Raw genomic sequence first — 51,143 nt, 5'->3', positions numbered from 1 at the left:
TTGCTTTTTTTAATATATCTCGTTCTAATTCAGCGTCTTTTAGTTGTTTTTCAAGTAAACGAATCTTCTCTTGCTCTGGTGTTAGTTTTAAGTTTCCATTACCAGGGAAACTTCCTTCGCCGAACTTCTCGTATTCTTTTCGCCATTTGTAAAGCAAGGTAGCTTTAATACCAAGTTCTCTGGCTAATTCAGAAATGTTGGACCGTTCGTGGCTCAATGCAACAGCTTTCGATTTAAAAGCTGAATCATAAATTTTTCTTTCTTTTTTCATACGTCAAAAATAAGATTTTATGCTTAACTTTAACTGGAAGCTAAGTTAGTATATCCATTATATTTTTTTCAAGATAAATGATATTTCGAATATCTAAAATTAGAAAACGATTTTAAAAACATACAATTATGAAAAAATATTTACTATTCTTACTCATTGTAATAAGTACTCAAACCATTTCTTCTCAATCAAAATTTTCAAATGGTTTTAGAAATGGCTACAAAGAAGGATATTGCCATAATCAAGGTATTGGATGTCTATCTCCAAATCCTCCAATAGCACCTATTCCTAATGTAAATGAAAGCATAAATAGTTATCAAGACGGATACAATAGAGGCTTTGAACGAGGCTTAAGTGCTCAAAAAACCAATTCTAACAGCACTCAAACAAGAGAACGATATAAAACAGCCGAACCAGGGTTTGTAGATAATTTTACATATCAGCCAAATTATGATTTACAATTATATTCTATAAAAGTTACGGCAGATGCATTAGTAGAATTAAATAAGAAATCACTTGAGAGCCTTGATAATGGGGATTATGACAAAGCTATCTATTATTCAGATAAATATATAGGTATTTCTAATAGACTTAAGCTTAAAGAGCATCCTGCTCCATTTTCAATAAAAGCAATTGCTTACATCAATAAATCTGAATATTTAAATTCTTATAATAATTTAAAAAAATCACAACTTTTAGGTTTTGATGATAATATGACTATTAATATGATAACGAATATTACTGAAGATTATCTAAAAAAACAGATGGAAAAAAACTACTATTCGAATGTGAAATATTTTTGTGAACATGTATGGTATCCAAACAATTATACTAATTACTTTCTAGGATTATCAAATTATTATTTAAGAAATTTTAAAGAAGCAAAAAAGGCTTTAAAAAAGGTTAATGATTTTGAACCTGCTGAAACATATTTAAAAGCTATTAAAAATAAAGAAGATATTCCAAACCCATTTCTCAAAAAAACTCTTCCCAAGAAGAATACTAAAGGTCTATGGCAAGAATTAATATACAATTATGATAACAAATAGATAGAAATTCTATCAAAAAAATAAAACTTAAAAGTTCTCTATTTGGGAACTTTTTGTGTATTTGTAAATATATATCAGACCAATAGAAAGAATTTTTGCAAAAAGTACACTACGTCAGTTTTGGGAAAAGCATTCGGACTCAGAACAATATTTGAAGACGTGGTATGATACGGTGAAAAATTCTATCTGGGACAATCCAAACAAAGTAAAGCAAACCTATGTGAATGCAAGTATTCTTAAAAGTAACCGAATTGTATTTAACATTAAAGGCAATAGTTACAGATTGGTAGCGAAATTTAATTTTGAAAAACAATGGGTTTTCATTCGTTTTATTGGAATACGTACGGAATATGATAAAATTGATGCGAACACCATTTAAAAGATATAAACTATGAACATAAAACCTATAAAAACAGAAACAGATTATATAGAAGCATTGTCAAAATTAGAAGTTCTTTTTGATGCAAAAGCGGGTACGCCCGAAAGCGACGAAGCTGATATTCTTGCTATTTTGATAGATGAATATGAAAAGAAAAACTATCCGATAACAGCTCCCGATCCAATTGAAGCTATCAAAATAAGAATGGAAGAAATGCAGTTGAAACAAACGGATTTGATAGATGCTATAGGCGGAAAAAGCAAAGTATCTGAAATATTGAACAGAAAAAGAAAACTTACCGTTAAAATGATTCGTAATTTGACTGTAAAATTAAATCTTTCGCCTTCTTTATTGATTGAAGAATATTAATTTTACAACTTGTAGTAATAAACACCCCCTGCCAGAGTTAGAACTCTGGCAGGGGGTGTTTATAAATTGAAAAAAGATTACTTCTTAATTCCTTCTAAATCAAAAAGGAACGCATATTCTTTAGCGACTTCTTTTAATGCTTCAAAGCGTCCTGAGGCACCACCATGACCGGCATCCATATTGGTATCCAGAAATAATAACTTTTTATTGGTTCGCATTGCACGCAGCTTGGCAATCCATTTTGCGGGTTCCCAATATTGCACTTGTGAGTCGTGGAATCCTGTTGAAATATATAGGTTTGGGTAATCTTGCGCTTTTACGTTATCGTAAGGCGAATAAGATTTCATGTAATCGTAATATTCTTTTTCGTTCGGATTTCCCCATTCGTCGTACTCGCCTGTAGTTAACGGAATAGAATCGTCTAACATAGTAGTAACCACATCAACAAACGGAACCTGTGCAATAACGCCGTTATACAGTTCGGGTGCATCGTTTAAAACCACACCCATTAACAAACCGCCTGCAGATCCGCCTTCGGCATACAAATGTTTTGGCGAGGTGTATTTCTGGTCAATTAAAAATTTAGAACAATCGATAAAATCGGTAAATGTGTTTTTCTTTTTAAGCAGTTTTCCGTTTTCGTACCATTCACGGCCTAAATCTTCGCCGCCGCGAATATGAGCAATAGCGTACACAAAACCACGGTCTAACAAACTTAAACGAACCGTAGAAAAATAAGGTTCCATGGTAGAACCGTACGAACCGTAAGCATATTGCAGTAACGGATTTGTTCCGTCTTTTTTCATTCCTTTTTTATAAACCAACGAAATCGGAATTTTAGTTCCATCGGCAGCCGTTGCCCATACACGTTCCTCGGTATAATTTTCTTTGTTGAATTTTCCTCCTAAAACTTCCTGTTCTTTTTTAACCGTTTTTTCTTTGGTACGCATGTTAAAATCGATCACCGATGAAGGGGTTGCCATTGACTGGTATCCATATCGAAGAATTTCGGTGTCAAAATCTACGTTAGTCGTAGTATATGCGGTAAAAGTTTCACTGTTAAAAGGTAAATAATAAGACTGTTCCGGATTGTCCCAAGGCTGAATTTTGATTTGAGACAACCCGTTAAAACGTTCTGAAACCACCAGATAATCTTTAAAAATATCGATTCCTTCCAACAAAACATCTTCACGATGTGGAATTAGATCTTTCCAGTTTTCTTTAGTAGTAGCCGTTTCGGGCGTAATCATCAGTTTAAAATTGGTTGCCTTGTCTTTATTGGTCACAATGTAAAAATGATCGTTGTAATGCGAAACAGAATATTCTAATCCACGGGTACGTTTTTGAAATACGCGGAATTTCCCCTCGGGATTTGACGCTTCTAAAATCTGATATTCAGAAGTCAAGGTACTTTCTGAACCAATAATCAGGTATTTTTTAGATTTTGAACGATAGATATAGGTGTTAAAAGTTTCGTCTTTTTCATTGAAAATCAGCTCGTCTGTTGTTATGGCGCTCCCTAAAAGATGCTTAAATATACGGTCGGCACGCAGGGTTTGTTCGTCTTTACGAGAATAGAACAGCGATTTGTTATCGGCTGCCCAAGTGCTGCTTCCGGTAGTTTTTTCGATTTTTTCAGGAAGAATTTCGCCTGTTTCCAGATTTTTAATTTGAATAGTATATTCACGGCGCGAAACGGTATCCACCCCAAAAGCTGCAAATTTATTATCATCACTGATATTTAACCCGCCTAATTTAAAATAAGCATGTCCTTTTGCCATTTCGTTACAATCGAATAAAATTTCTTCTTCGGCTTCTAACGTTTCTTTTTTTCGGGTGTAAATGGGGTAATCTTTGCCTTTTTCAAATCGGGTTAAATACCAATATCCGTTATAAAAATACGGAACCGAAGAATCGTCTTCCTTAATACGGCTCTTCATTTCTTCAAACAAATCTTGCTGAAAATCTTTGGTATGTGCCGTTAACGTATTATAATAATTGTTTTCTTCTTCTAAATACGCAATTACTTCGGGGTTTTCACGTTGATTTAACCAGTAATAATTATCGGTACGTATGTCGCCGTGCTTTTCCAGATTTGTGGCACTAATTTTAGCAACCGGCTCTTTTATTGTGTTATTCATTTTAGTATTTGTTGTTGAACAAGATGCAAAAATACTACAAAAAGCAAGCATAAAAGTATTTGAGTGTTTCATAATTAATAATTAGTGATTTTGGTTGAAATTAATACTTTTGTATTAAATATAAAAATTGAAAAATATGTTTGGAGATTTAATGGGTATGATGGGGAAATTACAGGAAGCCCAAAAGAAAGTTGAAGAAACAAAACAACGCTTAAACACCGTGTTAATTGATGAACAAACTGCCGATGGTTTACTGAAAGTTACCGTTACTGCCAACAGACAAATTAGAAGTTTAGAGCTGAATGACGAATTGTTAAGCGACAAAGAACAATTAGAAGATTATTTGATTTTAACCTTGAACAAAGCTTTGGAAAAAGCCGGAGCAATTAACGAAGCCGAACTGGCTGCCGCTGCAAAAGACGGTATGCCAAATATTCCGGGAATGGATTTATTTAAATAAAATATGAAAAAACTTTTATTAGTAATTGCTTGCGCTGCAACTGTATGGGCTTGTAACGATAAAAAAACAACGGGAAACACCCGGATTACCGGCGAAATTCAAGGACTGAAACAGGGTACGCTGTACATTCAACAATTAAAAGACAGTACTTTGGTTACCTTAGACAGTATTGTTTTAAAAGGAAAATCGACGTTTGAAACCAGTTTTGATTTAAAAGAACCTGAAGTGCTGTTTTTGGGATTGAACAGAGGAACATCGCAATCATTAGATAATTTTATTTTGTTTTTTGCCGAACCGGGACAGTTGACTATTAACAGCTCATTGGATAATTTTTCGGGCGGAGCAACAGTTACAGGTTCAAAAAATCAAGAGTTGTATTCAAAATATCTAAAAACAAAAACAGTTTACACACATAAACAAACCGATTTGATTAAGGACATTATTCTGGCTCAAAAAAACGATCAGTTGGCAAAAGCCGACAGTTTAGAAAATGTGTTAAACCGTTCCATTAGAATGAATTATTTAAACGCAGTTAATTTTGTGCTGAAAAATAATAAAAACGAAGTAGCACCTTATATTACTTTAACCGATATTGTTCCGGTAAACGAAAAATATCTGGATACCATTTACGGAAATTTCCCACCTGAAGTGGCTCAAAGCAAATACGGCAAAATTCTAAAAGAATATTTAGAATTGGTTAAGAAGCAATAAAAAAGTTGCTTATATTATATAATAAATTAGTTTTTTGTAAGAGTTAAGTTTAAAATTTAATGTCTGTGTTTTCTTTTAAAGTAGTAAAAACGGAATAACAATCGGTCATACCAGAGAGCAAACAATAATAAAATAGTAGGAAATAATAAAGTAGCTAATTTAAAACGAGTGTATAGAAAACCACCTATTATTCCGCCACAAAAGAAACAAAAGATAATAATAAGTTTTAATTGTATATCTCTTTTTATTTTGTTCTTTTCTGTAATTACTTTTTTTGTAATAATTTGAGAAAGTTCTATCCCCAGGTCTGTAAAAAGACCTGTTAGATGTGTTGTTCGGACTACTGAATTTGAAATTCTTGTCACTAAAGCATTTTGTATGCCCATTGAAAATAATAACAAACATGAAAGGAGGATGGAATAATTAAAAATGCTATTAGGAAACAATAAATATAAAAATGAGCAGGCAGTTAAGACTATAATTTCTATTGAGATAGGAAGAATATAAGCTAAATAATATTTTGATTTTGAAACAAGTTCTATTAATAGTCCCGAAACAAAAGCACCTGTAAGAAAAAAAAGTATATAAACCAATGAAACAAAAGCCATTTCTATATTTTTAAAGAACAATTCTTCTGAAAAAAAAGCAAAATGCCCTGTAACATTAGTGGTTAAGGTACCTAATGCTAAAACCCCCGTAATGTTTACAGTTCCTGCAACAAATGATAAAATAGATGCTAATTTAAGATTGTGAGAATAGGTTCTACCTTTTCCTTTGTGTCTGAACATAATTAATAAATACCATCAAAATTAATCTAAAAACAAAAAACACCAATCAAACGATTGGTGTTTTTTATGATCTTAATTAAAAGATTACTTTCTGCGTAATTCTTTAATTTTAGCTTTTTTACCAGTAAGTTCTCTGAAGTAGAAAATACGAGCTCTACGAACTTTACCTCTTTGGTTCAATTCAACTTTTTGTAAAGCCGGCATGTTCACTGGGAAGATACGCTCTACACCAACGTTACCAGACATTTTACGGATTGTAAAAGTTTCAGTAGCACCAGAACCTCTTCTTTGAATAACTACCCCTTTAAAGAACTGGGTTCTTGTTTTGTCACCCTCTTTAATTTCGTAGTAAACAGTAATGGTATCACCGGCGTTAAATTCCGGGAAATCTTTTTTTGTAACGAATTCGTCTTGTACGAATTTTACTAAATCTAAAGACATTTTGTAAATTTTTTAAGTTAATTCAAACCAACGTGCACGGTTTTCGCCAGAGGTTGATCCAAAAGTGGGGCAAATATAAGCAATAATTTGTAAATAAAACAAACAATTCCTTTAAAAATATGAAAGGAATTGTTGTTCTATGTTGTTGTAAATAAGTTGTTTATTGAATCTTGACAGGTTTAACTGTATAACCGTTGTCTTTTAAAAGCTTCAATATGCCGTTGTTTCCGCCTAAATGTGCCGCACCCACTGCAAAAAAGACCGATTGATTTTGCATAATTTCAGGCATCTCGTTCACCCAGTTGTGGTTGCGTTTGGTAAGCATTTCGTTATACACTTCATCTGTCATGTAACTGCTTGTTTTCATATAATCATACAAGCCCTGTACATTTTCAGATTTGTAAAGCTCAACCATTTTTTTTGTATTCTCAAAACCCTCTTTTTTCAAATCGTGAAGCATTTCAATAATGGCGTCCTGACCCAAAGATTTTGATAATATTTCCATTTGCTGTTCAACGGTTTCCAATCCGCCTAATTTTTTCTGCTGAAGCATTGCTGCCTGAAGCAATTCCATTTCGTACATTTTAAAGTCGGTGCAAGGGAACGATTTAAAGGTAATCATACTTACAATGGCTGCATCGGTAAAATATTCAAATTGAGTAATATCCAAATCAACTACTTCTTTTAAAAGCGATTTTAATTCGTTATATTTAGCAGGTTCTAATCGTTCTGAAAGGGGGATTTCACTCATCATCGATTTTTGCATTATGGCTATATTTTGCTGATCGCCAAAATTAATTTCTGCATAATACGAATCTACATTTTTTAGTGTATTTTGAATGGTTTCGGTCATTAGATAGTCATCCTGACAAATCATGTGGATGGTTCCAAAAACGTACGATGGTTTTTCTAAACCTTTACCCGAAATCTCCCACAACAAACTTTTATCTGTTTGAGCAGTTGTGATGAAGGAACTTAATGTTAATACAGATAACGCGATGCTTTTTACTAATTTTCTCATAATTGAATTTCTTTGTAAGGTAAGTCGCGGCTTATTGAAAATGTTACAGAATATCTGTGTGCATTTTATCTTTTGCAGCGAATGATCAAAGAAAAATGTGTGTAAATGGTTGTTTTTTAATACGCTACATAATTTAGTTTTGACGGTTGAATCGTTTGCTAAATTATCAAAAAAAGGAAATATAAAAGCTGACACGGGATAAAATATAAACTTCCAATTTAGCATTAAATCCGCTATTTTGCCAATGTGATGTTTCTATATTTTCCTTTTTATAGGGCTTTGTCTGTTTGAGAAGAATGATAAAATTTCAACACTATTATTTTTAGTACGATAATACAAAGTGTTGAATTTCAAAATAACAACTTTGTAGATTTTATTGTTTTCTGATTTTGGAAATAAATCTGGGTTTCGGGATATTAATTCAATGATGCTTTCAATTTTCTGAACCAATTTTTTAATTTCTTTTTCTGAAAAATTTTCCTCAAGATATTCTATCGTTTTTCCTAATTCCTTTTTCGCATTTTGTGTCCATTTAATATTAAAGCCACTTTTCATAGATTTTTCGCACGTTTGAGTGCGGTTCTAATTTGTTATTATCGGCATCAGAAACTCCTTTTTCGATTGATTCTTTTTCTACTTCAGAAATAGAATCCCACCAGTCTTTAGTTTCTTCTTTTTTGAATTTCAGTAGTTTTTCTATAATAGAATTATCTTCCAATGTAGATAGCCATTGGATTAATTCAATTTTTTTATTTAAAGTTTGTGTATTCATACAATTTGTTAGTTAAATTCAAATTTATGAATTAAATTTTAATTTATTACTATCCTTATAAAATATTGATTAACAATAAGTTACTCGTTTTCTAATAAATCGGGTCTGCGGTTTTTAGTGTGTTCGTAAGCTTTTTCTTCGCGCCATTTTTCAATTTCGGGAAAATTTCCGCTCAATAAAATATCAGGCACTTTCCAGCCTTTATATTCAGCCGGACGCGTGTAAATAGGCGGTGCCAGTAAATTATCCTGAAAACTGTCGGTTAGGGCAGAGGTCTCATTAGAAAGCACTCCGGGAATCAAACGAATAATGGCGTCACACAAAACGGCAGCACCCAATTCGCCACCTGAAAGCACATAATCGCCAATCGAAATTTCGCGTGTGATAAAATGGTCACGTACCCGCTGATCCACACCTTTGTAATGTCCGCAAAGAATAATGATGTTTTCAAACATTGACATAGCGTTGGCAACTTGCTGGTTCAGCGTTTGGCCATCGGGGGTCATATAAATAATTTCGTCGTAAGTGCGTTCGGCTTTCAGTTTGGTAATACATTTGTCAATCGGTTCAATACTCATCACCATTCCTGCACCGCCGCCAAATTGGTAATCGTCAACATTTTTATGTTTATTGGTACTGTAATCTCTTAAATTGTGAAAATGAACTTCTACCAAACCTTTGGCAATGGCTCTTTTTAAAATCGATGCTTCAAACGGACTTTTAATCAACTCGGGTAAAACAGTTATAATATCAATACGCATAAAAAAATATTTGCTGCAAAATTACATAACATTATTAATATGTTTTGTTTTTTAAAACAAGTATCTTTGCTTTGTGAAAAAACTCATTGTTATATTAGCTTTGTTTATGTTGATAAAACCTATTATTCCTGTTTTGGAATATGTGGTTTTTTACGATTATATAAAGAATGAACTTTGCATAAACAAGGATAGACCAGAGTTAAAATGTAACGGAAAATGTCATTTAATGAAAGAACTTGCAAAAGCATCGGCAACGCAAGATAAAAGTACATCGCATAACTTCTCGGTAGAAAGTAATATTGTTTTTTATCAAGATTTTCAATGTTTTAATTTTACCTTTTTCTCTAACATTAATAAGCGAATTTATAACTTTCACTACAATAATTTGTATAACCATTCTTATTATAAAGTGCTGATTAAGCCGCCTGTTTATTTAAGTTAATAATTTGAACAGTATTAATTTTAATTTACATCATATATGCAGATAGGAAGTTTACCTGTTTGTACTATTAATGTGTTTGGTAATAATATAGAAAATTTTTATGTTGGTTCTTTAGAAAAAGTTGCCTTAAATTCTCTTTTTCAACAGTTTCATCTAAACAATTTTTTTATGATTTTAATGATCGAAAAAGCTGTTGGAGAAATTGTTGCGGATGATTGTGAAACATTGTTAAATGATTTGCAGCTTGTTGTTATCAAACCTAAAAGTATAAGCAAACTACATTTTAATACAGATTGCAAAGGGAAAGTGATCTGTTTTACCGAAGATTTTTTTTCATTGAGATACAATGACAATATGCTGAATCAATTTGCTTTTTTAGAAAAAGAGGCACAGTTGGTCTTTTCGTTCTCTGAAGAAAATTTTAATTTGCTTTACAGTATCTTATCGTTTGCAGAAAACGAATTTTTGTCTTGCAAAAAAGATATGCACAAAGCTTTACGTTCATACCTTAATATCTTTTTAATTGAAATCGAACGTTCTTACAAACCATTAAAAAAATCTATTTATCCCGGATTTGCTAAAGAAAAAGCGTATAAATTTCAAAATCTTGTCAATAGTAATTATAAATTATTTAAGTTTCCTTCGTATTATGCAGGGCAATTAAATATAAGTACTAATTATCTTAATAAGATCAGTAAGCAGTATTTTGGTATGTCATCTGGAGAGATGATACGTAACCATCTGATTTTGGAATCTAAGCGTATTTTACATTACACCAATCTTTCTGTTAGTGAAGTTGCTTTTGAATTGGGTTTTGATCATATTTCGTATTTTGTATCGTTCTTTAAAAAGCATACGGGTGAAACCCCCGAACAATTCCGGAAAAAAGAATTATTATGATAATCAATCCAATTGTTTATATAATCGTTACATAATTTCTTTTTAAAACGAAACCTTTTCAACTTTGTACCGTGAAAAAGTTTATAGTCATATTAGCATTGTTTATGCTGTTTAAACCAATACTTCCAATTGTGGAGTATGTGGTGTTTTATGACTATATTAAGAACGAACTTTGTGTAAACAAAGATAAACCAGAATTAAAATGTAACGGTAAATGTCATTTAATGAAAGAAATGGCAAATGCTTCTAAAAACGAAAATAGCGATAAAAAGCATTTTTCAGTAGAAAGTACTGTTGTTTTCTATCAGGACATTTGTACTGATTTTTCTTTATTCTCAGCTAAAGAATATGTTGCTAAAAAATTGTTTTTGTACCACGCAACGTATCATTTTAACTTTTCGAGCTTTATTTTTCATCCACCCTCATTTTAATTTTTTTTACGATTTAAAAGAAACTAACTAAATCTACGATTTCAGTTACAAAACCTTATAGCTACTTTTTTGATGATCAGTCAAAAAAGTGATTTATTCTATCTAAAAATTTAATTAAAATGAAACAAAATATAAAAGCAATTGCATTATTTTTATTTACTACCTCTTTTTTGATTTCTTGTAGCAGCGATGATACCGCAGCTATTGACGAAAATACTTTTGGCGAAGCACAATTGTATTTTGATAATGGTGTAAACGGTGATAAGTTAATCTTAGGTGCATCGTACACCAATTCAAACAACGAAAGACTGACTATAAACCGTTTAAATTACATTATTAGCAACATTATTTTTATTAAGAGTGATGGAACAGAATATGTGTATCCCAAAAATAAAAGCTATTTTATTGTAAGCGAAGAATCGGGTATTAACACGATTAATTTAACCGATATTCCTGCAGGTGATTACAAACAGATAAAATTTGGACTCGGGGTGGATAATCAAAGATATCTGGAAGGCGAAACGGCTCAGCAGGAATTTTGGGATTATGCCACCAGCCTTGATATGGTGTGGACGTGGAGTACAGGTTACCGCTTTATTAATTTTGAAGGAACATTTACGTCTGACAGCAATCCAGAGTCGATCAATTTTCAAGTACATCAAGGAAGTAATTCGGCTACCGATAATTACCGTGAAATAATGTTAAATCTGCCAACAACTGCACGGGTGCGTATGGGCGATAAACCAAGCATCCATATTATTGCCGATGCCAATGTGATTTTAGACGGAATCAATAAAATAAAATTAAGCGATAACATAAACCAAGCAGGTACAAGTGCTGCAATAATGGGCGGAGAAAATCTTGTGAAAATAGCCGCAAATACACAGGCAATGTTTAAAGTAGATCACGTTCATAATGGTTCAGGTACTGAGCATTAACAGTTAAATGTTATGAAAAACATTCTATTTAGGTTGATGGCTTTTTCGTCAGCTCTGATATTGCTTTGTGCTTGCCAGGACGACGATAGCTATGAAGATATTCCTGTGAATGAAAAATTTGATTTTAAAATTCCCGATCGTTTTCCTGAAATCAAACAAGATATCAATAGTAATTATCCTACAAAATGGGGAGTGGCTTTGGGAAGAAAATTGTTTTATGATAGCAGATTGTCAAAAGATAACACCATTTCGTGTTCGTTTTGTCACGAACAACAGCATGCGTTCACACATCACGGGCATGATTTAAGCCATGGAATCAATAATTTGGAAGGTATCAGAAACGCACCTTCTGTTCAAAATTTAATTTTTCAAACAGACTATTTTTACGACGGTGCATCAAACAGCATGCAGATGCTTTCGGTAGTGCCCATTCACAATCCGGTAGAAATGGACGAAACGTTACCGGCTATCGTTGCTAAATTAAAACAAGATCCGGAGTATGTAAAAATGTTCAGGGCAGCTTTTGAGAACGGTGAAGTAAGCTCGTCAAATCTGTTAAATGCTTTAGCACAGTTTATGACGATTATGATTTCTGCTGATTCTAAATACGATAAATATGTTCGGAACGAATCCGGAGGAAATTTTTCGTCACAGGAATTGAAAGGGTTAGAACTGTTTAAGATGAATTGTGCTTCATGCCATGCAACTGATATTTTTACCGACAACAGCTTTCGCAACAATGGTTTACCACCTAATCTTAATTTAAATGACTTAGGAAGAGAAACCGTTACCGGTTTTATTGAGGATCGTTATAAGTTCAAAGTTCCCAGTTTGCGAAATGTGGAATTAACCGCACCGTATATGCACGATGGTCGTTTTGGATCGTTACAATCAGTATTGAATTTTTATTCAGACGGCGTTCAAAATACACAAAATCTGGATCCGTTGTTACAACAGCATTCCAAAGCCGGAATTCCACTAACCAATGAGGAAAAGGAAGCATTGATTGCTTTTTTAAAGACTTTAACAGATTACGAGTATATTAAAAATCCTTTGTTTTATTACAAAACTTAAAAATGAAAAAATTATTAATCCTTTTTTTATTGTTGAATCAAACAGTAAATGCACAATTTAAAAATTTATTGTCAGACCAAAGCTCATTAACCGATGCCTATTTTCTCGATGATTGTGATGCTTGCGGATGCTCTGCAAGTGGTGGCAGTATGGGGTTTAATTCTATGTTGAGCGAAAAATTTATAGGTGTCAGATATATGTACCAAAAATATCAAAGCAGAGATGGAGTGTTTAATAATTCGCCTTGGATTGATGAAAATTTCAATACCGTACAGCTTTGGGGGAGAATTCCCGTAAGTTCAAAAATGGATGTAATGGTTCTTGCTCCTTACCATTTTTTGAATAGAGAAAAAATGACCGACTCTCAAAGTTTAAGCGGCTTGGGAGATATTACTTTACTAACGTTTTACAATTTGCATCAAACCCAAAATGATACGGCAACTTTTCATCACAAAATTCTTGTTGGCGGTGGAATTAAAGTACCTACCGGAGTTTTTAATAATAAAAATAACGGAAGTATCAATCCCAGTTTTCAGTTAGGTACCGGCAGCTGGGATTATAATCTTGCAACCGAATACATCGTTCGTGCCAATAATTTTGGTTTAAATACTACATTGAGTTATGTTTTTAAAACTGAAAACCATAAAAATTATAAATTCGGAAATCAGTTTAATTACGGTAGCACGTTGTTTTATACTATTTTGGTAGATCAATTACAATTGGTTCCACAAATAGGTGTTGCAGGAGAAACATATCAGGCAAATCAAGAATTTAAAGAAGATGTTCCTTATACCAAAGGCGATATATTTTTTGGTAAATTAGGTATTGAAGCCGGATACAGGAAGTTTTCGGCCGGAATAAATGTCATGTTGCCAATCAATCAAAATTTAACCGGTGGCAGGGTAGAAGCTGACTACCGTTTGGCATTTAACATCAATTATATCCTATAAAATAGCTTTATTTTATATCTTTGTAACTTATTTTTTTATTATGGAAAACGGTATTTACGCAAAATTTACAACGCCAAAAGGCGAAATATTAGTAAAACTTACTTACGATAAAACTCCGGGAACAGTGGGTAACTTTGTTGCCTTGGCAGAAGGAGCTCTTGAAAACACTGCTCGTCCACAGGGAAAACCTTATTACGACGGATTGAAATTTCACAGAGTGATCAACGATTTTATGATTCAGGGTGGTGATCCCACAGGTACGGGTTCTGGTGGTCCGGGTTACAAATTTGATGACGAGTTTCATCCCGAATTAAAACACGATACGCCGGGTGTATTGTCAATGGCAAATGCAGGTCCGGGAACAAACGGCTCGCAGTTTTTTATCACACATATCGCTACACCTTGGTTAGACAATAACCACACCGTTTTTGGAAAAGTAGTTGAAGGGCAAGATGTGGTAGATGCAGTTGAACCGGGCGATGCAATGGATAAAGTTGAAATCATTCGCGTGGGTGATGAAGCTCAGAAATGGAATGCGGTTGAAGCGTTCAGAACTTTTGAAGGTGCTCGTGAAAAACGTATTGCAGAAGAAAAAGCTAAAATTGATGCCGAATTAGATAAAATTGCAGCAGGTTTTCAGAAAACCGATAGCGGCTTGCGTTACCAATACATTCAAAAAGGGTCGGGTAAACAAGCTGCCAAAGGTAGTAAAGTAGCTGTTCATTATAAAGGTCAATTGACGAACGGGCAGGTTTTTGATGATTCGTACAAACGCAAGCAACCTATTGAATTCAACGTAGGCGTAGGTCAGGTGATCGAAGGTTGGGACGAAGGTATCTTATTGTTAAACGTTGGCGATAAAGCTCGTTTCGTGATTCCTTCACATTTAGGTTACGGTTCGCGTGGTGCAGGCGGTGTGATTCCACCAAACGCAACATTGATTTTCGATGTGGAATTGGTCGATGTAAAATAAATAAAAAATAAAGCTGTTTGAAAAATATTTCAGGCAGCTTTTCATTTTAATTGTTTTGTATGAAAAAAATCTACTCTTTATTTTTATTGGTCACCGCAACGGCAAGCCATGCACAAATTGGCGACGCCATTCATTGTGGATACGATTTTACGAGTTATATTGTGGTAAAACCGCACGAAGACGGTAAGGATAAGACCATCAACGGTTTAAAAATGAGTATTTGTGATGAGAATGGAAACGAAGTCATCAACAAAAATTTTAAGTTGAGCTGGAAAAATAATAACCAACCGTTGCATTTTGTCCGAAATTATAAAATTGATGTGAACAACAACCGTTTAGAAGGTTTTGATAAAGGTAAATGGTTTTATTATTTTGCTGATAACCATTATCTGGTTACTGTTACTAACACATTTAACGCGGAAGCATACTACCTGAAAATTGAGGATACAGATGGCGAAGAAAACGGTGGACATTTTAAAACGTTTACCATGCAACTGGCACCTTACAATATGTATATTTTGTGCGATTCAGAAGAACGACAGCAAGCTATGCAGTTTGGTCGCCGAATGAATAAACCCATTGATGTGGTTTTGGAAAAAAGGTAATTTCATTTAAGAAAATTAAATGATTAATTAAAAAATAACTTATAAATAGGCATTTTTGTAATAGCTAAAAAGTTAAGGAAAAATCATTAAATCGCGGTGGTGCTTTCTGAAATTTTCTTTTTCATATAAATGAATTGCATGTTTATTGTGTGGTTCAACTTCTAAAACAATTTTTTTGTAGTTGTTTTCTTGTGCAAATTGTTTGATAAACTCCACAGCTTTTTTACCAATTCCTTTTCCTTGAAAACTGTTACTGATATATAATTCGTCTAACAATAAAATATAACCGCCCATTTCAAAACTAAAGAATTGAACCAAAATAGTATAACCACAAATTTCGTTGTTATATTTAATTGCAAAACATTTACCGGCTTCGGATTTATTTACAAATTCAAAAAACAAATTTGTAGTGGTTTCTTTATCGATAGGATAACCGTCAATTGCGTAAAAATCTATCATTAGGTTTACAATTTCAGGAATAGTTTCTGTTTTTAATAGCTCAAGATTTATCATATATTTGAAAAATAAGTTATCAGTTTTTTAGCGTTTGTATGAGAAAAGAAATTAAAAACACTTTAAGTGTTGTAGCTTTTGGAATAACAGCTTTTCTTGTTGTAAAATTAATACTCAAAGCAATTAATACTCAAATGGATTTAAAAAATCCGATCATTCCTCAAGATTTAATGTATAATATACTATTTCAGGATATAGTAAAAGTTATTGCTCTGCTTTGCATCTTTTTGTTTCAACTTAAATTATTTAAGAAAGAACAATACACGGTGTCAATTCTTTTGTTATTGTTGTCTTTTATAATTTACAGGCTTGGGTATTTTTTTCTATAAAATCCATTACAATTTTTGTGGCATTTTTGTTTTTTAGAACAAAATTTTTGTTTTTAGAACCTAAATCTTTTCGCAAAGAAGTGTTTTTAATTAATTCATTAAACGTGTTTGATAACTCTTCTATGTTATTCACAACCAAACAACTTCCTAACGATACCAAATCGTTTGCTTCCTGAAATTTTTCGTATTTCGGACCAATTACAACCGGGGCTCCGTAAGTTGCCGGTTCTAAAATATTGTGCAATCCGGTTCTAAAAGCACCACCCACATAAGCAATATCTGCATACGCATAAATTTGTGTCAGAATACCGATCGTGTCAATGATGAAAACATCGGCGGTGGATAAATCATCCGGATTATAGTTAGAATATCGGACAACTTTTTTGTTGATTTTCTGCTTTAACCTGTTTAAATCTTCTTCTTTGATGTTGTGCGGAGCAATGATAAACTTAATATTTTTGCTGTTGTTAAGATAAGGCAGATAAATGTTTTCATCATCTATCCACGAACTCCCGATTACAATAGTAGCTGTATTGTTTTTAAATTTTTCTATAAAATCTAAAGGTTGAACACGTTCCACAATTTCAGCCACCCGGTCAAAACGAGTATCGCCATGAACGGTAACATTTTCAAAACCAATTGATTTTAAAAGTATGTTTGACACTTCATTCTGAACAAAAAAATGATGAAAGGCAGTTAAAGCTTTTCTGTAAAAACCGCCGTATCCCTTAAAAAATAATTGATCTTTTCTGAAAATTCCTGCAACCAAATAAGTAGGAATATTGCGTTTTTTTAATTCATTCAGATAATTTGGCCAAAATTCGTATTTGATAAAAAATACCATTTCAGGCTGAACCAAATCTAAAAATCGTTTAACGTTCGGTTTTGTATCTAACGGCAGATAAATAGTAATATCAGCAATTTTATTGTTTTTTCTGATTTCATATCCCGAAGGGGAAAAGAAGGTCAATACAATTTTATAATCGGGGTGTCTTTTTTTTAAAGCTTCCATCACAGGTAAACCTTGTTCATATTCGCCCAAAGAAGCCACATGCAACCAAATGTATTTTTGAGAACGATCTGTTTTCTGTCTTAAAATAGAAAAGGTTTGTTTTCTGCCATCTATGAACAACCGCATTTTTTTATTAAAAAAACGAGTGATGGGCAGTAAAAGTGCACTTAAAAAGATAACTGTTTGATATAAAAAACGCATGCTGTGATTTAATTAATACAAAAATACAAATTTTAACTGACAAGCATTTTAATTATCGTTTGTGATAAAAATCAACCCAAAAATATTTGTAGGAATTAGTGCGGTTTTCTTTTTGAATAAGAAAAAATAGTACTTTTGTATATTAAATTTTCAATAATGAAAAAACTACAAATGGTTGACTTAAAGAGTCAATACGAACATATTAAAGAAGAAATTAATGCCGGTATTCAGGAGGTTTTAGATACCACAACTTATATCAACGGACCTAAAGTTCACGAATTTCAAAAGAATTTAGAAAGTTATTTAGACGTAAAACACGTTATTCCTTGTGCTAATGGAACCGATGCCTTACAAATTGCAATGATGGGCATGGGGTTAAAACCTGGCGATGAGGTAATTACTGCCGATTTTACATTTGCCGCTACGGTTGAGGTTGTTGGCTTGTTAGGATTAACACCGGTTTTGGTTGATGTGGAAGAAGATACAATGAACATTTCTGTTGAAGCCATAAAAAAGGCCATTACTCCAAAAACAAAAGCCATTGTACCGGTTCATTTGTTTGGTCGCGCTGCGAATATGGCCGCGATTATGGATTTAGCAAACGAACACAACTTGTTTGTAATTGAAGACAACGCTCAGGCAATCGGGGCTAATTATACTTTTGCCGATGGAACAAAGAAAAAAGCAGGAACTATTGGACATGTGGGAGCAACATCATTTTTCCCTTCAAAAAATTTAGGTTGTTATGGTGATGGCGGTGCCATTTTTACAAATGATGATGCACTGGCACATACCATTCGCGGAATTGTTAATCACGGAATGTACGAACGCTACCACCACGATGTAGTAGGAGTGAATTCTCGTTTAGACAGTATACAGGCAGTAGTTTTAAATGCAAAATTACCTCAGTTAGATACCTATAATCAAGCCCGAAAAAATGCAGCTAAAGTCTATAACGATGCATTCGAAACGAATGAGCACATCATTACTCCAAAGTTTGATTTTGAAAGAGACGATCATGTGTTTCATCAATATGTAATCCGTATCACTAATGGAAAACGCGATGCTTTGTTAACGCATTTGCAAGAAAAAGGAATTCCTTGTGCAATTTATTATCCAATTCCGTTGCACAAACAAAAAGCATATACAGACGAACGTTATAACGATGCCGATTTTGCAGTTACCAATAAATTTGTAGATGAAGTAATTGCCTTGCCTATGCACACCGAACTTGATAAAGAACAACTCGATTTTATTACCTCAACGGTTTTAGAATTTGTTTTATAAATAATTAAAGGTCCTCTCTACTCGTGAGGGCTTTTTTATTTTAAAAATAGTTGCTATATTAGTCTTTCGTATTAAAACTTAAAGAATGTAATATGAAAAAAACAATTATTATTATATTAACCTTTGTTTCTTTTTCTTTTTATGGAAAAAGTAATGATGTTTTGTTATCTTACTTTGTAAATCACACATTTGCTGAAAAATCAATTGATTCAGAAAATGAATTAACCGGAAAAGAATGGGTTGAGCAAAGAAAAAGTTATCTTATAAAAAAAATGGGGTTGAATGATACAGATTGCGAAAAGCTTTTCTATGAATGTACCGATGCTTTTACCGATATATATGCAAATTCTTACGAAAAGCTTGTGAAAATGTATAAAGGCAAAGAAAAAGATGAAAAGTATCATGAGATATATTCAAAACTTCAAAGTAGTTTTGATATAAGAGTATTGAATTGTACAGATAGTTTTCAAAGTTGTTTATTTATAAATAAAGAAATATGAAAAAAGGGATATTTAGTATAATTTGTTTATTTTTTGGAATGACTGTTTTTGCACAGGACATTACCAATGATGAGTTATTTTTAAGATATGAAGCTGAAGTTAAAAGACTGAGTACATCTGAAAGTTATTTGAATTATAGTAAAATCAACAAAGAGTATTATGATAAGATAAATAACAATCAATTATTTATAGATGCTCCGGAATTTATTGAAGATCAATTTGAAAAGCATTTAAAAGATACTAAGTTTGCAACGACCGATGAAGCGATGGAGCTTTATAAAAAGCAACAAGAAGCCCAAGATATTTTTTATAATGATATTAAAAAATCATCAAATTTGCTAAGCGAATTGCAAAAGAAATATGAAGCACGACTTATTTTTGAAACTTACGATTTAAGAAATAATTCTTTTTAAGACAAAAAACCGCCAATTGGCGGTTTTTTTTGTTATCTGATACTATAAGACTTTTGTTTTTCTTCAGATAGTTGAGCAAAACGTTCCTGACATTCTTTAATCATTGCAATAGCAGCTGCTTTATCGCCAAAACCGTTGGTTTCTACTTTTTTGTTTTCCAAATCTTTATACACCTGGAAAAAGTGCTCTATTTCTTTAATTAAGTGTTTGTTGATGTCACCTAAATCGTTTAATTCACGCATTAAAGGATCGCCTGTTGGAACACAAATAATTTTTTCATCGTTTCCTTTGTCGTCTGCCATATAGAATACACCAATTGGCTTTACTTCCATTAATAAACCGGGAATCGTAGGTTCTGTTGTTAAAATCAGAACGTCTAACGGGTCGTTGTCTAACGCTAAGGTTTCAGGAATAAAACCATAATCGGTTGGATATTTCATTGATGAGAATAACAAACGGTCAAAACGCATCATTTTTAAATCAAAATCGAACTCGTATTTATTTCTGCTTCCTGCAGGAATTTCGATGAATACATCGAATTGTTCAACATTCGTCATATGTATATAATTTTCTTTTATTTCAAATTGGTTGCAAAAGTACGTTAAAATTCAATTCTTTACAAATTAAAAATAGAATCCAAAAACTACTTTTACACCCACTTTACGCACATTGGGATTTTCTAAATAATTTCCACGCCAGTTTACATCAATCCGCAGACATTTAAAGATATTGCCTACGCCGACAAAGTATTCATAATAGATTTTATCTTTTGGAGCGGTGTATAGAATATTTGAAGCGTTTAAGGCAATGTTTTCTTTTGAGACATCTCCCCAAACACCACGAATCCCTACAAATTCACGAATTCCCAATTTTCTGATGCCCGGAATACGCGAAAAAATCCGTCCGTTAAAATTGTGTTCTAAATGCAATGCAATGTATTCATCGGTAATAAATTCGTAATAATTCATTTGACTAAAGGCATTGTCAATGATAAAGTACGATTGGTTTCCGGGAATAACGCTTAGTAACCCTAAAGGAACGGTACCGTAGGTTTTCCCGACTTCTAAAGTGGGAGTGAAGCGACCAAACCCTCCAACCATAATAGGGTGGCGGTACAGCAACTGAATTTTTTTATAGTCAAAATCACTGCCCAACATTCCTTTGATTCCCAATGAATAATTAAAGAAAACGCGGGCGTAGTTGTAATCCACATCGGTTCTGTCAACTCCGTGCCCCACTGCTTTTCTGCGGGGTGTGTAATCAACGGAAAGGTTGATTTCTGATTGTTTTAAATCGTTTTGAATGTTTCCGTTTTCATCATAATAAGCTAATGAAAAAGTAGGTGATGCCGATTTTAGGGTTTTATAGTTGAATGAGGTAGAAAATTTTAAATTTTTTAAAGGCTCAATTTCCAACCCGGCAGAAGAAAGGTTGATGTTTGATAATTTTGAATTGTCGCCACTTGCCAGCAGGGCACTCGATGCAAAACTGCGTCCTAAAACGTCTGTAATAGGAGATAAGGTTGCTGCAATTTGTTCCACATCTCTGCGGTTGCCTGCAAAAAAGATAAAACGCGAATTTTTATCTAACATAAATCTGCCCGAAATTCCGTACTTAAACTTGTCGTCTTTAAATCCGTAAGCGGTGTAGCCTTCTAAACGCCACATATCGTTCTGACCAAAATACGTACGTCCGCCCACACGCAGGCGTAATCCTTCGATATCGTTAAATCCGAAAGACGAAAAAATGGGACCGTAATCAAAATTGCCAATCTGAATATAATCACTTGCCAGAATAGTTGCCAGATTCACATACGTTTGAAAACGTTTGGTTTGCTGTAACTGATCTAACATGGTGTAAATACCTTTTTCTTCTTCTGAAAGCGGTTCAAAACGGTAACCTTCCCAAAATTCATCGGGGCGGTTCATCAGTGCTTCATTATATGTGTTGACTTCGCTTTTGTAAAAGTTCAACGGCATTTTTTTGTTGAAATTGAAATTTTTATAAAAGGTGGTACGTTTACCGTACATTCCTTTTGATTTTTCGTTTTGACGGATACTGAAATCGGTCATCAAGTGGTCTTTTGTTAATAGAAACACCGAATCGTTCAGTACTTCGTATTCCTGTTCAATATAAATATCGCGTACCCAGTTAATGTTGGCGTCTCGGCTAATAGCCATATTTATTTTTTTAATTGCCCAGGTGCCATCGTTTACCCAAAAATCGCCTCTGAATGTCAGTTCGCCTTTTCTGCGTGGATAATACACAATGTTGTAGCACAATTTGCCATCGATATAAGCGGTATCGTTTAAAACATAGTTGTAAACGTTGATTCCGGTACGTGATAAAGGCGACACAAAATCTTTGTCGTAGAGCTTTAAATAATTGTCGTAAATGTCATATTCTACATATAAATCCTTTAAAAATGCCATAATGTGCTGGTTGTTTTCAAAACCGGAATTTTTATTCCCCGAAAGGATTTCTTTTTTTAAATTGGCAGTGTTATCGCCATAAACATTTGATGCCTGTTCATTGATGAAAATAGGCAGGTAGGTTTTTCCGGTGATTTTTGAAGTATCTACCTTGTCGAAAATAAATTCCATACCTTTAAACAGTTTACTTTTCATATAAGCACTGTCGATGGAATTTAAATCAAATTCAATCTTTTCGTATTTCTGGTAGGTGTATTGATCAAATTTATGCAGACCATTTTTTCGACGGTTTTCCCATATTTTTCGGAGAATGTCTAATGCGGGATTGTCTTTTTTAGATGTTTTTCCCGAATATATTTTAATTTCAGAAAGAACGGTGTCTTCTTGCAACTCGATTTTTAAATCAAGAGATGTTTTTTTTGTTAAAGGCAAATACACTTCTTCGTATCCGGTAAAAGAAATAACTAAAGTGTCTTGCATGTTTTCAGATTCCAGATAAAATTTTCCGTCTTCGTTGGTAATAACGCCTTCAGATGTGTTTTTAAAATACACGCTGGCGTAAGGTATAGGTTGCAGGCTGGTGTCAATTACTATACCGCCCACTTTTGTTTGTGCCAATAGCAGATTGGTTGCTAAAACAAAAAAGACCAATAACAATTTTTTCATAACAAAAAACTCCAACCTTTTGGCTGGAGTTACAAATGTAAATTAAATTTTAATTATTTTCTGTATAATACTTTTTTTACTGCTTTTATTACATCTTGTGCATTTGGCAACCATTCTTTTAACAGAACAGGCGAATAAGGTGCAGGTGTATCGGCAGTTGTAATACGCTGTACCGGAGCATCTAAATAATCAAAAGCGCGTTCCTGAACCATATAAGTAATTTCAGATGCTACTGATGCAAATGGCCACGCTTCTTCTAACACAACTAAACGATTGGTTTTCTGTACCGATTTTAAAATGGTATCATAATCCATTGGGCGAACAGTGCGTAAGTCGATGATTTCACAAGAGATGTTTTCTTTAGCCAATTCATCGGCTGCAAGGTAAGCTTCTTTGATGATTTTTCCGAAAGATACAATGGTTACATCGGTACCTTCACGTTTAATGTCAGCAACTCCTAATGGAATGGTGTATTCGCCTTCCGGCACTTCGCCTTTGTCGCCGTACATTTGTTCTGATTCCATAAATATTACCGGATCGTTATCACGTATAGCCGATTTTAATAATCCTTTGGCATCATAAGGGTTTGATGGCACCACAACTTTTAATCCAGGAGTGTTGGCAAACCAGTTTTCAAATGCCTGTGAGTGCGTTGCACCTAATTGTCCGGCAGATGCTGTTGGACCGCGGAAAACAATCGGCATAGAAAATTGCCCGCCACTCATTTGACGCATTTTAGCGGCATTGTTTATAATTTGATCAATACCAACTAACGAGAAGTTGAAGGTCATAAACTCAACAATTGGTCTTAAACCATTCATTGCTGAACCCGCAGCAATACCGGCAAATCCCAATTCGGCAATTGGTGTATCAATAACGCGTTTTGGACCAAACTCGTCTAACATTCCTTTACTGGCTTTGTAAGCTCCGTTGTATTCGGCAACTTCTTCGCCCATTAAATATATTTTTTCATCGCGGCGCATTTCTTCGCTCATTGCTTCACAAACGGCCTCTCTAAATTGAATTGTTCTCATAACATCTAATTGATAGGTGCACAAAAATATGAAATATTAATTTGTTTGTGTTTAAATTTGAGATAAAAAAAGTAAGATTTTATTCTGCTCCTTCTTGTTTTCCGTTTTTGTACATTTGTACTATTGTTTCTTTTCCGTCTTCGCTATACATTTCCCATTTTCCTTCGTAAACTCCATTTTTCCAATTGCCCAAAGCTCTTAAATTTCCATTTTCGTACCAATATTTGTGAGTTCCGTTTGGTTTTCCGTCTATAAATTCTCCTTCGCGAGCTTTATTTCCATTTGAATGAAAATATTCCCAAAATCCGTTTTCTTTAAGGTTCTCAATTTTTCCTGTTGAGTATATTTGTCCATTTAGAAAATAAGCTTTTTTATATCCGTTTGAAATAGGTTTAAATTGAAGTGATTGGGCTTTTTCCTCGCTAAAATTTTGTCCGTTTTTTATAAAGTCTGGCTTAGATATTAATGTGTCGTTTATATAAATTTCATATTCATCTAAATTAAAATTTTGTGAATATAAATTCAGTATGGAAAAGAATGTAAGAATAGATATACAAATCACTTTTTTCATTTGGTTTAATTTAAAGATTATAAATCCCCAAATATATAAAAAGAAAAACGGCACAGATTGATAAAGCAGGTGTTTTTAATTTCATATCTAAATAACATTTATTAAAATGCGTTTATTTACAAACAGATATAAAAACAAAATGTAAAATATTATGCATGCATAGTAAAATATTTTGAAATTTTTTTTATCTTCGTACCTAATTAAGAATTAATCTAATAAACGTAAAATAAATGAAAATATTAGTTTGCATCAGCCATGTGCCTGATACTACTGCAAAGATTAACTTCACTAATGGAGATACAGAGTTCGATACAAACGGTGTTCAGTTTGTAATTAATCCAAACGATGAATTTGGATTAACACGTGCTATATGGTTTAAAGAAAAGCAAGGTGCACACGTAACTGTTGTAAACGTTGGCGGTGCTGATACCGAAGCTACTATCCGTAAAGCATTGGCTATTGGTGCTGATGAAGCGATCCGCGTAAACGCCAGTCCTACCGATGGATTTTTTGTTGCAAAACAATTGGCAGAAGTGGTAAAAGCAGGTAATTACGATGTGGTAATCTGTGGAAAAGAATCGTTAGATTACAACGGAGGAATGGTTCCGGGAATGTTGGCATCTTTATTAGGATACAATTTTGTAAATTCTTGTGTAGGTGCTGAAATCGAGGGTACAAAAGCTACTTTGGTTCGTGAAATAGATGGTGGTAAAGAAACGTTAACAACAGATTTACCAATTGTAATTGGCGGACAAAAAGGAATTGTAGAAGAAAAAGATTTACGTATCCCGAATATGCGTGGAATCATGACCGCCCGTACCAAAGCGTTAAACGTAATGGAACCGGTTGCTGCAGATGCTAAAACAAAAGCGGTGAAATTTGAAAAACCAGCTCCGAAATCGGCAGTAAAATTAATCAGTCCTGATAATTTAGACGAGTTAATCAATTTGTTGCACAACGAAGCTAAAGTAATCTAAATTTTAAACGCTTGTCATTTCGAGTTTGTCGAGAAATCTTTAAAAGATTCTTCCTTCGTCAGAATGACAAAAATAAGTTTCAATTATAATTAAAAAATAAACGAAAATGTCAGTTTTAATATATACAGAGTTTTCAGAAGGAAAATTTAAAAAGGTTGCATTAGAATTAGCCTCTTATGCAAAAAAAGTAGCAGAATCATTAGGAACAACTGTAACTGCGGTTGCCGTTAATGCAGGCGATGTTTCTGCATTAGGAGCCTACGGTGTTGACAAAGTTTTGAAAGTTACCGATACTAAATTGGATAAATTCAATGCCAAAGCATATGCCGATGTGGTAAAACAAGCTGCTCAAAAAGAAGGTGCAAAAGTTGTTATTTTATCATCTACAACCGATTCTTTATACATGGCACCCATTGTTGCCGTTGGATTAGAGGCAGGTTACGCTTCAAACGTAGTAGCATTGCCGGTTTCTACGAATCCTTTCCAGGTAAAACGCAATGCGTTTTCAAACAAAGGATTCAACATTACCGAATTAACTTCGGATGTTAAGGTAATTGCTTTAGCTAAAAACTCATTTGGTTTGGTTGAAGCACAAGGAGCTGCAGCCGCTGAAGATTTTGCGGTAACATTAAATGATGCCGATTTCAATATTGCTATTCAAAGTCAGGATAAAACCACAGGGAAAGTAACCATTGCCGATGCAGAAATTGTTGTTTCAGGTGGTCGCGGATTAAAAGGTCCGGAAAACTGGGGTATGATTGAAGAATTAGCAAGCGTTTTAGGAGCTGCAACTGCGTGTTCAAAACCAGTATCTGATCTAGATTGGAGACCTCACTCAGAACACGTTGGTCAAACAGGTAAACCGGTAGCTGCAAACTTGTACATTGCAGTAGGTATTTCAGGTGCCATTCAGCACATTGCGGGTATCAACGCTTCTAAAGTAAAAGTTGTCATTAATACAGATCCGGAAGCACCTTTCTTTAAAGTTGCCGATTACGGAGTGGTAGGCGATGCTTTCCAGATAGTACCGGAATTAATCACAAAATTAAAAGAGTTTAAAGCGAATAATAACTAAGATTTGCTTTTACATTTATACAAACAGCCGTAATTTTTACGGCTGTTTTTTTTTGTAAATTTGGTAGTAAAAAACCGAAAATCATTAAAAATGTTTAATATAGATTTATGAAAAAATACTCTTTCTTTTTAATCATTTCTTTTTTCTTGGTTTCTTGTTATGATAAAACCTCAAGTAATCCAACAGAAGTGTATCAATTGTGGATTGGAACAAAACCTTCAAAACAAATAAAAGTAATTAATGGTCAATATTGGGAATCGGGACATTGGACAAAAGAATATGTATTGTTCTTGGAACTGCAAACGGATAAATCGTTTTGGGATAAATTTAAGAAAGAAAACAATCTAATTATTGATACCATAAAGAACGAGATGATAACATCAGAACAGCCAAAATGGTTTAACCCTTCTAAAAATTCAATACAATATAAGATAAATGATCATTTTGATCAGGGTTCACGGTATTATGAAGATCTAACAAACAACAAAATTTATATCTATGAAATCCAACTTTAAAATTAGTATTCTGTTTTTATTTTCTGGGACATTGCTGTCTTGTATTTCTAATAACTCAAAGGGTGAAGATGATTATCAACTAACTGAAAAGATGACTATAAATACTTATAAGAAACAACTGAAAAAAATCGAAATATTAAAAAAATCGATGACCGAGTATATGGATTTTTCCGATCCTTCATATACAGAAAATGATATTGAAAAGTGCGAATCGATTTTAACTGATTTTATTCAAAACATCGATAAAACATCAAACAGAGAAGAAGTATTAAAAATTATTCAATTAACTGTTTTTCAGTTTAATGAATTAAATAAAAAATGTGATTTCGCCTTGATTGAAACAAATGAAAGAGAGCAAATAGCAGAAATTATTATAGAAGCCGGATATTTAAAAGGATATAATTCACTAACCGAAGATGTTACCGAAGAATGGCGTGAATGGTAGTTAGTGTCTTAGAAAAAAATCCCAATCAAAATAAAAAACTCTCATTAGGCTATTAAATTTAAAGATAGTATCTTTGTTTAATAGCCTTTTTTGGCTATTTTTATATCTATGAGTTTAGTACGATTAACAATTAAAGGAATTTCATACAGCCACACACAAAACGGAGCCTATGCTTTGATTTTGAATGAAGTAGATGGAGAGCGAAAGCTGCCTATTGTCATTGGTGCATTTGAAGCACAGGCAATTGCAATAGCCATTGAAGAAGATTTAAAACCGCCCCGTCCGTTAACGCATGATTTGTTTAAAACGTTCTGCGATCGCTTTGCCATTGTGGTAAAGCAGGTTATTATTCACAAATTGGTTGATGGGGTTTTTTTCTCAAGCATTATCTGCGAACGTGAAGGAGTCGAAGAAATCATCGATGCACGTACATCTGATGCCATTTCTCTGGCATTGCGTTTTGATGCACCTATTTTTACCTATAAAAACATTTTGGATAAAGCCGGAATCTATCTTCGCGAACAAGAGATTGCCGATCAGGAAGAAGAAAATTCAGACGAAGATTTCGACGACGATGAAGAAGATGATGATAACGATGAATCAATCAACGATGCTATTGACGAATTCTTAAACATTGTTCCTACAGAAAAAGGTAACGAATTTTCAGATTTTTCGGTACAGGAATTAAACGATATGTTAGAATTAGCTGTTTTAAATGAAGATTACGAAAAAGCGGCACGTTTAAGAGATGAATTATCCAAGCGAAATTTGTAACAGATTATGCAACAATATCTTGATTTAGTAAAACACGTTTTAGAAAACGGTGTGCAGAAAGGTGACAGAACCGGAACCGGAACCAAAAGCGTTTTTGGCTACCAAATGCGTTTTAATTTGTCTGAAGGTTTTCCTATGGTTACTACCAAAAAACTCCATTTAAAATCGATTATCCACGAACTGCTTTGGTTTTTAAAAGGCGATACCAATATTGGCTATTTAAAAGAAAACGATGTTAAAATCTGGAACGAATGGGCGAATGAAAACGGTGATTTAGGACCTGTTTATGGGTATCAATGGCGGAATTGGAACGGCGAAGAAATCGATCAGATTAAAGAATTAATCGAAACATTAAAGACAAATCCAAACAGCCGCAGAATGTTGATTTCGGCGTGGAATCCTTCTGTTTTGCCTGATACATCGGTTTCGTTTGCAGAAAATGTAGCCAACGGAAAAGCGGCTCTGCCTCCGTGTCACGCATTTTTTCAGTTTTATGTAGCCGACGGAAAATTGTCGTGCCAGTTGTACCAACGTTCGGCAGACATCTTTTTAGGCGTACCGTTTAACATTGCATCGTATGCCTTATTAACCATGATGATTGCACAGGTTTGCGGTTTAGGCTATGGTGATTTTATCCATACCTTTGGTGATGCACATATTTACAACAACCATTTTGAACAGTTAGAATTGCAGTTGTCGCGTGAACCACGTCCGTTACCAAAAATGATATTAAACCCGGAAATCAAAGACATTTTTGATTTTACGTTTGACGATTTTATGTTGACAGATTACGATCCGTATCCGGCAATAAAAGGAAAAGTTTCGGTATAATGAAAATAAGTGTAGTAGCGGCCGTTTCAGAAAACAATGCCATAGGGAAAAACAACGAATTGTTGTGGCATTTGCCTGCCGATTTCAAACATTTCAAAAATACGACAAGCGGTCATTTTATTTTAATGGGACGCAAAACGTTTGAATCGTTTCCCAAGCCGTTGCCTAATCGCACGCATTTGATTATCACCCGGCAAAAAGATTATCCGGTTGCAGAAAATTGCTTTGTATTTCAAACCATTGAACAAGCATTGGAATTTGCAAAAGCAGAGCGACAGCAAGTAGTTTATGTAATTGGAGGTGGCGAAATTTATAAGCAAACGATGGACGTAGCCAATGAATTAATCATTACACACGTATACGCTACATTTGATGATGCCGATGCGTTTTTTCCTGAAATAGCATCTGATTGGAAAACGGTTTCAGAAGAATTTCATAAATCCGACGATAAAAACAGATATGATTTCATGATCACAGTTTATCAGAAATGAAATGACATAATTGTCATTTAGAAGTAAAGAGGAGTCTTTTTAATAGTTTAGATTCTTTATCCACTTCGTTCCGATAGACAAAATATCATAAACAATGAAAAAATGGAACACAGCTTTTATGGTATTTTTTACTGCGTTTATCGTAAATGCACAAATGGCTGTGTTTCAGAAAGAAATTCCCCGATTACCACAATTAACGTATTACGCTGTTAATCATTTGGGCGATACTGTCTTTATTAAGAACAACGAAATCACTAAAAAAACAAAATTAAAAACCTATACGTTTAAAGATCCTTTTTTGGGTGAAATTGACAGGTATGACGAACGAAATCCGTTGCAACAGCTTGTTTTTTATAAAAATATTCAGCAGATCGTTTTGTTAGACAACCAATTAAGTATCAAAGAGAAAATGGTGTTGGCAGATCGTTTTCCTGAAATAGATGCTGCGTATGCTTCACTCACTGCACAAGCTTCTATCTGGATTTTTGATCAGGCAAGCAAGCGGTGGTGTATCATTTCCTCTCGAAAGGAGCTTCCGCAGTTTGTAAGTAATCCCATAACAGATTATACTTTTTTAACCACAGATGGCAACTTTGCTTACTGGCAAAAAAACGATGTTGTTTACGGAATCGACATCTACGGAAAAGTGATTCCGCAGAAAAATCTATCCGAAAATGCTAAATTGTTAGCAACTAATAACGATTTAATGGTGTATATATTAAACAATAAATTATTTTTGTTTAACACGAAACAAAACAAAACAGAGCAGTTAACAGAAATTACTTCAACAGTAAGTGCCGTTTTTTTTAACGCAAAGATTTTAAGTGTGTTAACAACAGAAAAAATGTATTTATACCAGATAAATTAAAAGATATGCAAGTTGCAATTGCCGGAAATATTGGAGCAGGAAAAACTACTTTGACCAGACTATTAGCGAAACATTTTAAATGGGAACCGCATTATGAAGATGTGGTGGACAATCCGTATTTAGATGACTTTTATCATTCAATGGATCGCTGGTCGTTTAACTTACAAATTTACTTTTTAAACAGTCGTTTTCGCCAGGTATTAACGATGAAACAAAGCGGAAAAAATACCATTCAAGACCGGACCATTTATGAAGACGCACACATTTTTGCTCCCAATCTGCACGCTATGGGCCTGATGTCTAACCGCGATTATGAAAATTACCGTCAGTTGTTTGAGCTGATGGAAGGTTTGGTAGGTGCCCCCGATTTGCTGATTTACCTGCGGAGTTCTATTCCAAATTTGGTAGGACAAATTCACAAACGCGGACGCGAATATGAAAATTCCATTTCTATTGATTATCTGAATAAATTAAACGAACGTTACGAAAGCTGGGTCAAAAGCTATGACAAAGGTAAACTGTTGATTATTGATGTGGATCCTATTAATTTTGTAGATAATCCGGAAGATTTGGGCGGAATTATTAACAGGATTGATGCAGAAATTAATGGATTGTTTTAAGTAACAAGCTTGAGTGTGGTTAATAGGATTAGATTCATAAAAAGAATATTTTGTCGTTTTGTCATTTCGAGGAATGAGAAATCTAATTGTAAAAAGTTAGATTCTTCACTTCACTTTGTTTCGTTCAGAATGACAATGACCTATTTATTATTGTTTTTCTTTATATGTCTGGCAGCAATTGGTCAAGAAAACTGGAATGTATCCTTGCAAACGTATCAAGGGGCTATACTGCCACACAGTAAAAATATTTCGCACTTAATTACCAATAAGCCTACGGGGTATCTGTTCTCAGTGAACCACAGAGTAAATGGCTCAAAAGAATGGCATCACACGTATCGTTTTCCCGAAATTGGTTTTTCATTCCACACACAAAATAATCACAATGAAACATTAGGTGATCTGTATGGTTTGTACGGACATTACAATTTTTATTTTTTAAACCGGAAGTTACAATTTAGAGTGGGGCAGGGCGTGGCTTATGCAACCAATCCGTACGATAAAGAAACCAATTTTAGAAATGTGGCGTATGGCTCTAAATGGATGCCTTCGACTTATTTTATGCTAAGCTACGATCAGGCAAGGATTTGGAAAAATATTGGTTTTAATGCAGGATTGTTGTTTGTACATCACTCTAATGCAACCATAAAATCGCCCAATACAAGTACCAATACCGTTGCGTTAAATGTGGGGGTAACCTATCATTTTTCTGATAAAGACGAGGTACAACGTGCTTCTTCTTTTGATAATTACCCGCAAAATATGCGTTACAACCTGATCTTCAGAACGGGCATTAATGAAAGCCATATTATTGGAATGGGACAAAAACCTTTTTATCACATAGCGGCAGTAGCAGAAAAACCGCTGAACAATTACGGGGCAGCACAATTAGGTGTTGATCTGTTTCTTTCACATTCGTTAAAAGAACTGATTCCGTTTTTAGCGACTTCGTTTCCCGAAGAAAATATGAATAAAGATACCGATTGGAAACGCGTTGGACTTTTTCTTGGGTATGAATGGTATCTGAATAAACTAACCGCTGAAGGAAATATTGGTTATTATGTGCACGATGAGTACAAGAACAATGGTTCGTTTTATCAGCGTTTGGGCTTGCGGTATTATGTAACGCCAAATATTTACGGAGTGATGTCTTTAAAAACACATTTCGCTAAAGCCGAAGCGTTTGAAGTAGGCTTGGGCTATAAACTGTAAGTTGTTTTTAGCATAAATATTAACTAAAGAATTAGTAAATCTGTGCATCTGTGGCAAAAAAATAGAATTATGAAGAAAAGTATCGTTTTATTATTATTGATTATTGCCGGATGTTCTGGCGAAGATGCTTGTTTTTCTAAAAAAGGAAATGCAATTACACAGAAACATCAATTACAAGGATTTCACACAGTGGATATTCCAATGAACGTTTCGGCAGAAATTATTCCTGATAATGAATACAAACTGGAAATCGATTCTTATGAAAACAGAATCGATGCAATTTCTTTCGCAGTAAAAGATTCTGTTTTGACTATTCAAAACGATGTTTCGTGCGAACTATTGAAAAGTTATGAAACAGCAGTGTTGAAAATTCATACGCCTACCTTAAAACGAATCAATTCCCGCACGCAGTTCAATGTATATTCAACTGATACGTTACGCTTTCCTGATTTGTATCTGATAACAAGTCTCCCTAATGAAGAAAGTGCCTCGACCGCATTTGATTTTAAAATTAATAATAAAAAGATTACGGTTGAAGACAACCAAGTGGGATTGTTTTTATTAAAAGGTAAAACCGATGTGCTTGATGTGAAATTATACGGTGCCAATGGTTCGGTAAAAGCTGAAAACTTAACAGCAAAAACGGTCGATGTTTACCACCGAAGCAATCAGAACATTCATTTATTTGCCAAAAATAAAATTCAGGGAACCATTGCTTCCGTAGGAAATATCTATCTGTACCACAAACCCGATACGGTGCAACTAACCCGATTATACACGGGAGATGTGGTTTATAAGTAGTTTTTAGGTTCTACGTTTTAAGTTTTAAGTCGCTTGACTTTAAGGTGTTATCATTTTTGAAACACATAACATACAGCCAATAACCTAATAGTTTATACCTTTTTCAGCAGTTTGCATTACAACGTTTTCTCTCTAAAAATAGCTTCCAGATTTTTGTTTTTTAATTGCATTGATAAAATTTTGATTCCGTTTTCCTGAGCAAAATCAAACAAAGCAGACCGCATGTCTTTATTGGCATTAAAAACCAACTCCCATTGTGTATCGTGAATGTTGTGAAAGGATTTTAAGTCAGGCAAACGTTTAATAAACTCTTCTTCAATTTTAAAGTCGAATTCCACCTCAATAATTTGGTCATTTTCATTACTGAATATCTGCTGCAATTTGTTATCGGCAACAATTTCACCTTTTTTAATGATGATTACGCGGTCACAAATAGCTTCCACTTCCTGCATAATATGTGTTGAAAGAAATACGGTTTTATCTTTGCCAATGTTTTTAATCAAATCACGGATTTCTGTTAGTTGGTTTGGGTCTAACCCTGTGGTAGGTTCATCTAAAATCAACACTTCCGGATTGTGCAACAGAGCAGTCGCCAATCCCACACGCTGACGGTATCCTTTAGAAAGCTGCCCGATTTTTTTATGAGCTTCAGGCAATAATCCGGTGAGTTGAATCACTTCGTCCGTACGTTTTTTATCTACTTTATAAACATCGGCATTAAAAGCCAAATATTCGCGAACATATAAATCTAAATACAGTGGATTGTGCTCTGGCAGATAGCCAATTGATTTTTGAACCTCTTTTGCTTGGGTTTTAACATTAAATCCGTTGACTAAAGCAGTTCCGTTCTCTGCTTCAATATAAGTGGTTAAAATCTTCATTAATGTAGATTTTCCGGCACCGTTCGGACCTAAAAAACCAACAATTTCTCCTTTTTGTATAGTGAACGAAATCGAATTTAACGCCTTTTGTGTTCCGTAATTTTTAGAGATATTTTGTACTTCGATTGACATAATGAAAGACTTGTTTGAAACAAAAGTACGTAATTTTTGCGTGATTTGCTATAGCTGTAAAATTATATCCTTTCGGCATTCAGTGAGGTGTTTTACTTATCTCTTGTATTCCTGCGTTCGTTTCGTAATGGGCGTTGTTCGGCAAATTTCTTTTTAAAATCTTTTCGGTCTTTAGTAGGTGCAGGTTTTTTGTTAACCAATGTTTTTTCTGTTTTTGGCAAACTTCCTTCTTCGGTTTTGGTACTGTCACCAATTAAGCGGTTTAGTTCAGCCATCTCGGTTTTGGTGATTTCACGGTATTTTCCCACAGGAACATCTAATGAAATATTGATAATCCGGATGCGTTTTAATGCTACAACGGTATAATCAAAATACTCGCACATACGGCGGATTTGTCGGTTTAAACCTTGCGTTAAAAAAATACGAAATGTGGTATTACTGATTTTTTCTACACGGCATTCTTTAGTAACCGTATCTAAAATAGGCACGCCGGCACTCATTCTCTTGATAAAACGATCGGTAATGGGCTTGTTTACGGTAACAATATATTCTTTTTCGTTGTTGTTTCGGGCACGGAGAATTTTGTTTACAATATCACCGTCGTTCGTCATAATGATCAATCCTTCGGAATCTTTATCTAAACGACCGATTGGAAAGATGCGTTCAGGATAATTTACAAAATCAACGATATTGTTTTTGACAGATTGATTGGTGGTACATTCAATACCCACCGGTTTGTTTAAAGCCAGATATATTTTGGGTTCTTCGCGTTCTGAAATTAATTTCCCGTTTACCCTGACTTCATCTGTTGGTAAAACTTTTGTACCCAGTTCGGGTACTTTTCCATTGATGGTGATTCTGCCTTGTTCCAGTAATTTATCCGCCTCACGACGAGAGCAATAACCAACTTCCGATAAAAATTTATTAATTCGTGTACCTTCCTGTTCCATAATGCAAAATTACGATTTAAAGCAGTTATTTTCTAAAAAATAAACCATTTGTTCATTTACAATTTCATTGTACAGACTATGCCCTAAATTAGATGTTGTAAAAAGCGGAAGGTTGGGGTGTTTTTCTAAAATTTCCAATGCATCGGTATAAGGAACCACCTTGTCGGTTTTATCGTGAATGATGCCAATGGGAATCTTTATAGAATTGATAAATGAACTGCTGTTGAATTCATTGGGGTTGATGGCAAATCTTTTAGAGAATTCTTTTAAAAATCCCTGGTAAGATTTTTGTGAAAGCGAAATCAGTTTTTTGTAATTATCGGTAATTCTTAAAAAGCGGTTGGGTGCGCCTAACGAAACAATCTTTTTTACAAAATTGGGTTGATAAACCGACATATAATAAAGCATGGTCATTCCGCCTAAACTATGACCTATTAAAAAATCAGGTTTAAAATGATTGCAGACAACATGCACAAATTTACTGTACAAAACAGCATTAAACTCTTTGCCATCGCTTAATCCTTGTCCGGGTGCGTCCAATGCAATAATGCGGTAATTTAACTTTTTAAGAAAATGGATCACACCTTGCCAGCGGTTGGCGTTGCTTTCCCAGCCATGAATCAGTAAAATGGTTTCTTTTTCGCCAAACCATTCATACGTTTGAATATTGTGTGATCCTTGTTTAAGTTTTTTCATTGAGCTGGATCCCAAAAAGGTGGGCAGCGATTTTAAAACGCCGTCACGAGGTACCGAAAATAGCGTATAAGCGATTTCTGATGCAAATTTTGCATTTAAGTAATGAAGGGAATTGATGTACAAACCAAAACCTTTTGTAAGTATTTTATATTTCAGATCTTTCCAGAATGCCATAAAAAAAGCCTCTATTAAATTAGAGGCTTAAATTTATTTTAAATTTTTGATAATATCGTCAATTTTTTCTCTTTCTTCTGTAGCTAAAGCTGCATCGACTAAGATACGACCACTATGTTCATCGGTCATGATTTTTTTGCGTGCTGCAATTTCTACCTGAACCTGTGGCGGAATGGTAAAAAACGATCCGGCTGATGCACCACGTTCAATAGAAACTACTGCCAAGCGGTTTTTAACGCCGTTTCTAATTCTGGTGTAAGCATTCAACAAACGGTCTTCAATCACAGCAGCAAACTCTTCAGATTTTTTAATCAACGCTTTTTCTTCGCGTTCTGTTTCTGTCAAAATGCCGTTTAATTCGTTTTCTTTATGTTCTAAATGGTTTGATTTTACATCTAATCTTTCTGAAGTTTGCTCAATCAAACTCTTTTTGTGTTCCACATTTGCTTTAAACTCTTTAATGTGTTTTTCAGCTAATTCGATTTCTAATGTCTGGAATTCGATTTCTTTTGTTAAAGAGTTGAATTCGCGGTTGTTACGAACGTCTTTTTGTTGTTCGTTGTATTTTTTAATTGCCGCTTTGTGCTCTTCTATATCGTTCTTTTTAGATTTTATTTGCTCTTCAATTAACTGCAATTCGTTGTTAAGCTTTTCTAAACGGGTGGTGAGCCCGGTAACTTCATCTTTTAAATCTTCCACTTCAAGAGGTAATTCGCCTCTCATGTTTCTAATTTCATCGATTCTGGAATCAATTAATTGTAAGTCGTATAACGCTCTTAATTTTTCTTCTACAGTTTCTGCTTTCTTTGCCATTGTTATATGTAGTTAACCGGATTTGTTTTAATATCAGATAAAATAATTGCAAAAGTAGGAATTTTTTTTGATAGATAATCAAAAATATAATTTTTTACAAATCTTTCGCTTTCAAAATGACCGACATCCATTAACAAGATCTGATTTTCTGCCTGAAAAAAGTCGTGGTATTTTAAATCGGCAGTTACTAATACATGTGCATTTTGAGCTTTGGCAGCAGCAATTGCAAAACTTCCCGAACCGCCAAGAACGGCCACCTTTTTTACTTTTTTATTTAATAAGTTAGAATATCGAATGCCGCCTGTCTGTACTTTTTCTTTTACAAAATGAAGAAAATCAGTTTCCGGAATTTCGTTTTCCAGCTCGCCAATCATACCTAAACCAATATTTTGGTGCTGGTTTTCTAATTTGGTGATTTCATACGCCACTTCTTCGTACGGATGTGCATTAAACAAAGCATTTATGATGCTGGTTTGAAGGTGTTTTTCAAAAGTAACTTCCAATTTGGTTTCTATAACTTCCGTAAAAACATTTTGTGAACCAATTACCGGCTGGCTATCATCATTTCCGGTAAAAGAACCTTTTCCATCTGATTGAAAACTACAATCATAATAATTTCCAATAGCACCGGCACCGGCAGAAAATACCGCTTTTTGAACCTCTGTAAAATATTCTTTCGGAACAAACGTGGTCAGTTTGTAGATAAAATCTTTTTTCGGCATCAAAATTTTAGTATTCACCAATCCTAAAGTATTACATAAAACCTTATTTACTCCCAGTTTATGATTGTCTAACCCGGTATGAACCGCGTAAATAGCAATATCGTTTTTAATGGCTTTGATTACGGCACGTTCCACGTAATTTTTACCGGTGATTTTTTTCATTCCCGAAAAAATAATTGGGTGAAAACACACCACCAGATTACATTTTTTTTCAATAGCTTCGTCAATCACGCGTTCCAAAGCATCGTGACAAACCAAAATACCGGAGATTTCTGTATTTTTATCGCCAATGAGCAGCCCTACATTGTCAAAATCTTCGGCATAAGCCGTGGGAGCCATTTCTTCTAAAATCGGAATAATTTGTTTTAATTGCACAACTTTGTTTTTAATCTTTTTTCAAAGATAAAAATAATCGTAATTTCGTACGAATCTTTAAGTATATTTATTAATGAAACACTTTTTACTCGTTTTTTTAGTTGTCTTTTTAATTTCTTGCACAAAAGAAAAAGATACTATTGCAGAAAAATTTTCTGATGAATACACCATTGAGTGGGTGAAGTTTGATTATGATTCTATTAAAGGGAGGGATAAAAACTATCAATTATTAGAGTTACTAATCCCAAAAGATAAAACCAAAGATACTTTATTTAATCAAACTAAAGTCTATGTAGATGATAAATTAAGTAAAAAATATAGTAGATATTATGATTTAGAAGTTTCTGCAACAGAAAAGAAGCATGTTTATAAAGCAAAAATTAAAATGTATTCTGAATATTCAAAGTTGAAAACTGATGAATCTAACGAAAGAAAAGTATCTATCTTTTATTTGAACTATTATAAAGATAGTTTGGATTTTAAAATTAAAGATTTCGAAGATACTGATGAGTTCGAAATAGAATTTGAAAATCATCACAATGATAGATTTACCGGAAGAATTACGGAAGGAGTATATCGGGATACTATAATTAATAATGAAAGAATGATAAATGCCCGCATAACCAAAATAGCAGTTACAAATAAAACAACTACATCAAATTTTTTTATAGTTAATGATTCTATTTTTGACCAACAAAAGTTTAGTTTAAAAGGTATGTATAAAACAGAATGATGAAAACCCTCCGCAAAATATTATTCCCTTTTTCGTTGATTTATGCAGCCATAACCAGTTTGCGAAATTTGTTGTACGATAAAGGTATTAAAAAATCAACCGGTTTTGAGATTCCTGTTATTGCGGTAGGTAATTTATCGGTTGGCGGCACGGGAAAAACCCCAATGGTCGAATATTTGATAAGATTATTATCAGATCAATATAATTTAGCCGTTTTAAGCAGAGGTTATAAACGAAAAAGCAAAGGTTTTTATTTAGCAAATGATACTACAACGATAGAAGAAATTGGTGATGAACCGTTTCAATACCATTCAAAATTCAAGCAAATAAATGTAGCTGTAAATGCAGATAGAGTAGAAGGTGTGACAAAAATTTTAGAGCTTCTGCCCAAAACAGAATTGGTTTTGTTAGACGATGCGTTTCAGCACCGAAAAATAAAAGCAGGTTTTTATATTATGCTTACCGCTTATAATGACTTGTTTTATAATGATTTGGTATTACCTGCCGGAAATTTACGCGAATGCACGTCGGGCGTAAAAAGAGCAAATGTTGTAGTTGTTACTAAATGTCCCAAAGATTTGTCGGACAAGGAGATGGAACAGATCAAGAATAAAATCAATATAGAAAACAGCAATATTTTCTTTTCGTGTATAAAATACCATCATTCCGTTACAAACACCGTTGAAGAAATCGATCTAAACGATTTAAAAGATGATTTTATTGCAGTTGCCGGCATTGCCAAGCCTGAATATTTCTACGATTATTTAAACTGTCCGGTAGAAAGACAAATTACTTTTCCCGATCATCATTTTTTTACCCCACAGGATTTAAAGGAGATTGTTGCAAAAGCAAACGGACGAAAAATCATTACCACAGAAAAAGATTATATGCGTTTGCAAAATCAACTGCCTAAAAAACAATTGTATTATCTGCCAATAGAAATGGATTTTGTAAAGGATAAAGAGCGTTTTGAGACTTTGATTGCATATACGGTAGAAGAATTTTAATAAAAATAGAAGTTTTTATGTAAGTATTCCGTAAAAATTAATATTTTGCGATAAATTTTGAAATATACTAAAAATGCCAAAAAAAATACTTTACTGCCTTACTTTACTTATTTGTTTTTCAGGTTATTCACAAAAAGTAACTCTATATAAACAGTTTTACGGTAGTTACGATTTTACCATGATGGGAAATACGCTGAACAAACAAGCAAATGGGGATCCAAACTCTTGTGAGGTGTTAACAGAATCATCTGCTCCGTTAAATCTCAGTGAAAACAAACCTGTTGTAGCTGCTTATTTGTATTGGTCAGGCAATGGTAGTGAAAAAGAAGCCGATTTAAATGTAAAGCTTAATGGTATAGAAGTAACATCAGAGCGTACCAATTATATTTATCTTGATATAGATAAAAAATATGCTTATTTTTCTGCTTTTGCTGATGTTACAAATATTGTAAAACAGTTTGGAAGAGGTGAATATACCTTGTCTGACTTAGATTTGAGAAAGCATATTGCAAAGTATTGTGGAGGTAATTATGTTGGATGGTCAGTAGTTGTTGTATATAATGATGCTGATATAGAAAATAATTTAGTTGGCATTTACGATGGATTTGAAAGTCTTGACGAAGGTAACCCAATGGTTAATATCTTATTAGATGGATTCAGGATAACGAATGCAGCTAATTCAAAAATTGCTTTTCTAGCTTGGGAAGGTGATGCAAATCTAAGCATAGGAGAAGAGCTACGGATTAATAATAAAATAGTGTCAAATGCATTAAATCCACCAAATAATGCCTTTAATGGAACCAATACATATACAGGTTCAACAGAGCTTTGGAATATGGATTTGGATCTTTATGAATTAAGCGATTTTGTGGAAGTAGATGATACGTCATTAGATATTAAAATGACAACAGCTGCCGATGTCGTGTTGATAAATACAATTGTCCTTTCTGTGTACAGTGTTTTTCCTGATGCAACAACTTTTATAAACAGTTATCAAAATTATTGCTATCAGCAGATTGTTGACATAGAATACATCGTAGCAAACTATAAAGGAAATCATCCTTTAAAAGCAAATACTCCTGTTGCCTTTTATATCGATGATGAACTCATAGAAACCACAGAAACAGAAGAGGAAATAGGTATTGGTCAGCAAGCTACATACAATGTTACATTAAATATTCCTAAAAAGTTTGGTTATCGGTTTGATCTGGTTGTTAGTGTGGATGATACGGGAAATAAAAAAGGAATTGTCTATGAAATTGATGAAGAAAACAACACTTCACAAATGCATATAAATCTGGTTAAAGATTGTCCGATACAAAAAGGAGTTTCAGCTAATTTTGATGGTATGAATGATGGTTTTGACCTTAGTGTATATCAACCAAACGAATTAAGAATCTATAACAGATACGGAACAGAAGTTTTTACGTTTGGCAAAGGATATACAAATCAATGGGCAGGACAAGATAAAAACGGACGTGAATTACCAACAGGAACATACTATTATGTATTTACAACGCGTTTCGAAACTTTTTCAGGATATGTCTATTTAATTAAAGAATTATAGCGATGATGAAAAAAATAATATTTTTTGCAATTACAACTTTATTTTTTAGTTGTGATAATGAGATTGAAGACACTATAAACGATTATAAAAACAAACCAAAATCTGAAGAGTTAAAAGGTTTTTGGTTATTGAAGGGGATTTATCAACCAGATAATTCTAAGGAATATAACGATCCTGTTATCTCAAATGGCGGTATTGCCAGAATAGGGATTAATGAAATATTTTACTTAGACAATGAATATTTAAGGTTTTTGAATAAATCAGATAATGACCCAATGTATTATTGTAATGCTAAACAAAGATTCTATTGGTATAACGAGGATCTTTACATTAAATCTTTATATGAAGATCAATTCAATACGGATAACTGGCAAAATATTGCAGAATATCGGTTGCCTTATAAATTTGGTCAGTCAAAAGATACGTTGATTGTTCAAAGTGCAGGACAGATTCTCTATTTAACAAAACAAAATAATGTAGAATATGAAGAGTATTCATTTGATTAACTGATTAATACTATTTTTTTTGTATTTTTATTGAAACTATTTTTGTTATGATAAAAATACTACGCATTTTCATCCTTTTATCGGGTATTGTAGCACATAGTCAACAGGTAACGTTGTTTAAGCAATACACCGGTAACTATGATTTTTATATGATTGGCAACACAATGAATACAGTTGCTAACGGAACCGGCGGACCATGTACGGTTTTAACCCAATCAAGTGCTGCCTTAAATATAAACGCACCACATACTATTCAGGGGGCGTTTTTATACTGGTCGGGGTCAGGTAGTTTGGCAGAAGCCGATTTAAATGTACAATTAAACGGTACACCAATAACTGCTCAAAGAACCTTCACGGTAACAGCATCGCAAACTGATCTTCCTTTCTTTGGTGCATTTGCTGATGTAACCAGTCTTGTTGAAGCTACAGGAAATGGCACCTATACTCTATCCGATTTAGATTTAACAAATGTGATACCCCCTTATTGCCCCACAGGTAGTAATTACGCTGGTTGGTCAATTGTTATCATTTATGAAAACTTAACCTTGCCCAACAGAGTGGTAAGTTTGTATGAAGGTTTTCAGATAGCAGACGGATCAGGAGCTACGGTGACTATTACTTTAAACGGATTAGATGTAACCAATCTCAATAATGCAAAAGTAGGTTTTTTAGCTTGGGAAGGAGATGAAAACATTGCGGTATCCGAAGAGTTAAGGATTAACGGCAAGCTGATCAGTAATCCGCCTTTAAATCCATCGAACAATGTTTTTAACTGTACCAATACTTTTACCAATTCATCAAATCTGTGGAATATGGATCTTGATTATTTTCAAATAGGAAATGTACTCTCATTAGGAGATACTTCAATGACCGTTCAGGTAAAAACGGGGCAAGATTTGGTAATAATAAACAATATAGTGGTTGCGTTGAGTAGCCTTTTTGCAGATGCTACGATTGAAATTAATAAGGTAGACATAGAATGTAACAGCAGAAAAATACAGGTTGATTACACAGTATATAATTCTAATTCAACCGGAAGATTGGTCGCAAAAGTACCCATAGTATTCTATGCCGATGATGTTTTGGTGGGCACAACACAAACTAAAAGCAGTATTGATATTAATGAATTTGAAAAAGGAACCATTACTTTAACGATTCCCGAAACCATAGATAATAATTTTACATTAACTGCCCGTGTTGATGATGATGGAACCCAAACCGGAACGGTTATAGAAATAGATGAAAACAATAATGAAGATACTGAAAAGGTACAGTTGATAGAGGGACCCGAAGTTAATAAACCTACCGATATGACTGCTTGTGATGAAGATGAAACAGGAGTGGTGGTTTTTGATTTGACCTCAAAAATAAATCAGGCAAGCACAAACAGTAACGTAACCATTACCTTTCACGAAAGCAAAGAAGATGCAACTGCGGGTATAAAAAGTATAAAAAATATTGAATCGTATGATGTGAAAAGTCATAGTTCGCAAACGATCTGGGTTCGGGTAGAAGATAACGAAACAGGTTGTGCCAATGTAACGTCATTTAAGCTGACAGCACAAATGAAACCCTTTACCGAATTAACAGAACCTTTAATGATTTGTAATTATAAAGACAAACCGTTAGAAGTAAATTTAACCTTGGCACAAATCCTTTTATCCCGAATGTTTTCTTATGTTGATGAGATCGAACTGAAATTTTTTGAAACACAAAATGATGCAGAGAACAACATCAACGAAATTTTAAATGTAACCAATTATCAGCCGCCAAGTTTTCCGTATATCATTTATATCAGAGCAAGTGGAACAAGCGATTTGTGGTGCGATAATATTATTGAGTTACAAGTAAACGATTGTATAGTTCCTAAAGGAATTTCACCAAATGGCGATGGTATGAACGATGGGTTTAACCTTGAAATCTTTAATTTAATTGAGCTAAAAATATTCAACCGTTACGGAATGGAAGTTTATTACCACGGTGAAGGTTATATAGATCAATGGAAAGGGCAGGATAAAAATAACAGAAAATTACCTGGCGGAACTTATTATTACATTTTTAAAACGCTTTTTGATACATATATAGGATATGTTTATGTAATTTATGAAGTAAAATAAATCAGAGGTTTGATACAGCTTCTTTAATTTAGTAAAATGAAAAACGTAACCGGTTTTTTAGATGCTACCTATCTTAAAACACCACAGCAAGCCCATATAACATTAGAGCAAAACAATGATGTGGTTACAGAATTATTGCATGATGCTGTAAAGAACAACTATAAATGTGTAATGCTTCGCCCGGAATATGTTGAAAGTGCCAGGCGGTTTCTAACAGAGAATAAAAGCAGCGTTTTAGTGGGAACCGTAATTGATTTTCCTGAAGGAACGGCGAGTTTGCAAGAAAAACTGTCAGAAGCTCAACAAGCCATTTCAAAGGGTGCTGACGAGTTAGATTTTGTAATAAATTATCAGGCTTTTAAAAAGGGCGAGATAGATTTAGTGCAACACCAGGTAAAAGAATGTACGTTATTGTGTTTAAATCATCATAAAGCGGTGAAATGGATTATAGAAACAGCAGCTTTATCTGAAAAAGAAACCATTCAGCTTACTTCTTTAATCAAAAATGTGGTGATTCGTAATTTTAAAGAAACCGACTATGCTAATGTGTATATTAAATCGTCTACCGGATTTTTTAAAACGGAGAACAATTTACCAAACGGGGCAACCCCGCGAGCAATAATGCTGATGTTAGAAAACGCCACACCTCTATCTGTGAAAGCATCGGGCGGAATTAAAACCTTAGAACAAGTACTGTTTTATTTGCAAATGGGTGTAAAAAGAATTGGAACATCGTCACAAAAAGGAATTATCGCTGTAAATAAGGTATAACAATGAATATTGAGTTTTGTTTAACACTATAAAACAGTAAATAGTTAGTTTTAAGTTTTTTTTTAAAGTATATTTGCAGACCAAATTTCATTAACAAACAAGTTATTTTGGAAGCAACTTCAACAACAATGAAAACTTCAGTAATATCCGAGTTTAAAACCATAACCAAGGCAGGTTTGGCTTTTAGTGTGGTTTTTTCAACTTTAGCCGGATATTTATTGGCGGTAGAAGATTGGCAGCAAATTAGTTACAAAGTTTTGCTAATGCTTGCCGTGGGCGGATATTGTATGGTGGGTGCGTCAAATGCTTTTAATCAAATCATCGAAAAAGATTTAGATGCAAAAATGGATCGTACTAAAAAACGACCTGTGGCATCCGGACGAATTTCTACAAACAGTGCCTTTATACTGGCATCGCTTTTAACATTAGTGGGATTGGTAATTCTTTACATTGTTAGCCCTAAAACAGCAATGTTCGGAGCCATTTCAATCTTTTTATATACCAGTGTTTATACACCTTTAAAACCATTAACGCCATTAGCCGTTTTTGTAGGTGCCTTTCCTGGTGCCATTCCTTTTATGCTGGGCTGGGTGGCACATACCGATCAATTTGGTATAGAAGCGGGAATGTTATTCTTAATTCAGTTTTTTTGGCAATTTCCGCATTTTTGGGCATTGGGCTGGTTCTTGTATAACGATTATGAAAAAGGCGGATTTTATTTGTTGCCAACCCGTAAAAAAGATAAAAAAACAGCATTACAGGTTATTTTATATTGTATTTGGTTGATCGTAGCATCATTGTTGCCGGCTACAGGCTATACAGGTCGTTTATATTTATCGCCCATAGCAGCAGTTTTAGTTTTAGCTGCAGGATTGTGGATGCTGTATGGCGGAATACAATTATACCGTAAGCAAACCGATAAATCGGCTAAAACATTGATGCTTATCAGCGTAACTTATATTACATTAATACAGATTATTTTCATTTTAGATAAATTCATACGATAATGAATGTAGAAGTAAACAAAGAACAATTACAAAAAGCAAAAGCATATAAAACCATGCTTATCTTTGGTATGGCAAGTATTGTAATGATTTTTGCAGGATTAACCAGTGCTTACGTAATCAGTAAAAGCCGCCCGGATTGGTTGAAAGATTTTCAATTGCCACAGGCGTTTTTATGGAGTACCATTGTAATTGTTTTAAGCAGTGTAACGTTTCATTTAGCAAAAAAAGCCATCAAAAAAAATAACCGTTCAACAACAACATTAATGTTAGTTGCCACGTTAATTTTGGGTTTGTTGTTCGTGGCCCTGCAATTTCAAGGATTTAATCAGGTAATTGCAGCCGGATATTATTTCACGGGAAGTTACAGTACCATAACCACATCATTTTTATATATAGTGGTGTTAGTACACATTGTCCATTTAATTGGGGGGCTAATTTCATTGTTAATTGTAATTTATAATCATTATAAACAAAAATATAATGCAACTCAAACGCTTGGAATTGAGTTAAGTGTGATGTTTTGGCACTTTCTTGGTTTCTTGTGGTTGTATTTGTTTTTATTTTTTACTTTTTACAAATAATCTTTTTACTTTTCTTTAAAAGAAAAAAGATGTAAATTTGGGAACTTTTTAACATTTAAACTTTTTATGGGAGCGACAGTTACTACAGCAGCCAGTAAAGAAAAAATTTGGAACGGAGGAGAAGATATTCAACCTCTTGGAGCAAGCTACGGAAAAATGATGATGTGGTATTTCATCTTATCAGATTCATTAACTTTTGCCGGATTCCTTGCATCTTACGGTTTTACAAGATTCAAGTTTATGGATTCTTGGCCAATTGCCGATGAGGTATTTAATCACTTCCCGTTTTTACATGGTGTAAATGCACCAATGTATTATGTGGCATTAATGACATTCATCTTGATCTTTTCATCGGTAACGATGGTATTGGCGGTAGATGCAGGTCATCAAATGAAACAAAAGAAGGTAGCTACTTATATGTTATTAACCATTGTAGGTGGACTTGTTTTCGTTGGATCACAGGCTTGGGAGTGGAAAAACTTCATCACCGGAACTTACGGTGCCGTTGAAACAAAAGGAGGCGAAATTTTACAGTTTGTTGATAAAGACGGAAAACGTTTGGCTTTAGCAGATTTTGCAGATACATCTATTGTTAGAGAAGATGCAGTTTTAACAAAAAGCAAAGGCGTTTGGAGTATGAAAGGTGGTGCTGATACATCGGTTTCAATGAGCCAGATTAAAGCAGGTTTAGAGAAAAATCCTGATGTATTAATCAGAACACAATATACCGTAGAAGGTAACAAACACAAAAAAGTGGTTTTATCTCGCGAGGAGAGTTTAAAAAGAGCCGACGATTTTGTATATGTTGTAGAAGGAGCTAACTTAATTCGTAACGAATACGGTCACAAAACATTTGCAAACTTATTTTTCTTCATAACAGGTTTCCACGGATTCCACGTTTCGGTAGGAGTTCTTTTAAACATTATTATTTTCTTTAATGTGTTGTTGGGCACTTACGAAAAAAGAAGAAGCTATGAAATGGTTGAAAAAGTTGGATTGTACTGGCACTTTGTAGATTTAGTATGGGTGTTTGTATTTACATTCTTCTATTTAGTATAATTGGTTAAAAAAAATAAAAATGGCAGCACACGCATCAAATACAAAAAGAATTTGGACAGTATTCGTAATTCTATCTGTAATTACTATAGTAGAAGTACTTTTGGGGATTGATAAACCAGATGTTTTATTTCACCACGATTTCTTAAGCTTAAGTTACTTAAACTGGATATTCATTATTCTTACCATAGTTAAAGCTTATTACATTATGTGGGCATTCATGCACTTAGAAGGCGAGAAATCATCGTTTCGCTGGTCAATTGTAGCCCCAATGTTCTTCCTGATCATTTATTTGGTTTGTTTGGTATTGATAGAAGGTGATTATATCTATGATGTTTTACAAACATCTTCATACAGATGGATATTTTAATCTATAAATAAGAGTTAAAAAGGCGGTTTCAAATATGCTTGAAACCGCCTTTTTTGTTTAATAAATTAAGTGTGTAAAAAAAAAAATAATTAACAAAATATTTGTTTATGTTTTAATTTATGTTTTAATTTATGTTTTAATTTATCATAATTAATTATAAAAAATAAAAATTATGAACAAAGTTAAACATTTAGCATTTGGTATTACAGGTGCCTTATTAGTAACAGCAGGCTTAATTTCTTGTGATAATGATGAAGTAACAGCCGCAAATGAAGAAAAAACTACAACAGAGTTACAAGCAAAAGAAAACTCACCTTTCATTGATATAGGTATTGCTAAATGGGACTGGCATAGAGCAAGTAAGGATTGTAAAAAAGGTTTTGGTATTTGTAATGGGGAGTGGTTTCCAAATCCCAATCCACCTATTCCTCCAATTACAACCCCTACACTTCCTGAGCCAGTAGATGATCATACACTTTCGCCAACTTATATGATATTGTCTTCGGAAAATTTAAATGAGGACAATGAATTAAGTTTTGATGTTTATATTAATGAAGAAGTCGATGACCCCAATAATGTTATTCCATTAATTATTGATGAAGATATTCATTTTTCTGATCCAGAGGGAACTGTTTATACGATAAAATCAGGTATTTACAATTATGATATTAACATAGGAGAATATGGTGGTTATTCGATTAATTAAGGTTTTTAAAAAAGTGACATACATGACACTTTTTTTTATCTGTTTTCTTTTTAATAATTTGTGTTCACAAAATTATGCAGATATTGCCAATACTTATCGTTCTTATTATACAGAGGATTATCGTGAAAATGTGCCTGTTAAGAATTGTGTTTTTATCATTAATCACGAGCAATTACTTACAGAATTGAAAGATTATGATAAAGCATTGGTTTATATATTTGTGAATGGTTGTAATAGTAAATATTGTCAGCCATTGTATGTTTATGAAAATTGGAGTAAAAAAAATGGCTGCAAATTGTTTTTAGTAATGGTTAATATTGAAGGTTTTGAACAAACGATTATTCAAAATCCTTCTGAACAATTATATGTTATAGATGATCGCTTTTATAAGAAAAGGAAACTGTTTGATGAATTTGAAAATGGTTTGAAACAACAGTCGCTTAAACAAAAAAATAAATACCGTGGAAGCTTATTTTTATTTGAGAAGGGGAAATATGTTGAAACATATAGAGAATTGCCCTATTTTTAACTTTACCTCAGAAGTACTATTTCTCATTTTTATTAGTTTGATTAAGATAAAGCTATAGTAGTAAGTTTTAGGCATTGTGTATGTTTATAAAAAATCTTTTAAATTGATTTGAGGGTATTTTATTCGTTTTAAATTTTTCTGATGCTCGGGTATATAATCAAAATATGGAATATCTCTTCTCAAGATAGGTTTTCAAAAAAATAGATTGTTTTAATCTATAAATAAGAGTTAAAAAGGCGGTTATTACACCGCCTTTTTTTATTTTTGTAAAAACTTTTTAAAATGAAAAAAGTACTGCTTTTTTTAGCACTTTTTGTAATACCCATTGTGGCTTATCTTTTTTTTGCATCGGGTGTAAATTCCTTTATAAAATTACCGGTGGTAACTGAAAACATTCCTGAAATGCCGGCAAACTGGCAATCGATGTCAGGAACCGAAGTTCAGTTAAAAAATAAAATTACCATTTTAGGATTTACAGGTAACGATATCGAATATGTTGAAGGAAACATAACCAATCTGGCACATAAAATTTACGATAAAAATAAAGATTTTGTCGATTTTCAAGTAGTTTATATTGCTCCAAGAGGTACAGAAGAAACAATTAACCACGTGCAACAGGAATTGCAAAAAAATATCGATTTAAAACATTGGTATTACGTAATGGCAGAACCAGACGAAATAAAAGATTATTACACAAAATTGGGGTTGGTTGCTAATTTAAACCAGGCTTATGGTACGCCAACGGTTTATATCATTGATAAAGAGCTAAACCTGCGCGGAAGAAAAGGCAAGAACAAAAAAGGAGAAGAGGAATACCGCGAAGGATATAACACCATTTCGGCAGCCGATTTGCACAATGAAATGGCAGACGATGTAAAGGTAATTTTGGCAGAATACCGCTTGGCACTTAAAAAAAAATAATAAAAAGGAAAACATTACAAACTAAACAACAATGAAAAAAAACAATTCATACATCTGGATTTCGTTAATTATACTTGTTTTTGGAATCTATGCCGTTCCTAAAATTGTAGATCGCTTTAAAAACGCTTCAGTAGTTGAAAACGATCGGTTAAATGTAGCTAATCGCAAAGAATTAAAAGTAATTGGCAAAGCTCCGGCGTTTTCGTTTACCAATCAAAATAACGAAACCATTACCAATGCCGATTATGAAGGTAAAGTGTACTTGGTTGAATTTTTCTTTTCGAATTGTCCGACGATTTGTCCGATAATGAATGAAAATATGGTGAAGCTTCAAAATGAATTTCAAATGAATGCTAATTTTGGAATCGTATCTATTACTATTGATCCTGAAAACGACACTCCTGAACATCTTAAAAAGCACGCAGAATTTTTAGGAGTCACAATGAAAAACTGGAATTTTTTAACCGGAACCGAAGACGCTGTTTTTGACCTTTCAAAGAAATTCAATCTATACGTAGGAAAAAATGATGATGCGCCGGGTGGATTTGAACATTCGGGTTTATTTGCTTTAATTGACAAAAAAGGAAATATCCGTTCGCGTAATATGGAAAATATGGATTATCCGATGTTCTATTATGACGGAACAACTGATGAAGGAGTACAAATGCTTAAAGAAGATATAAAACAATTAATCAAAGAATAATGACACAGACTCTGCAGAACGAAAAAAAATACAACATCTGGATTTGGATTTTATCAATAGCAATACCTGTAGTTGTTGCAATTTTATTTATTGTAAACCTGCATGATTTAGGATATAACGTAAAACCACTGTCTTTTTTACCGCCTATTTATGCTTCCATAAACGGATTAACCGCTATATTATTGGTGTTGGCAGTTCGGGCAATTAAAAAGGGTAATCAACTGTTGCATGAGCGTTTGATTAAAGTTTGTATTGTTTGTTCAGTTGCTTTTCTGGCAATGTACGTGGCGTATCACATGACATCTGTAGAAACCAAATTTGGAGGTGAAGGTGCCATAAAATATATATACTTTTTTATATTAATTACCCATATTTTATTGTCGATCATTATTATTCCATTTGTTCTGGTAACTTTTGTAAGAGGTATTTCCGGATCTTACCAACGTCATAAAAAACTGGCACGCATTACGTACCCAATGTGGCTATATGTAGCGGTTACCGGTGTTATTGTATATTTAATGATTTCTCCGTATTATGTTCACTAAGCTTACAAAATCAGTATTTCTTTCTTCTTTTTTCTTTGTTCTTTCTTCCATCGAAGGAACAGCACAATGTGCCATGTGCAGAGCGGTATTGGAAACGGAAGAATCAGGTTTGCCTGCCGAAGCAGTAAATGACGGAATTGTGTATTTAATGGCGTTTCCTTATATATTATTAATTGTTGTGGGGACTGTTATTTACCGTATTATAAAAGGCAAAAAGAAAAAAAGTAAAGCTTAGTACTTA

63 protein-coding genes (1 of these 63 only partly in view) are annotated in these 51,143 nt (G+C 33.7%); 44 read left to right on the top strand and 19 right to left on the bottom strand.

Annotation, left to right across the window (positions count from 1 at the left end):
* The coding region (locus tag BLW20_RS00850; protein WP_143037709.1) for a transposase at nucleotides 1-271 on the bottom strand (271 nt) is incomplete at its 3' end.
* Nucleotides 272-399: 128 nt separating this feature from the next.
* Here BLW20_RS00850 and BLW20_RS00845 point away from each other — a divergent pair.
* The 3 genes from BLW20_RS00845 (at nucleotide 400) to BLW20_RS00835 (ending at nucleotide 2,068) form a co-directional block, all read left to right on the top strand.
* A complete protein-coding gene (locus BLW20_RS00845) occupies nucleotides 400-1,320 on the top strand; it encodes a hypothetical protein (RefSeq protein ID WP_091095358.1) in 921 nt (306 codons plus the stop codon).
* A gap of 82 nt (nucleotides 1,321-1,402) precedes the next feature.
* A complete protein-coding gene (locus BLW20_RS00840; RefSeq protein ID WP_091095356.1) occupies nucleotides 1,403-1,699 on the top strand; it encodes a type II toxin-antitoxin system HigB family toxin in 297 nt (98 codons plus the stop codon).
* Nucleotides 1,700-1,711: 12 nt separating this feature from the next.
* On the top strand, nucleotides 1,712-2,068 hold the full coding sequence (locus BLW20_RS00835) for a helix-turn-helix domain-containing protein (RefSeq protein ID WP_091095354.1): 357 nt from the start codon (nucleotides 1,712-1,714) through the stop codon (nucleotides 2,066-2,068).
* A gap of 77 nt (nucleotides 2,069-2,145) precedes the next feature.
* Here the strand turns inward: BLW20_RS00835 and BLW20_RS00830 are convergent, their stop codons facing one another.
* A complete protein-coding gene (locus tag BLW20_RS00830; protein ID WP_091095352.1) occupies nucleotides 2,146-4,209 on the bottom strand; it encodes a S9 family peptidase in 2,064 nt (687 codons plus the stop codon).
* A 136-nt stretch (nucleotides 4,210-4,345) separates the two neighbouring features.
* Here BLW20_RS00830 and BLW20_RS00825 point away from each other — a divergent pair, with 136 nt between their 5' ends.
* Together BLW20_RS00825 and BLW20_RS00820 are read left to right on the top strand one after the other, a co-directional pair.
* Entirely contained in the window at nucleotides 4,346-4,669 is a 324-nt protein-coding gene (locus BLW20_RS00825) for a YbaB/EbfC family nucleoid-associated protein (RefSeq protein WP_091095350.1), read from the top strand.
* Between the two features lie 3 nt (nucleotides 4,670-4,672).
* A complete protein-coding gene (locus BLW20_RS00820; protein ID WP_091095348.1) occupies nucleotides 4,673-5,380 on the top strand; it encodes a DUF4369 domain-containing protein in 708 nt (235 codons plus the stop codon).
* Between the two features lie 56 nt (nucleotides 5,381-5,436).
* Here BLW20_RS00820 and BLW20_RS00815 read toward each other — a convergent pair whose 3' ends face one another.
* The 6 genes from BLW20_RS00815 to trmD all read right to left on the bottom strand — a co-directional run bounded on the left by BLW20_RS00815 (nucleotide 5,437) and on the right by trmD (nucleotide 9,163).
* The gene (locus BLW20_RS00815; RefSeq protein ID WP_091095346.1) at nucleotides 5,437-6,168 is read right to left on the bottom strand and encodes a YoaK family protein; all 732 of its coding nucleotides are present in this window, start codon (nucleotides 6,166-6,168) and stop codon (nucleotides 5,437-5,439) included.
* A gap of 84 nt (nucleotides 6,169-6,252) precedes the next feature.
* Complete coding sequence (rplS, locus tag BLW20_RS00810) at nucleotides 6,253-6,609, bottom strand: 50S ribosomal protein L19 (protein WP_091095344.1); 357 nt, start codon at nucleotides 6,607-6,609, stop codon at nucleotides 6,253-6,255.
* Nucleotides 6,610-6,769: 160 nt separating this feature from the next.
* The gene (locus BLW20_RS00805; protein ID WP_177165004.1) at nucleotides 6,770-7,630 is read right to left on the bottom strand and encodes a TraB/GumN family protein; all 861 of its coding nucleotides are present in this window, start codon (nucleotides 7,628-7,630) and stop codon (nucleotides 6,770-6,772) included.
* A gap of 255 nt (nucleotides 7,631-7,885) precedes the next feature.
* Nucleotides 7,886-8,185, bottom strand: coding sequence for a type II toxin-antitoxin system RelE/ParE family toxin (locus BLW20_RS00800; RefSeq protein ID WP_091095339.1), 300 nt, complete (start codon nucleotides 8,183-8,185; stop codon nucleotides 7,886-7,888).
* Nucleotides 8,169-8,402: a hypothetical protein gene (locus BLW20_RS00795; protein ID WP_091095337.1), complete on the bottom strand. Its 234-nt coding sequence runs from the start codon at nucleotides 8,400-8,402 to the stop codon at nucleotides 8,169-8,171. Before BLW20_RS00795 ends, BLW20_RS00800 begins: the two co-directional genes overlap by 17 nt.
* Before the next feature lie 80 nt (nucleotides 8,403-8,482).
* Nucleotides 8,483-9,163, bottom strand: a complete 681-nt coding sequence (trmD, locus tag BLW20_RS00790) for a tRNA (guanosine(37)-N1)-methyltransferase TrmD (protein ID WP_091095336.1) — start codon at nucleotides 9,161-9,163, stop codon at nucleotides 8,483-8,485.
* A gap of 73 nt (nucleotides 9,164-9,236) precedes the next feature.
* Between trmD and BLW20_RS00785 the strand changes: the two genes are divergently transcribed.
* The 8 genes from BLW20_RS00785 to BLW20_RS00750 all read left to right on the top strand — a co-directional run bounded on the left by BLW20_RS00785 (nucleotide 9,237) and on the right by BLW20_RS00750 (nucleotide 15,476).
* On the top strand, nucleotides 9,237-9,605 hold the full coding sequence (locus BLW20_RS00785; protein ID WP_245725253.1) for a hypothetical protein: 369 nt from the start codon (nucleotides 9,237-9,239) through the stop codon (nucleotides 9,603-9,605).
* Nucleotides 9,606-9,641: 36 nt separating this feature from the next.
* Nucleotides 9,642-10,505 carry a helix-turn-helix domain-containing protein gene (locus BLW20_RS00780; RefSeq protein ID WP_091095331.1) on the top strand — a complete coding sequence of 288 codons (864 nt, stop codon included), beginning with the start codon at nucleotides 9,642-9,644 and terminating at the stop codon, nucleotides 10,503-10,505.
* Between the two features lie 71 nt (nucleotides 10,506-10,576).
* On the top strand, nucleotides 10,577-10,936 hold the full coding sequence (locus BLW20_RS00775; RefSeq protein ID WP_235828735.1) for a hypothetical protein: 360 nt from the start codon (nucleotides 10,577-10,579) through the stop codon (nucleotides 10,934-10,936).
* A gap of 119 nt (nucleotides 10,937-11,055) precedes the next feature.
* The gene (locus BLW20_RS00770; protein WP_091095327.1) at nucleotides 11,056-11,874 is read left to right on the top strand and encodes an MbnP family protein; all 819 of its coding nucleotides are present in this window, start codon (nucleotides 11,056-11,058) and stop codon (nucleotides 11,872-11,874) included.
* A gap of 12 nt (nucleotides 11,875-11,886) precedes the next feature.
* A complete protein-coding gene (locus BLW20_RS00765) occupies nucleotides 11,887-12,948 on the top strand; it encodes a cytochrome-c peroxidase (protein WP_245725252.1) in 1,062 nt (353 codons plus the stop codon).
* Between the two features lie 2 nt (nucleotides 12,949-12,950).
* Nucleotides 12,951-13,898, top strand: coding sequence for a transporter family protein (locus tag BLW20_RS00760; RefSeq protein WP_091095322.1), 948 nt, complete (start codon nucleotides 12,951-12,953; stop codon nucleotides 13,896-13,898).
* Between the two features lie 40 nt (nucleotides 13,899-13,938).
* Entirely contained in the window at nucleotides 13,939-14,871 is a 933-nt protein-coding gene (locus BLW20_RS00755) for a peptidylprolyl isomerase (protein ID WP_091095321.1), read from the top strand.
* A gap of 59 nt (nucleotides 14,872-14,930) precedes the next feature.
* Complete coding sequence (locus tag BLW20_RS00750; protein ID WP_091095319.1) at nucleotides 14,931-15,476, top strand: hypothetical protein; 546 nt, start codon at nucleotides 14,931-14,933, stop codon at nucleotides 15,474-15,476.
* A gap of 72 nt (nucleotides 15,477-15,548) precedes the next feature.
* Here the strand turns inward: BLW20_RS00750 and BLW20_RS00745 are convergent, their stop codons facing one another.
* Both BLW20_RS00745 and BLW20_RS00735 read right to left on the bottom strand, forming a co-directional pair.
* Nucleotides 15,549-15,989, bottom strand: coding sequence for a GNAT family N-acetyltransferase (locus BLW20_RS00745; protein WP_091095317.1), 441 nt, complete (start codon nucleotides 15,987-15,989; stop codon nucleotides 15,549-15,551).
* Nucleotides 15,990-16,283: 294 nt separating this feature from the next.
* Nucleotides 16,284-17,531 (bottom strand): 3-deoxy-D-manno-octulosonic acid transferase, encoded by a 1,248-nt coding sequence (locus tag BLW20_RS00735; protein WP_091095313.1) that lies wholly within the window; start codon nucleotides 17,529-17,531, stop codon nucleotides 16,284-16,286.
* Nucleotides 17,532-17,687: 156 nt separating this feature from the next.
* Between BLW20_RS00735 and BLW20_RS00730 the strand changes: the two genes are divergently transcribed.
* From BLW20_RS00730 to BLW20_RS00720, 3 genes are all read left to right on the top strand, one after another.
* Nucleotides 17,688-18,818, top strand: a complete 1,131-nt coding sequence (locus BLW20_RS00730) for a DegT/DnrJ/EryC1/StrS family aminotransferase (RefSeq protein WP_091095311.1) — start codon at nucleotides 17,688-17,690, stop codon at nucleotides 18,816-18,818.
* 92 nt (nucleotides 18,819-18,910) lie between these two features.
* On the top strand, nucleotides 18,911-19,318 hold the full coding sequence (locus BLW20_RS00725; RefSeq protein ID WP_091095309.1) for a hypothetical protein: 408 nt from the start codon (nucleotides 18,911-18,913) through the stop codon (nucleotides 19,316-19,318).
* Nucleotides 19,315-19,731, top strand: coding sequence for a hypothetical protein (locus BLW20_RS00720; RefSeq protein WP_091095307.1), 417 nt, complete (start codon nucleotides 19,315-19,317; stop codon nucleotides 19,729-19,731). The genes BLW20_RS00725 and BLW20_RS00720 overlap by 4 nt, the downstream gene beginning before the upstream one ends.
* A 32-nt stretch (nucleotides 19,732-19,763) precedes the next feature.
* Here BLW20_RS00720 and BLW20_RS00715 read toward each other — a convergent pair whose 3' ends face one another.
* From BLW20_RS00715 to BLW20_RS00700, 4 genes are all read right to left on the bottom strand, one after another.
* On the bottom strand, nucleotides 19,764-20,288 hold the full coding sequence (locus tag BLW20_RS00715; protein ID WP_091095305.1) for an inorganic diphosphatase: 525 nt from the start codon (nucleotides 20,286-20,288) through the stop codon (nucleotides 19,764-19,766).
* A 66-nt stretch (nucleotides 20,289-20,354) separates the two neighbouring features.
* Complete coding sequence (locus BLW20_RS00710; RefSeq protein ID WP_091095303.1) at nucleotides 20,355-22,829, bottom strand: DUF5686 and carboxypeptidase-like regulatory domain-containing protein; 2,475 nt, start codon at nucleotides 22,827-22,829, stop codon at nucleotides 20,355-20,357.
* Between the two features lie 53 nt (nucleotides 22,830-22,882).
* Complete coding sequence (locus BLW20_RS00705) at nucleotides 22,883-23,863, bottom strand: pyruvate dehydrogenase complex E1 component subunit beta (protein ID WP_091095301.1); 981 nt, start codon at nucleotides 23,861-23,863, stop codon at nucleotides 22,883-22,885.
* Nucleotides 23,864-23,942: 79 nt separating this feature from the next.
* Complete coding sequence (locus BLW20_RS00700) at nucleotides 23,943-24,434, bottom strand: toxin-antitoxin system YwqK family antitoxin (protein WP_091095299.1); 492 nt, start codon at nucleotides 24,432-24,434, stop codon at nucleotides 23,943-23,945.
* A gap of 230 nt (nucleotides 24,435-24,664) precedes the next feature.
* Between BLW20_RS00700 and BLW20_RS00695 the strand changes: the two genes are divergently transcribed.
* The 11 genes from BLW20_RS00695 (at nucleotide 24,665) to BLW20_RS00645 (ending at nucleotide 33,040) form a co-directional block, all read left to right on the top strand.
* Entirely contained in the window at nucleotides 24,665-25,411 is a 747-nt protein-coding gene (locus tag BLW20_RS00695) for an electron transfer flavoprotein subunit beta/FixA family protein (RefSeq protein ID WP_091095297.1), read from the top strand.
* Between the two features lie 106 nt (nucleotides 25,412-25,517).
* Nucleotides 25,518-26,486, top strand: a complete 969-nt coding sequence (locus BLW20_RS00690) for an electron transfer flavoprotein subunit alpha/FixB family protein (protein ID WP_091095295.1) — start codon at nucleotides 25,518-25,520, stop codon at nucleotides 26,484-26,486.
* Between the two features lie 107 nt (nucleotides 26,487-26,593).
* Nucleotides 26,594-27,001, top strand: coding sequence for a hypothetical protein (locus tag BLW20_RS00685; protein WP_091095293.1), 408 nt, complete (start codon nucleotides 26,594-26,596; stop codon nucleotides 26,999-27,001).
* Entirely contained in the window at nucleotides 26,985-27,446 is a 462-nt protein-coding gene (locus BLW20_RS00680) for a hypothetical protein (RefSeq protein ID WP_091095291.1), read from the top strand. The genes BLW20_RS00685 and BLW20_RS00680 overlap by 17 nt, the downstream gene beginning before the upstream one ends.
* A 108-nt stretch (nucleotides 27,447-27,554) precedes the next feature.
* Nucleotides 27,555-28,220 carry a bifunctional nuclease family protein gene (locus BLW20_RS00675; protein WP_091095289.1) on the top strand — a complete coding sequence of 222 codons (666 nt, stop codon included), beginning with the start codon at nucleotides 27,555-27,557 and terminating at the stop codon, nucleotides 28,218-28,220.
* A 6-nt stretch (nucleotides 28,221-28,226) separates the two neighbouring features.
* On the top strand, nucleotides 28,227-29,051 hold the full coding sequence (locus tag BLW20_RS00670; protein WP_091095287.1) for a thymidylate synthase: 825 nt from the start codon (nucleotides 28,227-28,229) through the stop codon (nucleotides 29,049-29,051).
* Nucleotides 29,051-29,542: a dihydrofolate reductase gene (locus BLW20_RS00665; protein ID WP_091095285.1), complete on the top strand. Its 492-nt coding sequence runs from the start codon at nucleotides 29,051-29,053 to the stop codon at nucleotides 29,540-29,542. Before BLW20_RS00670 ends, BLW20_RS00665 begins: the two co-directional genes overlap by 1 nt.
* Nucleotides 29,543-29,636: 94 nt before the next feature.
* Nucleotides 29,637-30,410 (top strand): hypothetical protein, encoded by a 774-nt coding sequence (locus tag BLW20_RS00660; protein ID WP_091095283.1) that lies wholly within the window; start codon nucleotides 29,637-29,639, stop codon nucleotides 30,408-30,410.
* A 5-nt stretch (nucleotides 30,411-30,415) separates the two neighbouring features.
* A complete protein-coding gene (locus tag BLW20_RS00655; protein WP_091095281.1) occupies nucleotides 30,416-31,030 on the top strand; it encodes a deoxynucleoside kinase in 615 nt (204 codons plus the stop codon).
* A gap of 135 nt (nucleotides 31,031-31,165) precedes the next feature.
* Nucleotides 31,166-32,239: an acyloxyacyl hydrolase gene (locus BLW20_RS00650; protein WP_177165003.1), complete on the top strand. Its 1,074-nt coding sequence runs from the start codon at nucleotides 31,166-31,168 to the stop codon at nucleotides 32,237-32,239.
* A 69-nt stretch (nucleotides 32,240-32,308) separates the two neighbouring features.
* Nucleotides 32,309-33,040 carry a GIN domain-containing protein gene (locus BLW20_RS00645; RefSeq protein WP_091095278.1) on the top strand — a complete coding sequence of 244 codons (732 nt, stop codon included), beginning with the start codon at nucleotides 32,309-32,311 and terminating at the stop codon, nucleotides 33,038-33,040.
* A 116-nt stretch (nucleotides 33,041-33,156) separates the two neighbouring features.
* Here the strand turns inward: BLW20_RS00645 and gldA are convergent, their stop codons facing one another.
* From gldA to BLW20_RS00620, 5 genes are all read right to left on the bottom strand, one after another.
* Complete coding sequence (gene gldA / locus BLW20_RS00640) at nucleotides 33,157-34,053, bottom strand: gliding motility-associated ABC transporter ATP-binding subunit GldA (RefSeq protein WP_091095275.1); 897 nt, start codon at nucleotides 34,051-34,053, stop codon at nucleotides 33,157-33,159.
* 92 nt (nucleotides 34,054-34,145) lie between these two features.
* On the bottom strand, nucleotides 34,146-35,003 hold the full coding sequence (rluF, locus tag BLW20_RS00635) for a 23S rRNA pseudouridine(2604) synthase RluF (RefSeq protein ID WP_091095273.1): 858 nt from the start codon (nucleotides 35,001-35,003) through the stop codon (nucleotides 34,146-34,148).
* Nucleotides 35,004-35,012: 9 nt separating this feature from the next.
* The gene (locus BLW20_RS00630; RefSeq protein ID WP_091095272.1) at nucleotides 35,013-35,873 is read right to left on the bottom strand and encodes an alpha/beta fold hydrolase; all 861 of its coding nucleotides are present in this window, start codon (nucleotides 35,871-35,873) and stop codon (nucleotides 35,013-35,015) included.
* A 33-nt stretch (nucleotides 35,874-35,906) separates the two neighbouring features.
* On the bottom strand, nucleotides 35,907-36,686 hold the full coding sequence (locus BLW20_RS00625; RefSeq protein WP_091095270.1) for a zinc ribbon domain-containing protein: 780 nt from the start codon (nucleotides 36,684-36,686) through the stop codon (nucleotides 35,907-35,909).
* 2 nt (nucleotides 36,687-36,688) lie between these two features.
* The gene (locus BLW20_RS00620) at nucleotides 36,689-37,783 is read right to left on the bottom strand and encodes a Nif3-like dinuclear metal center hexameric protein (RefSeq protein WP_091095268.1); all 1,095 of its coding nucleotides are present in this window, start codon (nucleotides 37,781-37,783) and stop codon (nucleotides 36,689-36,691) included.
* 73 nt (nucleotides 37,784-37,856) lie between these two features.
* Here BLW20_RS00620 and BLW20_RS00615 point away from each other — a divergent pair, with 73 nt between their 5' ends.
* The 17 genes from BLW20_RS00615 to tsaB form a co-directional block, all read left to right on the top strand.
* Nucleotides 37,857-38,516 (top strand): hypothetical protein, encoded by a 660-nt coding sequence (locus BLW20_RS00615; RefSeq protein WP_091095267.1) that lies wholly within the window; start codon nucleotides 37,857-37,859, stop codon nucleotides 38,514-38,516.
* Complete coding sequence (lpxK, locus tag BLW20_RS00610) at nucleotides 38,513-39,523, top strand: tetraacyldisaccharide 4'-kinase (protein WP_317039267.1); 1,011 nt, start codon at nucleotides 38,513-38,515, stop codon at nucleotides 39,521-39,523. The genes BLW20_RS00615 and lpxK overlap by 4 nt, the downstream gene beginning before the upstream one ends.
* A gap of 73 nt (nucleotides 39,524-39,596) precedes the next feature.
* Nucleotides 39,597-41,090, top strand: a complete 1,494-nt coding sequence (locus BLW20_RS00605) for a T9SS type B sorting domain-containing protein (protein WP_091095263.1) — start codon at nucleotides 39,597-39,599, stop codon at nucleotides 41,088-41,090.
* 2 nt (nucleotides 41,091-41,092) lie between these two features.
* Nucleotides 41,093-41,596, top strand: coding sequence for a hypothetical protein (locus tag BLW20_RS00600; RefSeq protein ID WP_091095261.1), 504 nt, complete (start codon nucleotides 41,093-41,095; stop codon nucleotides 41,594-41,596).
* 47 nt (nucleotides 41,597-41,643) lie between these two features.
* The gene (locus BLW20_RS00595) at nucleotides 41,644-43,713 is read left to right on the top strand and encodes a T9SS type B sorting domain-containing protein (protein WP_091095259.1); all 2,070 of its coding nucleotides are present in this window, start codon (nucleotides 41,644-41,646) and stop codon (nucleotides 43,711-43,713) included.
* A gap of 36 nt (nucleotides 43,714-43,749) precedes the next feature.
* Nucleotides 43,750-44,484 (top strand): deoxyribose-phosphate aldolase, encoded by a 735-nt coding sequence (gene deoC / locus BLW20_RS00590; RefSeq protein ID WP_091095256.1) that lies wholly within the window; start codon nucleotides 43,750-43,752, stop codon nucleotides 44,482-44,484.
* A gap of 107 nt (nucleotides 44,485-44,591) precedes the next feature.
* Nucleotides 44,592-45,491, top strand: a complete 900-nt coding sequence (gene cyoE, locus BLW20_RS00585) for a heme o synthase (RefSeq protein ID WP_397334271.1) — start codon at nucleotides 44,592-44,594, stop codon at nucleotides 45,489-45,491.
* Entirely contained in the window at nucleotides 45,491-46,072 is a 582-nt protein-coding gene (locus BLW20_RS00580; RefSeq protein WP_091095254.1) for a cytochrome c oxidase subunit 3, read from the top strand. The genes cyoE and BLW20_RS00580 overlap by 1 nt, the downstream gene beginning before the upstream one ends.
* Before the next feature lie 66 nt (nucleotides 46,073-46,138).
* The gene (locus BLW20_RS00575) at nucleotides 46,139-47,131 is read left to right on the top strand and encodes a cytochrome c oxidase subunit 3 (RefSeq protein ID WP_091095252.1); all 993 of its coding nucleotides are present in this window, start codon (nucleotides 46,139-46,141) and stop codon (nucleotides 47,129-47,131) included.
* A gap of 19 nt (nucleotides 47,132-47,150) precedes the next feature.
* Nucleotides 47,151-47,498: a cytochrome C oxidase subunit IV family protein gene (locus BLW20_RS00570; protein WP_091095251.1), complete on the top strand. Its 348-nt coding sequence runs from the start codon at nucleotides 47,151-47,153 to the stop codon at nucleotides 47,496-47,498.
* Between the two features lie 172 nt (nucleotides 47,499-47,670).
* Nucleotides 47,671-48,204, top strand: a complete 534-nt coding sequence (locus BLW20_RS00565) for a hypothetical protein (RefSeq protein WP_091095249.1) — start codon at nucleotides 47,671-47,673, stop codon at nucleotides 48,202-48,204.
* A gap of 22 nt (nucleotides 48,205-48,226) precedes the next feature.
* The gene (locus BLW20_RS00560) at nucleotides 48,227-48,733 is read left to right on the top strand and encodes a hypothetical protein (protein ID WP_143037708.1); all 507 of its coding nucleotides are present in this window, start codon (nucleotides 48,227-48,229) and stop codon (nucleotides 48,731-48,733) included.
* 282 nt (nucleotides 48,734-49,015) lie between these two features.
* Nucleotides 49,016-49,654, top strand: a complete 639-nt coding sequence (locus BLW20_RS00555; RefSeq protein ID WP_091095245.1) for a peptidase M50B family protein — start codon at nucleotides 49,016-49,018, stop codon at nucleotides 49,652-49,654.
* A 31-nt stretch (nucleotides 49,655-49,685) separates the two neighbouring features.
* Nucleotides 49,686-50,357 carry an SCO family protein gene (locus tag BLW20_RS00550; RefSeq protein WP_091095243.1) on the top strand — a complete coding sequence of 224 codons (672 nt, stop codon included), beginning with the start codon at nucleotides 49,686-49,688 and terminating at the stop codon, nucleotides 50,355-50,357.
* Entirely contained in the window at nucleotides 50,357-50,902 is a 546-nt protein-coding gene (locus BLW20_RS00545; RefSeq protein WP_091095240.1) for a DUF420 domain-containing protein, read from the top strand. Before BLW20_RS00550 ends, BLW20_RS00545 begins: the two co-directional genes overlap by 1 nt.
* A complete protein-coding gene (locus BLW20_RS00540) occupies nucleotides 50,892-51,137 on the top strand; it encodes a hypothetical protein (RefSeq protein ID WP_091095238.1) in 246 nt (81 codons plus the stop codon). The genes BLW20_RS00545 and BLW20_RS00540 overlap by 11 nt, the downstream gene beginning before the upstream one ends.
* Nucleotides 51,138-51,142: 5 nt before the next feature.
* A protein-coding gene (gene tsaB / locus BLW20_RS00535; RefSeq protein WP_091095236.1) for a tRNA (adenosine(37)-N6)-threonylcarbamoyltransferase complex dimerization subunit type 1 TsaB crosses the window boundary here: on the top strand, nucleotide 51,143 shows a 1-nt sliver of it. 665 nt of this gene lie beyond the right edge of the window; only 1 of the gene's 666 nt is visible here; the start codon is cut by the window's right edge — 1 of its three bases falls inside, at nucleotide 51,143; its stop codon lies off the right edge, out of view.

The sequence above is a fragment of the Paenimyroides marinum genome, assembly GCF_900108395.1.
GTDB lineage: Bacteria > Bacteroidota > Bacteroidia > Flavobacteriales > Flavobacteriaceae > Flavobacterium > Flavobacterium marinum.
This window is presented reverse-complemented; position numbering and strand designations above follow the sequence as displayed.

Excerpts from the sequence above, each read along its gene's own strand:
- BLW20_RS00845 (WP_091095358.1), top strand. The coding sequence starts at position 400 with ATGAAAAAATATTTACTATTCTTACTCATTGTAATAAGTACTCAAACC.
- BLW20_RS00835 (WP_091095354.1), top strand. The coding sequence starts at position 1,712 with ATGAACATAAAACCTATAAAAACAGAAACAGATTATATAGAAGCATTG.
- BLW20_RS00830 (WP_091095352.1), bottom strand. The coding sequence starts at position 4,209 with ATGAATAACACAATAAAAGAGCCGGTTGCTAAAATTAGTGCCACAAAT.
- BLW20_RS00825 (WP_091095350.1), top strand. The coding sequence starts at position 4,346 with ATGTTTGGAGATTTAATGGGTATGATGGGGAAATTACAGGAAGCCCAA.
- BLW20_RS00820 (WP_091095348.1), top strand. The coding sequence starts at position 4,673 with ATGAAAAAACTTTTATTAGTAATTGCTTGCGCTGCAACTGTATGGGCT.
- BLW20_RS00815 (WP_091095346.1), bottom strand. The coding sequence starts at position 6,168 with ATGTTCAGACACAAAGGAAAAGGTAGAACCTATTCTCACAATCTTAAA.
- rplS (WP_091095344.1), bottom strand. The coding sequence starts at position 6,609 with ATGTCTTTAGATTTAGTAAAATTCGTACAAGACGAATTCGTTACAAAA.
- BLW20_RS00805 (WP_177165004.1), bottom strand. The coding sequence starts at position 7,630 with ATGAGAAAATTAGTAAAAAGCATCGCGTTATCTGTATTAACATTAAGT.
- BLW20_RS00800 (WP_091095339.1), bottom strand. The coding sequence starts at position 8,185 with ATGAAAAGTGGCTTTAATATTAAATGGACACAAAATGCGAAAAAGGAA.
- BLW20_RS00795 (WP_091095337.1), bottom strand. The coding sequence starts at position 8,402 with ATGAATACACAAACTTTAAATAAAAAAATTGAATTAATCCAATGGCTA.
- trmD (WP_091095336.1), bottom strand. The coding sequence starts at position 9,163 with ATGCGTATTGATATTATAACTGTTTTACCCGAGTTGATTAAAAGTCCG.
- BLW20_RS00780 (WP_091095331.1), top strand. The coding sequence starts at position 9,642 with ATGCAGATAGGAAGTTTACCTGTTTGTACTATTAATGTGTTTGGTAAT.
- BLW20_RS00770 (WP_091095327.1), top strand. The coding sequence starts at position 11,056 with ATGAAACAAAATATAAAAGCAATTGCATTATTTTTATTTACTACCTCT.
- BLW20_RS00765 (WP_245725252.1), top strand. The coding sequence starts at position 11,887 with ATGAAAAACATTCTATTTAGGTTGATGGCTTTTTCGTCAGCTCTGATA.
- BLW20_RS00760 (WP_091095322.1), top strand. The coding sequence starts at position 12,951 with ATGAAAAAATTATTAATCCTTTTTTTATTGTTGAATCAAACAGTAAAT.
- BLW20_RS00755 (WP_091095321.1), top strand. The coding sequence starts at position 13,939 with ATGGAAAACGGTATTTACGCAAAATTTACAACGCCAAAAGGCGAAATA.
- BLW20_RS00750 (WP_091095319.1), top strand. The coding sequence starts at position 14,931 with ATGAAAAAAATCTACTCTTTATTTTTATTGGTCACCGCAACGGCAAGC.
- BLW20_RS00745 (WP_091095317.1), bottom strand. The coding sequence starts at position 15,989 with ATGATAAATCTTGAGCTATTAAAAACAGAAACTATTCCTGAAATTGTA.
- BLW20_RS00735 (WP_091095313.1), bottom strand. The coding sequence starts at position 17,531 with ATGCGTTTTTTATATCAAACAGTTATCTTTTTAAGTGCACTTTTACTG.
- BLW20_RS00730 (WP_091095311.1), top strand. The coding sequence starts at position 17,688 with ATGAAAAAACTACAAATGGTTGACTTAAAGAGTCAATACGAACATATT.
- BLW20_RS00725 (WP_091095309.1), top strand. The coding sequence starts at position 18,911 with ATGAAAAAAACAATTATTATTATATTAACCTTTGTTTCTTTTTCTTTT.
- BLW20_RS00720 (WP_091095307.1), top strand. The coding sequence starts at position 19,315 with ATGAAAAAAGGGATATTTAGTATAATTTGTTTATTTTTTGGAATGACT.
- BLW20_RS00715 (WP_091095305.1), bottom strand. The coding sequence starts at position 20,288 with ATGACGAATGTTGAACAATTCGATGTATTCATCGAAATTCCTGCAGGA.
- BLW20_RS00710 (WP_091095303.1), bottom strand. The coding sequence starts at position 22,829 with ATGAAAAAATTGTTATTGGTCTTTTTTGTTTTAGCAACCAATCTGCTA.
- BLW20_RS00705 (WP_091095301.1), bottom strand. The coding sequence starts at position 23,863 with ATGAGAACAATTCAATTTAGAGAGGCCGTTTGTGAAGCAATGAGCGAA.
- BLW20_RS00700 (WP_091095299.1), bottom strand. The coding sequence starts at position 24,434 with ATGAAAAAAGTGATTTGTATATCTATTCTTACATTCTTTTCCATACTG.
- BLW20_RS00695 (WP_091095297.1), top strand. The coding sequence starts at position 24,665 with ATGAAAATATTAGTTTGCATCAGCCATGTGCCTGATACTACTGCAAAG.
- BLW20_RS00690 (WP_091095295.1), top strand. The coding sequence starts at position 25,518 with ATGTCAGTTTTAATATATACAGAGTTTTCAGAAGGAAAATTTAAAAAG.
- BLW20_RS00685 (WP_091095293.1), top strand. The coding sequence starts at position 26,594 with ATGAAAAAATACTCTTTCTTTTTAATCATTTCTTTTTTCTTGGTTTCT.
- BLW20_RS00680 (WP_091095291.1), top strand. The coding sequence starts at position 26,985 with ATGAAATCCAACTTTAAAATTAGTATTCTGTTTTTATTTTCTGGGACA.
- BLW20_RS00675 (WP_091095289.1), top strand. The coding sequence starts at position 27,555 with ATGAGTTTAGTACGATTAACAATTAAAGGAATTTCATACAGCCACACA.
- BLW20_RS00670 (WP_091095287.1), top strand. The coding sequence starts at position 28,227 with ATGCAACAATATCTTGATTTAGTAAAACACGTTTTAGAAAACGGTGTG.
- BLW20_RS00665 (WP_091095285.1), top strand. The coding sequence starts at position 29,051 with ATGAAAATAAGTGTAGTAGCGGCCGTTTCAGAAAACAATGCCATAGGG.
- BLW20_RS00660 (WP_091095283.1), top strand. The coding sequence starts at position 29,637 with ATGAAAAAATGGAACACAGCTTTTATGGTATTTTTTACTGCGTTTATC.
- BLW20_RS00655 (WP_091095281.1), top strand. The coding sequence starts at position 30,416 with ATGCAAGTTGCAATTGCCGGAAATATTGGAGCAGGAAAAACTACTTTG.
- BLW20_RS00650 (WP_177165003.1), top strand. The coding sequence starts at position 31,166 with ATGACCTATTTATTATTGTTTTTCTTTATATGTCTGGCAGCAATTGGT.
- BLW20_RS00645 (WP_091095278.1), top strand. The coding sequence starts at position 32,309 with ATGAAGAAAAGTATCGTTTTATTATTATTGATTATTGCCGGATGTTCT.
- gldA (WP_091095275.1), bottom strand. The coding sequence starts at position 34,053 with ATGTCAATCGAAGTACAAAATATCTCTAAAAATTACGGAACACAAAAG.
- rluF (WP_091095273.1), bottom strand. The coding sequence starts at position 35,003 with ATGGAACAGGAAGGTACACGAATTAATAAATTTTTATCGGAAGTTGGT.
- BLW20_RS00630 (WP_091095272.1), bottom strand. The coding sequence starts at position 35,873 with ATGGCATTCTGGAAAGATCTGAAATATAAAATACTTACAAAAGGTTTT.
- BLW20_RS00625 (WP_091095270.1), bottom strand. The coding sequence starts at position 36,686 with ATGGCAAAGAAAGCAGAAACTGTAGAAGAAAAATTAAGAGCGTTATAC.
- BLW20_RS00615 (WP_091095267.1), top strand. The coding sequence starts at position 37,857 with ATGAAACACTTTTTACTCGTTTTTTTAGTTGTCTTTTTAATTTCTTGC.
- lpxK (WP_317039267.1), top strand. The coding sequence starts at position 38,513 with ATGATGAAAACCCTCCGCAAAATATTATTCCCTTTTTCGTTGATTTAT.
- BLW20_RS00605 (WP_091095263.1), top strand. The coding sequence starts at position 39,597 with ATGCCAAAAAAAATACTTTACTGCCTTACTTTACTTATTTGTTTTTCA.
- BLW20_RS00600 (WP_091095261.1), top strand. The coding sequence starts at position 41,093 with ATGATGAAAAAAATAATATTTTTTGCAATTACAACTTTATTTTTTAGT.
- BLW20_RS00595 (WP_091095259.1), top strand. The coding sequence starts at position 41,644 with ATGATAAAAATACTACGCATTTTCATCCTTTTATCGGGTATTGTAGCA.
- deoC (WP_091095256.1), top strand. The coding sequence starts at position 43,750 with ATGAAAAACGTAACCGGTTTTTTAGATGCTACCTATCTTAAAACACCA.
- BLW20_RS00580 (WP_091095254.1), top strand. The coding sequence starts at position 45,491 with ATGAATGTAGAAGTAAACAAAGAACAATTACAAAAAGCAAAAGCATAT.
- BLW20_RS00575 (WP_091095252.1), top strand. The coding sequence starts at position 46,139 with ATGGGAGCGACAGTTACTACAGCAGCCAGTAAAGAAAAAATTTGGAAC.
- BLW20_RS00570 (WP_091095251.1), top strand. The coding sequence starts at position 47,151 with ATGGCAGCACACGCATCAAATACAAAAAGAATTTGGACAGTATTCGTA.
- BLW20_RS00565 (WP_091095249.1), top strand. The coding sequence starts at position 47,671 with ATGAACAAAGTTAAACATTTAGCATTTGGTATTACAGGTGCCTTATTA.
- BLW20_RS00560 (WP_143037708.1), top strand. The coding sequence starts at position 48,227 with ATGACACTTTTTTTTATCTGTTTTCTTTTTAATAATTTGTGTTCACAA.
- BLW20_RS00555 (WP_091095245.1), top strand. The coding sequence starts at position 49,016 with ATGAAAAAAGTACTGCTTTTTTTAGCACTTTTTGTAATACCCATTGTG.
- BLW20_RS00550 (WP_091095243.1), top strand. The coding sequence starts at position 49,686 with ATGAAAAAAAACAATTCATACATCTGGATTTCGTTAATTATACTTGTT.
- BLW20_RS00545 (WP_091095240.1), top strand. The coding sequence starts at position 50,357 with ATGACACAGACTCTGCAGAACGAAAAAAAATACAACATCTGGATTTGG.
- BLW20_RS00540 (WP_091095238.1), top strand. The coding sequence starts at position 50,892 with ATGTTCACTAAGCTTACAAAATCAGTATTTCTTTCTTCTTTTTTCTTT.